Origin of the sequence: Okeania sp. SIO3I5, assembly GCF_010672085.1 — a bacterium.
Classification (GTDB): Bacteria; Cyanobacteriota; Cyanobacteriia; order Cyanobacteriales; family Microcoleaceae; genus Trichodesmium.
The window spans coordinates 42,722-86,716 of sequence record NZ_JAAHHT010000029.1; the positions used below are offsets into that span (position 1 = coordinate 42,722).

The 43,995-nt window shown below is 35.4% G+C and carries 34 protein-coding genes; 18 read left to right on the forward strand and 16 right to left on the reverse strand.

Features of this window, described 5'->3' with window-relative positions:
- Window positions 1-270: 270 nt before the first annotated feature.
- The 5 genes from F6K40_RS09250 to F6K40_RS09265 form a co-directional block, all read right to left on the reverse strand.
- Window positions 271-444: a hypothetical protein gene (locus F6K40_RS09250; RefSeq protein WP_293134508.1), complete on the reverse strand. Its 174-nt coding sequence runs from the start codon at window positions 442-444 to the stop codon at window positions 271-273.
- A gap of 234 nt (window positions 445-678) precedes the next feature.
- Window positions 679-837 carry a sulfotransferase domain-containing protein gene (locus F6K40_RS40720; RefSeq protein ID WP_365670799.1) on the reverse strand — a complete coding sequence of 53 codons (159 nt, stop codon included), beginning with the start codon at window positions 835-837 and terminating at the stop codon, window positions 679-681.
- Between the two features lie 353 nt (window positions 838-1,190).
- Complete coding sequence (locus F6K40_RS40725) at window positions 1,191-1,448, reverse strand: sulfotransferase domain-containing protein (protein ID WP_365670818.1); 258 nt, start codon at window positions 1,446-1,448, stop codon at window positions 1,191-1,193.
- A gap of 88 nt (window positions 1,449-1,536) precedes the next feature.
- On the reverse strand, window positions 1,537-3,582 hold the full coding sequence (locus F6K40_RS09260; protein ID WP_293134511.1) for a tetratricopeptide repeat protein: 2,046 nt from the start codon (window positions 3,580-3,582) through the stop codon (window positions 1,537-1,539).
- 1,109 nt (window positions 3,583-4,691) lie between these two features.
- On the reverse strand, window positions 4,692-6,044 hold the full coding sequence (locus tag F6K40_RS09265) for a tetratricopeptide repeat protein (RefSeq protein WP_293134514.1): 1,353 nt from the start codon (window positions 6,042-6,044) through the stop codon (window positions 4,692-4,694).
- A gap of 45 nt (window positions 6,045-6,089) precedes the next feature.
- Between F6K40_RS09265 and F6K40_RS09270 the strand changes: the two genes are divergently transcribed.
- Window positions 6,090-6,362 (forward strand): hypothetical protein, encoded by a 273-nt coding sequence (locus tag F6K40_RS09270; protein WP_293134517.1) that lies wholly within the window; start codon window positions 6,090-6,092, stop codon window positions 6,360-6,362.
- 1,112 nt (window positions 6,363-7,474) lie between these two features.
- Here F6K40_RS09270 and F6K40_RS09275 read toward each other — a convergent pair.
- From F6K40_RS09275 to psbN, 5 genes are all read right to left on the reverse strand, one after another.
- Entirely contained in the window at window positions 7,475-9,346 is a 1,872-nt protein-coding gene (locus F6K40_RS09275; RefSeq protein ID WP_293134520.1) for a tetratricopeptide repeat-containing sulfotransferase family protein, read from the reverse strand.
- 301 nt (window positions 9,347-9,647) lie between these two features.
- Window positions 9,648-9,797, reverse strand: a complete 150-nt coding sequence (locus F6K40_RS09280; protein ID WP_293134523.1) for a hypothetical protein — start codon at window positions 9,795-9,797, stop codon at window positions 9,648-9,650.
- Window positions 9,798-11,594: 1,797 nt separating this feature from the next.
- Window positions 11,595-12,503, reverse strand: coding sequence for an MBL fold metallo-hydrolase (locus tag F6K40_RS09285; protein WP_293134526.1), 909 nt, complete (start codon window positions 12,501-12,503; stop codon window positions 11,595-11,597).
- A 10-nt stretch (window positions 12,504-12,513) separates the two neighbouring features.
- Complete coding sequence (aroC, locus tag F6K40_RS09290; RefSeq protein ID WP_293134529.1) at window positions 12,514-13,605, reverse strand: chorismate synthase; 1,092 nt, start codon at window positions 13,603-13,605, stop codon at window positions 12,514-12,516.
- A gap of 1,855 nt (window positions 13,606-15,460) precedes the next feature.
- Complete coding sequence (psbN, locus tag F6K40_RS09295; protein ID WP_293134532.1) at window positions 15,461-15,592, reverse strand: photosystem II reaction center protein PsbN; 132 nt, start codon at window positions 15,590-15,592, stop codon at window positions 15,461-15,463.
- An 87-nt stretch (window positions 15,593-15,679) separates the two neighbouring features.
- Here psbN and psbH point away from each other — a divergent pair, with 87 nt between their 5' ends.
- The 8 genes from psbH to F6K40_RS09335 all read left to right on the forward strand — a co-directional run bounded on the left by psbH (window position 15,680) and on the right by F6K40_RS09335 (window position 23,864).
- Window positions 15,680-15,883: a photosystem II reaction center phosphoprotein PsbH gene (gene psbH / locus F6K40_RS09300; RefSeq protein WP_293134535.1), complete on the forward strand. Its 204-nt coding sequence runs from the start codon at window positions 15,680-15,682 to the stop codon at window positions 15,881-15,883.
- A 7-nt stretch (window positions 15,884-15,890) separates the two neighbouring features.
- Window positions 15,891-16,013 carry a hypothetical protein gene (locus F6K40_RS09305; protein WP_293134550.1) on the forward strand — a complete coding sequence of 41 codons (123 nt, stop codon included), beginning with the start codon at window positions 15,891-15,893 and terminating at the stop codon, window positions 16,011-16,013.
- A 347-nt stretch (window positions 16,014-16,360) separates the two neighbouring features.
- Window positions 16,361-16,633, forward strand: coding sequence for a TatA/E family twin arginine-targeting protein translocase (locus tag F6K40_RS09310; RefSeq protein WP_293134552.1), 273 nt, complete (start codon window positions 16,361-16,363; stop codon window positions 16,631-16,633).
- 962 nt (window positions 16,634-17,595) lie between these two features.
- Window positions 17,596-18,876, forward strand: a complete 1,281-nt coding sequence (gene iscB / locus F6K40_RS09315; protein WP_293134554.1) for an RNA-guided endonuclease IscB — start codon at window positions 17,596-17,598, stop codon at window positions 18,874-18,876.
- Window positions 18,877-18,912: 36 nt separating this feature from the next.
- Window positions 18,913-19,530, forward strand: a complete 618-nt coding sequence (gene pth, locus F6K40_RS09320) for an aminoacyl-tRNA hydrolase (RefSeq protein ID WP_293134556.1) — start codon at window positions 18,913-18,915, stop codon at window positions 19,528-19,530.
- 99 nt (window positions 19,531-19,629) lie between these two features.
- Window positions 19,630-19,896 carry a DUF3146 family protein gene (locus F6K40_RS09325; protein ID WP_293134557.1) on the forward strand — a complete coding sequence of 89 codons (267 nt, stop codon included), beginning with the start codon at window positions 19,630-19,632 and terminating at the stop codon, window positions 19,894-19,896.
- Window positions 19,897-21,107: 1,211 nt separating this feature from the next.
- Window positions 21,108-22,817 (forward strand): CTP synthase, encoded by a 1,710-nt coding sequence (locus tag F6K40_RS09330; protein WP_293134559.1) that lies wholly within the window; start codon window positions 21,108-21,110, stop codon window positions 22,815-22,817.
- A 618-nt stretch (window positions 22,818-23,435) separates the two neighbouring features.
- A complete protein-coding gene (locus tag F6K40_RS09335; protein WP_293134561.1) occupies window positions 23,436-23,864 on the forward strand; it encodes a hypothetical protein in 429 nt (142 codons plus the stop codon).
- Between the two features lie 502 nt (window positions 23,865-24,366).
- On the opposite strand, the gene F6K40_RS09340 is transcribed toward F6K40_RS09335, so the two are convergent.
- The 3 genes from F6K40_RS09340 to F6K40_RS09350 all read right to left on the reverse strand — a co-directional run bounded on the left by F6K40_RS09340 (window position 24,367) and on the right by F6K40_RS09350 (window position 26,025).
- Window positions 24,367-25,278: an ROK family protein gene (locus tag F6K40_RS09340; RefSeq protein WP_293134563.1), complete on the reverse strand. Its 912-nt coding sequence runs from the start codon at window positions 25,276-25,278 to the stop codon at window positions 24,367-24,369.
- 16 nt (window positions 25,279-25,294) lie between these two features.
- Window positions 25,295-25,537, reverse strand: a complete 243-nt coding sequence (locus tag F6K40_RS09345) for a hypothetical protein (protein ID WP_293134565.1) — start codon at window positions 25,535-25,537, stop codon at window positions 25,295-25,297.
- Window positions 25,538-25,833: 296 nt separating this feature from the next.
- Window positions 25,834-26,025, reverse strand: a complete 192-nt coding sequence (locus F6K40_RS09350; RefSeq protein WP_293134567.1) for an immunity 17 family protein — start codon at window positions 26,023-26,025, stop codon at window positions 25,834-25,836.
- A 522-nt stretch (window positions 26,026-26,547) separates the two neighbouring features.
- On the opposite strand from F6K40_RS09350, the gene carB reads away from it, so the two are divergent.
- The 5 genes from carB to F6K40_RS09375 all read left to right on the forward strand — a co-directional run bounded on the left by carB (window position 26,548) and on the right by F6K40_RS09375 (window position 33,682).
- Entirely contained in the window at window positions 26,548-29,778 is a 3,231-nt protein-coding gene (gene carB / locus F6K40_RS09355) for a carbamoyl-phosphate synthase large subunit (RefSeq protein WP_293134569.1), read from the forward strand.
- 499 nt (window positions 29,779-30,277) lie between these two features.
- Entirely contained in the window at window positions 30,278-31,276 is a 999-nt protein-coding gene (locus F6K40_RS09360) for a TPM domain-containing protein (protein ID WP_293134571.1), read from the forward strand.
- Window positions 31,277-31,637: 361 nt separating this feature from the next.
- A complete protein-coding gene (locus F6K40_RS09365; protein WP_293134573.1) occupies window positions 31,638-31,976 on the forward strand; it encodes a DUF433 domain-containing protein in 339 nt (112 codons plus the stop codon).
- Between the two features lie 14 nt (window positions 31,977-31,990).
- Window positions 31,991-33,082 carry an AAA family ATPase gene (locus F6K40_RS09370; RefSeq protein WP_293134576.1) on the forward strand — a complete coding sequence of 364 codons (1,092 nt, stop codon included), beginning with the start codon at window positions 31,991-31,993 and terminating at the stop codon, window positions 33,080-33,082.
- Entirely contained in the window at window positions 33,083-33,682 is a 600-nt protein-coding gene (locus F6K40_RS09375) for a DUF3226 domain-containing protein (protein ID WP_293134579.1), read from the forward strand.
- Window positions 33,683-34,165: 483 nt separating this feature from the next.
- On the opposite strand, the gene F6K40_RS09380 is transcribed toward F6K40_RS09375, so the two are convergent.
- Complete coding sequence (locus F6K40_RS09380; protein WP_293134582.1) at window positions 34,166-34,675, reverse strand: hypothetical protein; 510 nt, start codon at window positions 34,673-34,675, stop codon at window positions 34,166-34,168.
- A gap of 190 nt (window positions 34,676-34,865) precedes the next feature.
- Between F6K40_RS09380 and F6K40_RS09385 the strand changes: the two genes are divergently transcribed.
- Window positions 34,866-35,756 (forward strand): alpha/beta fold hydrolase, encoded by an 891-nt coding sequence (locus tag F6K40_RS09385; RefSeq protein WP_293134603.1) that lies wholly within the window; start codon window positions 34,866-34,868, stop codon window positions 35,754-35,756.
- A gap of 86 nt (window positions 35,757-35,842) precedes the next feature.
- Here F6K40_RS09385 and F6K40_RS09390 read toward each other — a convergent pair whose 3' ends face one another.
- On the reverse strand, window positions 35,843-37,006 hold the full coding sequence (locus F6K40_RS09390) for a hypothetical protein (protein ID WP_293134585.1): 1,164 nt from the start codon (window positions 37,004-37,006) through the stop codon (window positions 35,843-35,845).
- Window positions 37,007-37,766: 760 nt separating this feature from the next.
- Here F6K40_RS09390 and F6K40_RS41565 point away from each other — a divergent pair.
- The 3 genes from F6K40_RS41565 to F6K40_RS09405 all read left to right on the forward strand — a co-directional run bounded on the left by F6K40_RS41565 (window position 37,767) and on the right by F6K40_RS09405 (window position 42,062).
- Complete coding sequence (locus tag F6K40_RS41565; protein WP_293134588.1) at window positions 37,767-40,580, forward strand: DUF7948 domain-containing protein; 2,814 nt, start codon at window positions 37,767-37,769, stop codon at window positions 40,578-40,580.
- Between the two features lie 373 nt (window positions 40,581-40,953).
- The gene (locus F6K40_RS09400; RefSeq protein ID WP_293134591.1) at window positions 40,954-41,394 is read left to right on the forward strand and encodes an Hsp20/alpha crystallin family protein; all 441 of its coding nucleotides are present in this window, start codon (window positions 40,954-40,956) and stop codon (window positions 41,392-41,394) included.
- A 227-nt stretch (window positions 41,395-41,621) separates the two neighbouring features.
- Window positions 41,622-42,062, forward strand: a complete 441-nt coding sequence (locus tag F6K40_RS09405; protein WP_293134594.1) for an Hsp20/alpha crystallin family protein — start codon at window positions 41,622-41,624, stop codon at window positions 42,060-42,062.
- A gap of 351 nt (window positions 42,063-42,413) precedes the next feature.
- On the opposite strand, the gene F6K40_RS09410 is transcribed toward F6K40_RS09405, so the two are convergent.
- Window positions 42,414-43,995, reverse strand: a 1,582-nt coding sequence (locus F6K40_RS09410; protein ID WP_293134597.1) for a CHAT domain-containing protein, incomplete at its 5' end; no start/stop codon positions are given.

Consider the following 43,995-nt stretch of genomic DNA (forward strand, 5'->3'; position numbering starts at 1 on the left):
CCCCATTTTTTGCCTACCCAATATTTTGTAAATTTCTCCAGAGTTAGGTGAAATTTTTAAAGCTTTAGAACAATTGGCATAAACTTGATCTAATTTTCCTTCAGATAAATATCTTTCAGCTTTTTGCTGGAAATTAAATGCTGCTGTTTCTTGATTCTCTAGCTCCGACATATTTGCTATAACTCCTAAAAGTAAATAGTTAATGACTAATCATATAGGGTTTCTCAGTCAAGGTGAGATTAACTTATCTTGTCTCTTTGCTGATTCTAACTACCCCATTTTTTGCCTACCCAATATTTTGTAAATTTCTCCAGAGTTAGGTGAAATTTTTAAAGCTTTAGAACAATTGGCATAAACTTGATCTAATTTTCCTTCAGATAAATATCTTTCAGCTTTTTGCTGGAAATTAAATGCTGCTGTTTCTTGATTCTCTAGCTCCGACATATTTGCTATAACTCCTAAAAGTAAATAGTTAATGACTAATCATATAGGGTTTCTCAGTCAAGGTGAGATTAACTTATCTTGTCTCTTTGCTGATTCTAACTTCCCTATTTTTTACAAAATATTACCTAATATTTTGTAAATTTCTTCCGTAGGAAATACTTCCATAAATAATTAATCATTATTGCCTCAATATGCAGCACCTTAAAGAGTGCATTTTAGATAAAGTCTTAACTTTTAATTCTCCCTCAATTTCAAGGTAAGTATTTCTAATTCTTGATTAATTGCCACTTCAAAAGAGCGATTTTCCCAGTTTAATCTCTGCCAATGATGGTATTGAGAAAAAGCTCGATCTACTGGATTTCTTAAAATCACCAATAATTTAATACTAGGCAATAAACTAGAGATTCTTTCTGGAACTTCATCAGTGATTAAATAGTTAGAAGTAGCTTCCCCAGTAATAAAATTTTCTGACTTAGGAATAGGAGGAAAATAAGCCAGATACCAATCTATATATTTGCCAAAATACTTTTTTCCTATTCCCTATTTTCTCTTCTCAGTTAAGTGTTCCCTAACAGCAATAAATTTCTAGCTTTATTCTTGCATTGAGATGTAACTGCCTGAAAATTTACCAATTAAACTTCATCTCTAAATATTCTTCTAATCTCTGATTATGAGGTTCAAAATATTCAGATAATCTCTGACGGAGTAAATCAGAAATTGGTGCATAAGAACCAGAATTTAACTTTTTATATTTGGCTAAAAGAGCGGTCTTCCCAGTTTAATCTCTGCCAATGATGGTATTGAGAAAAAGCTCGATCTACTGGATTTCTTAAAATCACCAATAATTTAATACTAGGCAGTAAACTATAGATTTTTTCTGGAACTTCATCAGTGACTAAATAGTTAGGAGTAGCTGCCCCAGTAATAAAATTTTCTGACTTAGGAATAGGAGGAAAATGAGCCAGATACCAATCTATATATTTGCCAAAATACTTTTTTCCTATTTCCTATTTTCTCTTCTCAGTTAAGTGTTCCCTAACAGCAATAAATTTCTGGCTTTATTCTTGCATTGAGATGTAACTGCCTGAAAATTTACCAATTAAACTTCATCTCTAAATATTCTTCTAATCTCTGATTATGAAGTTGAAAATATTCAGATAATCTCTGACGGAGTAAATCAGAAATTGGTGCATAAGAACCAGAATTTAACTTTTTATATTTGGCTAGTTTATATTCTGGCAAACCTAAAAAATTAAACACTTGCTTCATCGTATCATCTGACCTTTCATAAAGGTCTTCTCCTCTCAAAATTAAAAATTGTTCTCTAGGAAATACAGCCATCCATTTCTGCATAAATTCTATATAAACACCTCTTCCTATATAATTTCCTGAGAGTTGCCAATATTTTCTATCTCCTTGAGGTTGTTTAGGAGTAGTTTTAAGTATTTCTAATTCTTGATTAATTGCAACTTCAAAAGATCGGTCTTCCCAGTTTAATCTTTGCCAATGATGGTATTGAGAAAAAGCTCGATCCACTGGATTTCTTAAAATCACCAATAATTTAATACTAGGCAGTAAACTATAGATTCTTTCTGGAACTTCATCAGTGACTAAATAATTAGGAGTAGCTTCCCCAGTAATAAAATTTTTTGACTTAGGAATAGGAGGAAAATGAGCCAGATACCAATCTATTCCTCGATGAAATTTACCTGACCAAAAATGAGTTTCTTTCTTAATAGCTGGTAAAACTTGGGGATGTTGACTAATGTAATTTTCTAAAGAAGTCGTACCACTTTTTTGAGAACCAATAATAATGAAATTAGGATGCCCTAAATGATGAAAATTCCCATAATTTTCGACAAAGGCAGGATTTAATTTTAGTGTTTTGTTATAGCAAGCTTTTTGATAGCTAAAAATTGCTTCTTTGATATTCCCTTTTTCTGTAAAAATTTCCCCTAGATTAAGATGACACAAAATACTATTTGGTTCTTTTTGAGTGGCATTTTGATATAAATTTAATACTTCCTCAAGCCTACTTTCTAGTAGGTATTTCCATAAGACTGAATGACGGGAAAACCAAGAATGTTCTGGTCTAAGTCTAACAGCTTCTAAGTAAGCAGTAATAGCTTCCTCTTTTTGAGAATTGTGCAAAAAAGCATCTGCTAAATTATAGTATGCACCAGAGAAATTTGGATTGATAATAGTTGCTTTTCGGTAAGCATAAATTCCTTCATCCCACCTTTGTTGTTTCATATAAATATTGCCTAGATTATAGTAACCCCAAAAGAAATTTGGATTGATTTCTGTAGCTTGTTGGTAACAGGCGATCGCTTCCTTTAACTCACCTTTTTTCTGAAAAACGTCTCCTAATTTTTTGTGAAATAAATGATTCTCTGGTTTTAGTTTTATCCCATTACCATAGGCAAAGATTGCTAAATCATATTCTTTTTTTTCTTGCAGAACTTCTCCTAGTAAGTAGTAACATCTAGGATTTTTAGGAGTTAGTTTTATTGCCCGCTCTAAAACTACTAATGCTGATTCTAGTTCCCCTTTTTGAGTAAGCACTTCTCCTAATTTTTGATATGAATATGATAAATTTGGTTGTAGTTTAATGGCTTGACGATAACAGTTAATTGCTGCTTCAATCTGGTCTAATTCTAACAATTTATTTCCTAAATTCAAGTGTTCTTTAGCTGTAGCTGATTCTGGTTCTAGAATCAGTGTTTGATAAGTGCATTCTGTGGCTAATTCTTCTTGATCAATGTACTGCCATACTTTAGCTAAATTCCGATAAACTCCTACTAAATCTGGTTTAATATAGATAGCTTTTTGATAATAAAAAATTGCTTTTTCCCAGTCCTGTTGTTTAGCATACATACTACCAAGGTTAGCATGAACCTCAGCAAAATCTGGCAGTATTTTTATAGCTTTATTGTAGTAACTTATTGCTACTTCTATATCTCCTTTTGCTTGCAAAATATCTCCTATATTTTTACAAGCTGAGGCTAATTCTTGTTTGCTATTTGCTGTTTTTAAACAAGCTGCATAAGCTTCATCTAATTTTCCTTGGGTTAAACTAGCTTCTGCTAGCTCATTAAAATTAATAGCTAGTTTTTCTCTTTTTTCGTTATTAGACATATTATTTCAGTTATCAGTTATTAGTTATCAGTACCTCGTGCAATAGGGAGGTTTTAAACACTGAATTTTTTTAATTTTTTAGGTAGTCCTTTGATGATTGTGATTTATTGTAGAGAAAGGGAACACTTAACTCTTAACTGGGAACAGTAAAGTACCTTCAATTCTTAGTTTCAAAGAAATCATATTTCCTAGAAAATTTGACTTTTTTTAGAATATCACTACTTGTACACCACTACCATTTTTTATTCCCTTGAAAGGCGACACTTGAGACATGATTTTTTGGTCATGTTGGATTTTTTTCCAAAACCAAAAATCAAGGTAAGCATTCAGCTATTAGCAGTCACCTCTCCGTTTTTTAATGAATGAAGCTAACTTAATTTTAACTTCTACTAGATTTTTAATCAGAGTATTATCAAAATTAAGCTATAAGCAGTCACCTCTCCGTTTTTTAATGAATGAAGCTAACTTTATTTTAACTTCTATTACATTTTTAACCAGAGTATTGAAGCACAAGAAAGACTCGCTTGAGTTGTAAACCCATACAATTCTGTGGTAGGAAATGAGTTAATAATTCATAGCTGTTAGCTGAATCCTGACGACTGAATGCTTACAAATAAAGTTTAGTTTCTCTCTTAACAATAAGTTTTGCAACTTTTGCGGAATAGAAAGTGATCAAAGATTATACCAATATTATTTATTATTAGGTTATACCAATTTAAAAAAATACCGTTACATTGATTTTTTTTAGTAATTTAGATTAATAATATTCAAGAATTTTTTCTGATTTCTATCTGCTTATGACTTCAAAACCCTCTCTCATATAAAATCCGGTTATACAGTAATCGCAAAATTACTTCATCTTAATACAGATGTTAAGCATGAATACTAATTTAAAATTTCATGCTATTCAAATCTTTTTTTCTCCGTACGGACGTTGCTTGAACATTAATGCGTTACATGTCGCGCAGCAATACGTCCCTACCTCCTGACTCCTGACTCTATCAAGCGATACGATAACTAATTACCCGGATTCTATATCACTATCAATTTTAATATTAGTTATTCGTAAAGCATAGAAAATAAATTAGTCAGCAAATTTATTTTCTTTCTTAATATGGTAACTCCTGTTTATTTCTACATTTTTCTGCTGCTTCCCAGTCACCTAACTGCTCAAAAATATAAGCTATTTTTTCGTAAGCTTTATCGTAGTCTGGTTTAATTTGTATTGCTTTTCTAAAACATTCGACAGCATCAGACCAATTTTTTTGTTGAATATATACTTGTCCTAATGAGGCATATAACCAACAAGAATTAGAATTAATTTCTATAGCTTTTCGATAACTAATAATAGCTTCATCTAATTTCCCTAACTCCTGCAAAGCATTTGCTAAATTACGATGAAATAAATAGTTATCTGCTTCTAATTCTATCGCTTGATAATACGCTTTAATTGCTAGCTGCAATTTTTTTTGTTTACTTAGTGCTTCCCCCAATTTGTAGTGAAATCTTGCTAAATTAGGATTAAATTTGAGGCCTCTACGGTAGATCAAAACTGCTTGATTTATTTCCCCTTGCTTGATAAATATTTCTCCAATTTTACAGTAACTATCCCAAATATTAGGATGATTTTTCATCAGTTTACGATAACAAGTAAGCGCTCGATTTAACTTTCCTTGCTCATACAAAATATCTGCTAAATGTTTCTGAGACCAAGGAAACTTTGGATTAAGTTCTCTAGAAATTTTAAATGCCTCAAGTGCATCATTTAACTTACCTATTTCTCGTAAAAGTTTTCCTAGTTTATAGGGAATTAACCAATTTTTAGGCAACAGTTCAATTAAACTTTTATAACAAGCGATCGCTGACTCTAATTCTCCCTGACTGACTAAAATTTCTGCTAGTTTCGAGTAAGCATCCGATAAAGTAGGATTTAATTCTATAGTCTCACGATAATAAGCGATCGCCTCTTTAATTTTTCCTTGACTAAATAGAATATCTCCTTGATTTAGCTTTTCTAATGCTTTTTTTTCTAATTCTATTTTTTCTGCGTAATACCAATATTTTTTGGCTAAACTTAAATCTCCTAACTGTTGGCAAACCCGAGATAAATTACGATAAACACCAGGCAAATTTGGTTGTAATTCAATAGCCTTTTCATAACAAGCTATAGCTGGTTTCCACTCTTTTTGTTTAGCATATAAACTACCAATATTTGTGTAAACCTCTGCCCAATTTGGTTGTTGTATAATTGCTTGTGCATACCAATTTATTGCTTCATCTAACTTTCCCATAACCTGCAATACATTTCCCATACTTTTGCAAGCTAAAGGATAGAATGGTAAGATTTCTAGAGCTTTTTCGCAAGCTAAATAAGCATCATCTAATTTTTCTGCTTCTAAATAAGACTCTGCTTCTTGACATAAAGTAAAAGCTGACATTTCTGGAGTTAAATTTGAATACATATTTCTTTTTTAAAAGAAGGAAAAAGGAAAAAGTAGGAATATAGAATGAGTCATTTGAGTTATCAGTTGTTTAATTATCAGTACCTCCTACTTACAGCAGTTTTAGAGTTAATTAATACCAAGGGTGATAAATTTTTTCTACAAATATTTGGATTGTTTATAGTAGGGGTGATTTCCTACAGAATGCTCCTAATTACGCGAATCACCCGTACAGTAGGTGCGATTCGCTCTTCGCCCATACTTTTATTATTATTTTTTGCCATGAAAAAATATATTCTAGTAAATGTGCATCTGACTTCAACTACTTTAGTTAACTAAATTATTCATAACATTTTTGTTGAAAAATGGTATAAGAACAAAGTTTGATTCCTTGAATAAATAGGGAAGTAATATTAGTTTTCAACTATATCTTACCATCCTCAAAAGTGCTTTAAGTAATAGGTAAGAAAATCTGAGATTTGCTTTTTTATAAGAGTCGAAGTCTAGCATTCTGCCATTGCTAAATTTTGTTTGCCGAGGATTTCCCCGCCGAAAACTAATGAGGGAGATTACTTCTGAATTTTCCATTCTCAATTCTTAATTCGGATGTACCTCTCGATTTTCTGCCTTGCTTTAAATAATAGGTAAGAAAATCTGAGATTTGCTTTTTTATAAGAGTCGAAGTCTAGCATTCTGCCATTACTAAATTTTCTTTGCCGAGGATTTCCCCGCCGAAAACTCACGAGCAAGATTACTCCTGAATTTTCAATTCTCAATTCTTAATTCGGATGTACCTCTTGATTTTTAAAAGTGCTTTAAGTAATAGGTAAGAAAATCTGAGATTTGCTTTTTTATAAGAGTCGAAGTCTAGCATTCTGCCATTACTAAATTTTTTTTGCCGAGCATTTACCCACCGAAAACTCACGAGCAAGATTACTCCTAAATTTCCAATTCTTAATTCTCAATTCAGATGTACCTCTCGATTTTCTGCCTTGCTTTAAGTAATAGGTAAGAAAATCTGAGATTTGCTTTTTTATAAGAGTCGAAGTCTAGCATTCTGCCATTACTAAATTTTCTTTGCCGAGAATTTCCCCGCCGAAAACTAATGAGGGAGATTACTTCTGAATTTTCAATTCTCAATTCTTAATTCGGATGTACCTCTTGATTTTCTGCCTTGCTTTAAGTAATAGCTAAGAAAATCTGAGATTTGCTTTTTTATAACAATCGAAGTCTAGCATTCTGCCATTCTTAATTCAGATGTACCTCACGATTTTCTGCCTTGCTTTAAGTAATAGGTAAGAAAATCTGAGATTTGCTTTTTTATAAGAGTCGAAGTCTAGCATTCTGCCATTACTAAATTTTGTTTGCCGAGCATTTCTCCACCGAAAACTCACGAGCAAGATTACTCCTGAATTCTAAATTAATCTAAATTATAAATTCTAAATTCAGAACTACTCCCAGTTAAATTCCATCCCTAAATATTCTTCTAATCTTTCATTATGAATTCGGAAATAATTACTTAAACTCCTACGCATTAATGGGTCGATTTTTGAATACTTCCCAGCATTATAATTCTTGTAATCTAACAGTTTATATTCCGGCAAATCTAAAAACGTTAAAACTTTTTGCATACTAGCTTCAGGATGTGCATAAAAATCTTCACTTTTCAAAATAAGAAATTGTTCCCGTGGAAATAAACTCATCCATTCCTTCAAAAACTCAACATATACCCCCCTTGCTAAATAATTTAATTCCTTCATCCAGTAATTAACTTTTTCAGGAGCTTTTCTTAGTTTCTCTAAATCTGATTCAATTGCCTCTTCTAAAGAGCGATTTTCCCAATTTAATCTTCGCCATTGATGATATTGAGATATGGCTCGATCTACAGGATTTCTCAATAGTATGAGCAGCTTAATTTTTTGGGAAAAGTCGTAAATCCTCCTAGCAGTATTTGGATGGTCGAAATAACTAGGACTAGCTTCCCCAGTCAATAAATTTTTTCCCTCTGGAATTCCTGGAAAATGAGCTAGATACCAATTAATTGACTTATTAAATTTCCAAGACCAAAAATCCATTTCTTTTTTAATCGGAGGAATAATTTGTGGATGTTGAATCAAATAATTATAAAGGGAAGTCGTACCTCCTTTGTGAACTCCAATAACTATAAAATTCGGTCTTTGAACTTGTTCTAAATTCCATGGTTGCGATACTAATCTAGGGTACAATTTCTGAGTTTGCCGATAACAAGCTGTTTGATAATAAGGTATAGCTTCATCAAATTTTTCCAAACGAGTTAGAGCTTCTCCTACATTCAAGTAAGAGCAAAAAGAGTCGGGATGAGCTTTCTGAAATATCTCGAAAAAAGTTAGTATTTCTGTTAGTTTACCTTCCCTAGCAAAAGCTTCCCATATATTGTAGTAAAACCACCAAGATAGGTCTGGATTAATTTCAATACCTTGACGGTAAGCTACAACTGCTTCCTCCCATTTTTGTTGTCGAGTTAGGGCAATACCAAGATTATAGTAAGAGCTACTATTCCGGTTTAATTCTATTTCTTTTCTGAGTTCTAATATTTCTCGTTCTAACTGATTTTTTTTATCTAATACTTGCTGTAGCTTTTCAGAAATCTTTAAGTCATCTTGATTAAGCTCTAGAGCTATTTTATAGAAAATAATCGCCCCGTTAATTTTATTAGCTTTAGTTAAACCATCTGCTACTTGTACAGATAAATTAGGATTTTGTTGTAAAAGTTGCAGCGATCTATCGTCAATATAATATTGCTCATAGTCTGGAATAGCTTTGGGGTAATCCTTAATTTCTGTATCTAAATTTGACTTATATTTTTGTTCTATAGCATCTCCTAATTTACTGTAAATTCCGGGTAATTCTGTCTGCAATAGGATTACATATAAATAGTTATATATAGCTTCATCCCATTTTTGTAACTCGATCAAAGCATCACCTAAATTGTAGTAAGACCAAGGAAAATTTACATCTATTTTAATTGTATTTATGTAAGCTTTAACAGCCTCTTCCCATCTTCCTAACTTACTTAACGCATTTCCTAAATTATAATAAGACCAAGAAAAATTACCTTCTAACTCTATTGCCTGATCATAATTTTTTATAGCTTCATTCCAATTTTGCTTTTGATATAAAGCTTGTGCTAAGTGATAATAATACCAAGAAAATTTTGGCTTTAGCGCAATAGCTTGACGGTAGTTTTCAATTGCTAAATCCCATTTTTTTTCTTGAGCATATATGCTGCCTTGGTTAGCATACTCTTCAGGTGTATTCAAATTAGACTTATTTTTTGATAACATTGTTTATTGAAGATTTATCAATAGAGATTTACCGAATAATTAATAATTAAATAATTAAATAATTCAGGTTGAAAACCTCCCCAATAAAGGGGAAAAAAGCGGTTGAGGGATGGATAGGTGACCTAACCATATCCAATCAACCAAGAGAAATAAATTTTTTCCTTCTTGGTCAATCCTCTCCCTTTTAGGGAGAGGTAATTATCCATTATCCATTATCCATTATCCATTAATGAATCCCCTCCAAACCTACTCCCCTATTCTGACAAGGGTATGTTTTTAACAAAGAGGCGAGTAATCACTTTTATTCATTATAAAATCTACAAAATAATGTGCTTTTTCTATACAAGAAATCGGATAAATTTATCCCCACACTTCCCACACTTCCCACACTCCCCACACTTTCCACACTCCCCACCCCTCCCACACCCAATGGCATAATTCTAAAAAACATACCCCCTTACTTTGAAGATTAGAATCAGATTTTTCCCATCATTAAATCTTTTCATCCATCCCTCTCCCTCATCCATCCCTCCTGAGCAGAAAACCACAAACATTTTCATTTTCTAAAGCTCCTAAAAAAAATCGGCGCGTCAAAAGAATTTCTGTTGCATCTTGACAATTTTTGTGATACCGTAAAGATTAACTTGGGTTACTCGCCTATACGCATGATTTTTTATTCAACTAAATTTCCTAGCTTAGAGACAATCAAGTATTCAGGAATTTTCCCCAGAAAAAATACCAGAAAGATTTTCATCTTGTGAAGCTTCCGCATAAATATATCTGCTGGTTTTTGCTCGATCAAATCTTTTCATTCATCCCTCCTGAGTAGAAAACCACAAACATTTTCATTTTCTAAAGCTCCTAAAAAAATCGGCGCATCAAAAGAATTTCCGTTGCATCTTGACAATTTTTGTGATATCGTAAAGATTATCTTGGGCTACTCGCCTATACGCATGATTTTTTATTCAACTAAATTTCCTAGCTTAGAGACAATCAAGTATTCAGGAATTTTCCCAGAAGAAATACCAGAAAGATTTTCATCTTGTGAAACTTCCCAATAAACATATAGCCTTGGTGATGCGTGACTATGATTTTTCTGGCATTCTAGAAACCAGGGAAAGTATTAGATGCCAATACATACTGACATCTGTCTCGAACAAACCCGGTTTCTTATAACACGCTCCTTAGATTTCATATCAAATCCGGTTATCAAAACCACGTTTTTAAAATTCCTTTCTAAGTCTTCTGCCTTACCTTCATAAATATTGGTTTTTTGTAAACCGGATTTAGTATCATAGCTCGGTTCACCAATGCCAAACATATATATATGCTTGTTTTTGCTTCATCAAATCTTTCCATCCATCCCTCCTAGTGTGGAAAACCACAAACTAGTGTGGAAAACCACAAACATTTTCATTTTCTGAAACTCCTAAAAAATTCGGCGCGTCAAAAGAATTTCTGCTGCATCTTCACTTTAATTGTGATATTCTAAAGATTAACTGGAGTTACTCGCCAATATACATGATTTTTTCTTCAACTCAAACTAGCATAGCCTGGCTTGCGCTAGAACTCCTTTCCGCTTTTCGGCTGTCGCCGACAAAAAGCTCTGCGACATGAAAGGTGAAGCAAATCGCTCAAGCGGTAGAAAGGAAAATCAATCTTAAAGATACGCTTCAATAATTAATAATTGTAAGCATTCATTTATTAGCAGTCAGCAAGAGAGCAATAAGACCCTACTTTTAAGGAAGGAGTTTAAATGAATATAGACTTTAACAGCTTTATGTAGTAAAATTTAATTCTGACTTGATTGATACAGCTTTGAACCTACACTAAAAGCAATAGCTGATAGCTGACGGCTGAATGCTTACTAATAATTACCTCTTCATTTTTAAGAATAGGGTTGCTTAAAAGGAATTTTTTTTTCTTGGTGATTGGATATGATGAGGTTTCCTCAGCATCCCACCCTACAAAAAACTTTCCTTACTGAATGCTATGGCAAACCTTAACGACTGCTTTTTTTTCCTTGAAAAGAGATGCTTTAAACCTGATTTTTTCGGTAAAGTAATGCTAGTAATATTTCATATCTTAAAAGATAACCATCCAAAAAGCCAAGAATATCGCAATAAAAGAGTTCTTAAACTTATACTAAACTAAATTTATAATATACATCTAATAAAAAAATCAAACCAACTACCCTACTCTTATTCATCGATTATTTCCCCCTACTCCCTACTCCCTCTTTTCAAGATTAAATTCCTACTGGCAGAACCAAACCTTCTTTGGCCATAACTGCCATAGGAAAAGCTTCTTTGACTTTTTTTGCCATCTCATCCAAAAAATCATCACTATGAGTTGGTTCATGGTGAAAAATTACCACTCGCTTCACCCGAGCAGCTTTAGCAACTTTAATTGCTTCCTGCCAAGTTGAATGTCCCCAACCAACTTTAGGCGACTTTGGATTATGATACTCATCATCAGTGTACATAGCATCATAGATAAGTACATCAGCATCCCGTGCCAAATTAACCACACTTTCATCTAAGCGATCGGGAAAATGCTCCGTATCAGAACAATAAACCGCACTCCGTCCATTCCATGTCACCCTATATCCCATTGCAGTATTAGGATGATTTAGAGAACCAGTTTCAATCTTAATACCATGGAGCATCATTTTTTGGTTATGCTGAAGTTCATAAAATCTTAAGTCTGCCTGAATACCTTTGAGTGGCACAGGAGAGTTATAATGCAAGACTCTATTTATAAAATGCCCTTTCATTGACTTCCCTTCTGGAGGAGTTGCTCCATAGATGTGAAAACAATTTCCTTCAGTAAAAGCAGGAGTAAACAATGGGAAACCTTGAATATGATCCCAATGATAATGAGTAAAAAATATATAAGCTTCTACTGGCATTTCCTGCATCAATTCTTTCCCTAGTTCTCGCATCCCAGTACCTCCATCAAATATCAAGCGCTTACCAGATATTTGCATTTCTATGCAGGAAGTATTTCCACCATATCTAACAGTATCTTTTCCAGGAGTAGGAACACTACCTCGCACTCCCCAGAATTTAACTACAAAATCATCTAGATTTTCAGAAAACTTAGCAGAGTCAATATTATCTTGGGTAGGCACAACAGAAGAAGGTCTAGTTTCCATATCAATTTTCTTACTTTAAGGTCTTACATTGTCCATGATGACGTAATAAGTGGTCACATAGTACTATAGCTACCATTGCTTCTACCATAGGCACAGCTCTAGGTAAAACGCAAGGATCATGCCTTCCCTTTGCTGCTAATAATGTCTCTTCACCTGCACGACTCACAGTACGTTGTTCTTTCCGAATTGTAGCTGTTGGTTTAAATGCTGCCCGCAATACAATATTTTCTCCGTTAGAGATGCCACCCTGTATCCCACCAGAACGGTTAGTAATTGTACGAATGTCACCTTGTTCATCTGTATAAAATTCATCATTATGCTCGCTACCTGTAAGAGTAGTACCTGCAAAACCAGAACCAATTTCAAATCCTTTGCTTGCTGGTAAGGACATTACACCTTTAGCTAAATCTGCTTCTAGTTTATCAAATACAGGAGAACCCAAACCTTTTGGGACATTCCGAGCTATGCATTCTACCACACCTCCCACAGAATCTCCCACATCTCGTATTTTTTCGACTAATTCAATCATTCTATCCGCACATTCAGTATCTGGACAACGAACAATATTACTTTCTACTTGTTCTATTGTTACTGTTGTTGGATCGACTATAGCCTCTAAATTTTTGATCCGCTTCACATACCCGACAATTTCTACACCGGAATATTTTTGCAGAATTTTTTTAGCGATCGCCCCTGCTGCTACTCGTCCAATTGTCTCTCTGGCCGAAGATCGTCCCCCACCTTGCCAATTTCTGATACCATATTTAGCGTCATAAGTTGCATCAGCATGAGATGGACGATATTTAATGGCCATCTCGTCATAATCCTGGGGACGAGCATCCTTATTTCGGACTAAAATCATAATTGGCGTGCCCAAGGTTTGACCTTTAAATATGCCAGAGAGTATTTCACAAGTATCAGTTTCTTTACGGGGTGTAGTAATTTTACTTTGTCCTGGTCGCCTACGGTCTAACTCATATTGAATTTCTTTAATATCTATTTCTAGTTTTGGTGGGCAACCATCAATTACAACTCCTACTCCTCCTCCGTGTGATTCACCGAAGGTTGTTACCCGAAATAAATTTCCAAATATGTTGCCCATTCAATTCAAACTATAAAACGTTTAATATATTATCTTAACTGGTTTTTGGTTAATCAAGTAGTCAAAACTCACCAGAGTTTTTAGATTAGGTCATTTCAGTTATCAGTTATCAGTTATCAGTACCTCTGCAATAAGAAGGCTTGACATAAGGAATAGTCTCTTTTTTTTATCCCTTTAAAAAGGGAGGCTTTAGACCACAATTTTTCAGTAAAAGATTTTTGGTTTCTAGTTTATAGTTTTGGCATAAAAGTTTGTTACCAAATAATTCAAAATTGATATTAATAATCTAATATTTCAAGTTTCTCCTTGCCTACTTTTACCTTTTCCGAGGTAAAACTATAACATCTTTTTTATATAACTGTTCTGCTGAAGTTACCCAAAGTTAGATTTGGAGACTGCTTCGGTGCTTGACCAAAGAATACTAACCAAAGCCTGTCATTGATTTTATCCACAAGATTAAAATTGGTATAAGAAACTATTTGTAAAAGGAATCTTAAATCTAAGCTTAGGGTGGATTAGGCGACAATTAGGAATCTTAATCATAGGGCAGAATCAGAATTGGAAACAAGAGATAAACTCAGGAAAAAATAACAATCAACAATTTGTAAATATCCATCATTATCGGTTAATAGAGATGTTAACGTATAAAGCTAAATTCAAAGTAATAAAAGTAGTAATTACAGAAGTCTATTATACATCTCAATCAAGCTGCTTTAGACGGGGATAATTTACCAAAATCTGGAGATAAAAAACCGAAATTTAGTGAAAAAATAGTAACAAGAGGGTTGTATAAAACCAGGAAAAATAAATTATTAAATGCCGATTTCATTAATTGATAATGGATAATTGATAATGGATAATTAGAGCGGATGAACGAGTTAGATAGAAATAGGAAGAGAAAATTAGAGATTAAACAAACTCTTTCATTAATGGATAATGGATAATTAGAGCAGATGAACGAGTTAGATAGAAATAGGAAGAGAAAATTAGAGATTAAACAAACTCTTTCATTATCAATTATCAATTATCAATTATTCATGTAATTTATAATTTATTTAACCAAAGAATAAAGGGTTTGCAGTTTAACCCTCTGGCGATCAATCTACTTGTGTTCAACTAAGCTTTCAGATTTTCTCGTTCAGTTTGAGTAAATTTAGTTGAGCGGTTGCTAAATTAAGGGAGGCATCTTTGCCGAACAGGTAAATCCTATCTTTTACTTTCTTTTTCTTCAAAAAAAAGTTTATCCCACAAATATGCAACGCCCTATTTTAACAACAACATCAATCTCAACCACCAAAACCCTGTCCTTAAAGACGAGATTTGAATGTTTGAAAAAAGTATGTTTAAGCATAAGTAGTTAAAATTTTACCTTTTGTTTTTACCCTATCTCCAACTAAGCATGGTAATTTGTATTAGCAGGCATTAATTCTATGGTTATATGGGACTTCAGTTATTAAGTAATTAACACTAACCTAAGAACTTTTTCGATAATTATTAACCAGTTCGCATGAATTATTCTTATGCTTACCAAAAAATTAATAATTAAATAATTCAGGTTTAAAGCCTCCCCTTTTAAGGGGAAAAAGCGGTTGTTTGCGGAGCAGTCCGTAGGATGGGATACTGAGGAAACCTAGCCATATCCAATCAACCAAGAGAAATAAATTTTTTCCTTTTAGGGAGAGGTAATTATCCATTATCCATTATCCATTAATGAACTTTCCCCCACTCCCTCTAAGGGAACTGCGCGACATGAAAAGCGCAGCTAAACAGAACCGGACGTGAGACTTTTCGTGACTTAAAAGGCTTATTATATTTAGCTTTAGCTAGTTTTTAAGCCAACGAGTCGCACTAACCATTAATCTTCGTGTTCATCAAAGGGGTCTACTAATTCCTTGGAGGGTGGTCCAAAGGCTGTGTAAATTGAAAATCCTGTAATGGCCACAGTCATTATACCTATTGAAATACTAAGAACTGTTGCAGGTTCCATATAATTCATTAAAATTGTGAGTGTTATACATATACAATATTACAAAACATTAAAATTTTCTGCTGAAAATAGATTACATCGAAACTTATGCCACAAAAAACTGGATTAGGAGACATCCTCAAACCCTTAAACTCAGAGTATGGTAAAGTATCTCCCGGTTGGGGAACTACACTATTAATGGCCGTTTTTATAGGCTTATTTTTTGTCTTCTTGTTAATTATTCTCCAAATCTACAACTCTTCCTTGTTGTTAGAAAATGTTGATGTAGATTGGGCCGGCCTAACTAAATAACATAGTAGTGGTGCATAGTAATGGTAGAGCTAGGGAGGGAATGCGGCAGTGGGGGAGTGGGGGAGACCTGAAGATTGAGGGTGATGATTTTTTCACCACAAAGAAACTCCAGGATATTTGGATAAATTAGGATATGGCGTGAATACCAAGTTTACTCAATACCATTAAGCTAGCAGGATTACTAATAAAATAAATTTAGATGTTAGTTAAGGCTAAAAAGTTCACTCAAGCTGAATTTTTTAACCACTATGCACTGAAGTGATTGTAAGTATTTAGCTACTAGCAGTCAGCTAGGCGTGCTTTTTAATTAATGAAGCAAGCATTCACTTAATTTCTACTACTTTTTTAACTAGAAAATTGAAGTAAAAAAATGACGATTTAATTTGTCAATTAAAGGGAATAAAGCTGATAGCTGATAGCTGAATGCTTACAACTGATTTATATAAATTTGAAGTAAATTTTGAGGAGGAAAAAAAAGTGAATATATTTGGTATTGGTTTGCCAGAAATGATTGTAATTTTGGTGGTAGCTCTTTTGATATTTGGTCCGAAGAAGTTGCCAGAAATTGGTCGGAGTTTAGGGCAGGCAATAAATAGTTTTAAAGCAGGAGCTAAAGAGTTTGAGAATGAATTTAAACGGGAAGCAAGCAAGTTAGAAGAAGGAGTGAAAGTTAGTACATACGAATCGGAATCAGAACCAGAAAAAGTAGTAAATGTTTCTTCTGCAACAGATACAAACCAGAAAAGCTAATTGGGAAGTTAAACTAGATAAAAAATTAACTGTAAGTATTCCGTGGTTAGAAAGCATCTTACAGAGAAACTGCCTTATTAGGTATTAGGTTTATTGTATTTAAAGGAGGAATTACCATATTCCTGATTTGAAAGAATTATCCTGATTTGAAAGAATTAAAAGTATGAATAAAAGCCGAGCACTTAACCTTATACGATTTCTGTGTAACAATGCACTTAAATAATTATTACTAAAAAATCAGGTCTCTTGCTTCCCCCTTTTCAGAGGGTTAAAAAGCGGTCGTTAACGTTTGCAATAGCATTCCGTAAGGAAAGTTTACCGTAGGGTTAGATGGATGAATTAACTAACCATATCCAATCGACCAAGAGAAAATCAATTTTCTTATTTTAATCCGAATCCTTGACTTGGAGGTAATGATAACTGAAATGACCAAGACCTGAATTTTGCTGATAACTATTATCTTTTATTAAGTACAACTTCATGGAGAAATGGTATTAGCAGTATCTAGAACCACATCGACAATTTTCTGACTGTAAATTGTATGGGTTGACAACTCAAGCTTGTCGTTTTTATGCTTCAATTTATGGCTTGAAAATGTAGTATAAATTAAAGAAATACTTATTTCATTTATTAAAAAGCTGAGAGCTAACCGCTAATAGCTGAATGCTTACAATTAACCTGAGCCAATCTAGAAGATTATTGTAGTTTTGATTTTAAAGGAAATGAAAGACTAACCACAAATCTAACCAAAACGCTTATTTGTGTTTAAATGGTTAGTCCAGCCCACTTTTTTCAAGTAGACGTTATTTTAGTCACAATACGTCGGGATGCGTGGCCAGTTCCGACCCCTATTGTTCGGTATTAAACAGGCAAAGAGATTTGAAAAGCTAGTGTGCCGAACCTCTCAAGCTTAAATAACCGGGCGAGGCCAACTTAACACTCTTTGTAGGAGGGACGCAACAATGTCCAATTCAACCAATTATGTATTCGTACTAGACGCCAAGAAAAAACCCCTAGCACCGTGCCAACCAGCCATGGCGAGGTCATTGTTAAAAGCTGGCAAAGCCAAAGTTTTTAAGCGCTACCCATTCACAATAATTCTGAATAAATTGGTAGACGAAGAAAATCAGGGCTTGCAATTAAAAATTGACCCTGGTTCTAAACAAACAGGCTTTGCAATGGTCACCCAAAGTGAAGAAGTTATCTTTGCAATGGTTCTAATCCATCGTGGCCAGCAAATTAAAAATGCGCTGCTGCGACGGCGAACTCTTCGCCGAACTCGTCGTCACCGAAAAACTCGCTACCGTAAGTGCAGATTTCTCAACCGCAAACGAAAAAAAGGATGGCTGCCACCAAGTTTGAGGCATCGGGTTTTGACTGTAGAAACCTGGGTTAATAGACTGTCTCAACTAAGTCCGGTAAGTAGTTTGGCTATAGAATTAGTCAAGTTTGACACCCAGAAAATACAGAATCCTGAAATTTCAGGGGTTGAGTATCAACAAGGTGAACTATTTGGTTATGATGTCCGGGAGTATCTATTAGAGAAGTGGGGTCGCTCATGTGCTTATTGTGGGGCAACAGATACGCCTTTAGAAGTTGAACATATCATTCCACGCTCAAAGGGTGGTAGTAATCGGGTGTCTAACTTAGCCATAGCTTGCCATCAATGCAACCAAAATAAGGGTGCGATTGATATTCGGGAATTTCTTAAAGATCAACCGTCTGTACTAACTCACGTTCTTAAAGTTGCCAAAACGCCTTTAAAAGATGCTGCTGCGGTTAACTCAACTCGCACATCTATTTTTGAAACCTTAAAAGTAAAAGGTTTGCCTGTGGTTACTGGTAGTGGTGCGGGTACTAAATATAACCGTCGTCGATTGAATTTGCCAAAGGAACACTGGATAGATGCTGCTTGTATTGGTGAAGTTGAAAAGTTAACAATACTTACTAATCAACCCCTAGTCGTCACAGCAATGGGACATGGCTGTCGACAAATGGTTCAAATGGATAAATACGGTTTTCCGAGGAAAGGTTACAAGGCCAAAAAACCTGTACCAGGCTGGAAAACTGGGGATATTATCAATGTGGTCAAAGGCAGAAATGCTGGGTTAAAAGGAGTCAGGATTAAAACGGTGAGAAGCAAAGGCAACTTTGATATCCGACATGGGGATAAAATTTTGTCTGTATCTCGAAACCATATCCAACCTGTTCATAGACGAGATGGATACAATTACTCGTTTTAAGTATATTTTTTCTAAGAGGTTGCGCCAGGAGCAAACATGGTGATTCCTAAATTAATTGTAGGTTTGGGAAATCCAGAGCCAAAATATAATCAAACTAGGCATAATATAGGATTTGCTGGAATAGATACTTTAGCTAATAACTGGCAGGTTTCTTTATCTGAAAATCGTAAGTTTAAAGCGGAATTTGGAGAAAGTAGAGGAGTAAAAGCAGACAAAATTTACTTGCTTAAACCCTTAACTTATATGAATAAATCGGGAGAAGCAATTCGTGCAGTCGTAGATTGGTATAAATTACCACCTTCTTCCGTGCTGATAATATATGATGATATGGATTTACCAATGGGACGACTGCGGTTACGGTTATCTGGATCGGCAGGTGGCCATAATGGCATGAAGTCGGCGATCGCTCATTTGGGAACCCAAGAGTTTCCTCGTTTGCGAATAGGTATTGGTAAACCCAAAAATGTTACTGCTGAAAGTGGAGACCCAAAAACTATTAGTCATGTTTTAGGAAAGTTTAGTCCCACAGAAAGCAAATTGATGACTCAAATGCTGGATCTAGTTGTAGAAACAGTAGAACTTTCTCTGAAACAAGGAATTGAAAAAGCGATGAGTCTCTATAACAGTAAAACTATCATTTTACCAGAAGATTAATTGACCATTTAAAAATTATTTTCAAGACTTTTGATCAAGAGTTTGAGAAATGATTTTTGAGTGAGTGAAAGAGTGACTTTATAACTATTAATACTATTAATGAGTTCTAAGGGTCTACCAGAAACTACTGCTTACATTAGAGTAACTCGCCACTCTTGGCAAAGAGGCACTATCGAGGGAGAGGTGAGTGCTGGTCCTTTTGGTTGGCATTTTAAATGGTATTTTAGAAAGGGAAAAACTCTTTCTATTCAACCTTCTCAAGGACGTGCCCTAATTCAAGAACCTTTGGGTAGGTTTCTAGAAAAATGGGATTATCAACTAGAACCTGGTGGAGATTACTCTTTTACTATTAAGGCTAAATTTTAGTAACAATTAAGTCTTAATTTTTAACTAAATCCACGAGAAGCGCCACTCCATAAAGTCTGTTTTCCGTTTATGGATTTTAGTGGGATAAAAGTTAGATTAAGTCTAGCACTATAGTTTGTAATTACTATATTATAATGATGCTTTTACTGAAGCTAAAGATTACTAATTCTAGGTAGTTAGTATTTAATTTAGTTAGAAAGGAGTAAAAGTTAGATTAAGTCTAACAGTATAGTTTGTAATTACTATATATGATATTTTTGCTAAAGTTAGAGATGAGGAAATCCTTGGTAGTTCTCTAAAATATATATGAGTAAGAAAGGAGTAAAAGTTAGATTAAGTCTAGCACTATAGTTTGTAATTACTATTTATGATGATGCTTTTTCAGAAGCTAAGGATTACCAGTTCTAGGTAGTTAGTATTTAATTTAGTTAGAAAGGACTAAAAGTTAGATTAAGTCTAGCACTATAGTTTGTAATTACTATTTATGATGATGCTTTTTCAGAAGCTATTATTTACCAATTCTAGGTAGTTAGTATTTAATTTAGTTAGAAAGGAGTAAAAGTTAGATTAAGTCTAGCACTATAGTTTGTAATTACTATTTATGATGATGCTTTTTCAGAAGCTATTATTTACCAATTCTAGGTAGTTAGTATTTAATTTAGTTAGAAAGGACTAAAAGTTAGATTAAGTCTAGCACTATAGTTTGTAATTACTATTTATGATGATGCTTTTTCAGAAGCTAAAGATTACCAATTCTAGGTAGTTAGTATTTAATTTAGTTAGAAAGGACTAAAAGTTAGATTAAGTCTAGCACTATAGTTTGTAATTACTATTTATGATGATGCTTTTTCAGAAGCTAAAGATTACCAATTCTAGGTAGTTAGTATTTAATTTAGTTAGAAAGGACTAAAAGTTAGATTAAGTCTAGCACTATAGTTTGTAATTACTATTTATGATGATACTTTTTCAGAAGCTAAAGATTACCAATTCTAGGTAGTTAGTATTTAATTTAGTTAGAAAGGACTAAAAGTTAGATTAAGTCTAGCACTATAGTTTGTAATTACTATCTATATTATGATAATACATTTGCCAAGAGGCCAAAATACTTTTTGCTATACCCAACGGTAGCCTACAGCAAAAGCATGGGTAGTAAAATTTAGTGGAGCTAATCTACAGTTTACAACTTCCTTCTTCCTTATTAAAAAAAATCTATGACTAAATTTGTATTCATAACTGGTGGAGTAGTTTCCAGTATTGGTAAAGGAATTGTAGCAGCAAGCTTAGGCCGTTTACTCAAATCACGGGATTATTCTGTTTCCATTCTTAAACTAGACCCCTATATAAATGTAGACCCGGGGACAATGAGTCCCTTCCAACATGGAGAAGTATTTGTTACAGAAGATGGGGCCGAAACTGACCTAGACTTAGGCCACTATGAACGATTTACAGATACCTCAATGTCTCGCCTCAATAGTGTTACCCAAGGTTCAATCTATCAGGCAGTAATTAATAAGGAAAGACGAGGGGACTATCAAGGTGGAACTGTTCAGGTTATCCCCCATATTACCAACGAAATAAAAGAAAGAATACATAGAGTAGCAAGAAATTCTAACCCAGATGTGGTAATTACAGAAATAGGGGGGACTGTAGGGGACATTGAATCTCAGCCATTTTTAGAAGCAATTCGGCAGTTTCGCAAAGATGTGGGACGGAATAATGCTTTATATATCCATGTGACATTAGTGCCTTGGATTGCTTCTGCTGGAGAAATGAAAACTAAACCGACTCAACACTCGGTTAAGGAGTTACGCTCTATTGGTATTCAACCAGATATTTTGGTCTGTCGTTGCGATCGCCAACTTACTGAAAACTTAAAAGAAAAGATGTCCGAGTTCTGTGATGTACCCGTAGAATCTGTAATTACATCTCAGGATGCTCAAAGTATTTATGAAGTCCCTCTAATGTTAGAGGCGGAAGGACTAGCAGTCCAAGCTCTAGAATTATTAAAAATGGAGCAACGTGAACCAAATCTTAGTCAGTGGCAAACTTTGGTCAATCGTCTTTACCATAGAGATCAAGAAGAAATATATACTAACCAGGGCCAATTATCTACTACTACTGTAGAAATTGCCATAGTAGGTAAATATATTCAACTAAGTGATGCTTACCTGTCAGTAGTAGAAGCATTACGTCATGCAGCGATCGCTGTTGGTGTGGACTTAAATGTGTGTTGGGTCAATGCTGAAGATGTGGAGTCCAAGGGGGCGAAGACCTACCTGGAAAATGCGAATGGAATTATTGTACCTGGTGGGTTTGGTGTGAGAGGTATTGATGGAAAAATAGCTACAGTTGAATATGCCAGACTAAATAAAATTCCTTTTTTGGGGTTATGTTTGGGAATGCAATGTGCGGTAATTGAGTGGGCACGTAATATAGCAAAACTGGATGTGGCCCATAGTGCTGAGTTTGACCCTCAAACACTAAATCCAGTAATTAATTTATTACCAGAACAACAAGATGTGGTAGATTTGGGCGGTACTATGCGACTGGGACTTTATCCTTGTCGCCTTCAAGGGGACACATTGGCGTTTAAAACTTATCAGCAGGAAGTGATTTATGAACGCCACCGTCATCGCTATGAATTTAATAATGCTTACCGAAATTTGTTCTTAGAAACAGGATATGTTATTAGTGGAACTTCTCCTGATGGTAGATTAGTAGAAATTATTGAACTTCCTACTCATCCTTTCTTTATTGCTACTCAATTTCATCCAGAGTTTCAATCTCGACCTAGTACCCCTCACCCTCTATTTCATAGCTTTTTTGAAGCTGCTAATGCACAAGAAAAGTGTTATGATTTGTCTGTAAATAATGCTGAAGCTACTCAAGAGAATGTAGTTAGTACAGGTTCTATTACTTAATTATGATAATTATGAAAGATTAGAGAGCAAATTTGATGGTTTATGAAATACAGTAGCAGTATATTTTTAAATAGTTTTTGAAGTATGGAGTTAAGGTTTGATTCTTGTTGAGCAAATCTACTAGAATCAGTATACAAAACTTACATGGAATAGGCTTTTATTAATGGATAATGGATAATTACTTCTCCCTAAAAGGGAGAGGATTAACTAAAAGGCAAAGATTTATTTTTTTTTCCTTTCTTTATTGGGGAGACTTTAAACCTGAATTATCTAATTATTTAATTGTTTAATTATTAATTATTTCGGTAAGAGTTGTTAGGAAAGATTCTTGATTTGAACTTGATTTATTGTTTGTTATTAAGTTTAATAGCCTGAAGTTGAGTACGATTAATTACCTGAGTATAGCGTTAAGCACTGTCAGATTTTATAATATTGGTGAATGATATTTACTCTCGAGCAAACTTTTAGTAGTGCTGGAACTATCTGATTAAAGAATAAATCTTTTTCATTGGGTAGTTGCTGATAAGATCGAGGGTAGATGAATAATGTTGATCGGACTTTTAGGGTAACTTGCAGGAAGTGGGTATATGCAAGAAATCAAAGCTTTGAGGGGGTCGTGTGGCCTACTGGGTTAAAATAAATTATGAAAGAAGCATATACTTGATCGACCTTGACAGTATTACTGCTTTTTCTTGTCAACCAGATAAGCGCATAACTTTTTGGTTGCCAAATAGCAGTCAGCCAATTATATTGAGTAAGCAAAATAGCGAACATGACTATTATTTAGTTCTAGGATATATTAAAAAAAAGATTGAAATAGGCTATAAAATTTATAATGAATGCTGGGTAAAAATTATTTATGACCGCCATGAATGGTTGATCAATTTAAGTTGTATTACTACATTTGCTTGGGAAGCTAATGGTAGGATAACTTTCTGGCTACCAGATAGTACAAAAGATATTATTATTAACCCTAATAGTAACCCGGAAGCTTATGAAAAAGTTTTGGAATTTATCAACAAAGTAACTGGGAATTCTTTACCTTAATAATTAGGGTTTGCTGAAAAAGTCTTCTTGCTGTTTCTAGTAGTCAGTAGCCAGTAGAAATGGTAGATTGAGAGAATCTAATTGGAACAATTATTTCTCAAAACTTCCCGTTTTATCTTCTATTCATCCTTGCTTTTTGCAGCTCACGAGAGCAAAAAACTGGCACTTTTTTTACACAGATAATGGCTCAAATGTTTAGTCGATCAGCTTTTTATATTTATTCAGGAAGCCCTAATTAATATAATAATTTAAGGCTCAAAGCCGATCTTTTCTTTTAAGTTGGAAAAGAAGAAAAAATTTTCCTTTTACTTAATCCTTTTATTTTTAATAAAAAGTAATTGTTTATTCTTTAATTTTTTTGATTCAAGATTTATTTCTGGCTATGATGTTATTTATAACAATCTTTTTTGCAAATAGTGTTAGTTATTATTAAACATTCCCTACTACCGCCTACTATTACCTATTCTCTGATCCTAGAAAACCTCAAATAGAAAATCTCAAATCATCGATCTGAAAATTTAGTCCAAGCTAATTTAGCAGCTCCCACAATACCAGCTTGATTACCTAATTTAGCAGTTAATAATTGCAAACTTGAGCGAGAACTAAAAAGAACTCGTCGCTCAATTTCTGCCTTCGTTGTAGGTAAAAAAAGTTCTGAGGCGGCACTTATTCCACCACCAATAATTACTGCTTCTGGAGTTAAAATATAAATTAAACTTGCTAATCCTGCTCCTAAAAGTCGTCCGTAATTTTGCCAAAATTCTAGGGCAAACTTATCTCCAGCTAAAGCTAAATTTGCTAATTCTAAAGGTTCTTTTCCTGTCTCTCGACGAACCGCTTGAACAGAAACATATTGTTCCAAAGAACCATTATTACCACTATTACATTTAGGTCCATCAGGGTTCAAAGTTATTAACCCTAACTCTCCAGCAGTACCTTGATGACCCACAAATAATTTGCTATCTAAAATAATAGCTCCTCCGACACCGGTACCCAGGGTAAGCATAATCATATTTTTAAACTGACTACCTGCTCCTACCCAAGCTTCTCCTAAACCAGCACAGTTAGCATCATTAGCTATAACTACTGGTAAACCTGTCTTTTCCTCCAAAGATTCTGCGAGAGGAACCTCTTGCCAGTCTGACAAATTTATTGCTATCCTAGATATTCTACCTTCCGCATCAACAGGACCTGGTACTCCAATACCTATTCCTTGGATAGTTCCTAAGTTGTCTGTTTGAGATTCTTTTCTCAGAATAGATATTGTTTCTTCTATTACTTCAATAACTGCTTTGGGGGTAGCAGGTTGAGGAGTTGGTAAAGTCAAAGATTTATGGCATATTCCATCTCTACTAAAGCACCCCATCTTAATAGCTGTTCCCCCTATATCTATACCTATTACCAAAGAGTTCATTTAAAATCTTTCAACACTAGAAACTAGAATTAAATATAGGTTCAACCCGAATTGCAATTATAGCTGAAGGGCGAACTACCATATATTCTCCTTGAATAGTTTTAATAGGTACATTCACAAACTCTTGAGAGTCATGCTTTGGAACTACAACGCCACTGTACCAGGTTTGAAAATCTTTAAGAGTAACAAAACGTACTTCTTCACGAGCGCCACCTTCTAATAATAGGTGTATAGCAAATTCATCAGGGTTTCTTGGCATATCTTTTATCTTTATATCAGTTATCAGTTATCAGTTATCAGTACCTTCTACTGAAATTTGTTATTTTCATCTTAATTTGATCGAGAAAGAATTCAGAAGTCAGAATTCAGAGAAAAAACTATAGTTGTAGATTCTATCAAAGATTGAATATTATTACCAAAAAAAAAGTCTAAAGTCTCCCATTGGATAGGGGATAAAAAAAGAAAATATTCCTGATGTCAAGCTTCTGGGTGAGCGCCAGAGGTACTGATAACTGTTAACTGAAATGACCCAATCAGCAATGCTCAATAGCTAGTTTAGTTTATAAAAAATGGCGCAATCAAACCAATAAGTCCTAGTATTAGATAAAATAATCGTGCCCCCTTTCTGCCAAATAAACTTACGATAAATCTGGCTTTACGCATTCCATAAAACCATTCCCAATTAAAGATTGCAGCACAAATTAAGTAAATACCTATTACAAACAGTAAGATTTGTGAACCATTCATCTTTTTATTTACCTATGTTTCTATAATTCAAAAAACCTAACTAGATTTTATATTGCTTGTATAACTTTTAAATTTTATTTTTAAATTTTTTAAATAGATATTTAGAAATCATCTTCCCGAAGATTATAGTAAGCATTCAGGTATTAGCAGTCAGCTTTTTCTATATCGTTATGCACAAATAGCTTTTTAATTAATGAGAAATATTAGCTAATCTGCATTTAAGAGTAACTTGGAATTTTTACTTAATCTGTCAATCCTACTTCCTATTTCAAAGCTAATAAATTAATAGCTGACATTTAAAAGCTGACTACTGTTTACTTACCAAATCAAAGATTATCTATCAGTTTTGCTGCAAATTTAAAATTGGAAATAACCTAGCATTCTAAAGTAATGGCTGATGGCTGACACCTAAATGGTTTTAACAATCAAATATAAAATTGGTCTGTATATACTAACACAGCCATTATACTAACCCTTAAAATACTTTGGATTAAGTCTTAATTCTGAAGTAAAAATAAGTCTATGCCGCGACGCCAAGATATACGTAAAATCCTACTGGTTGGCTCTGGTCCCATTGTAATTGGCCAAGCCTGTGAATTTGATTATAGTGGAACACAAGCTTGTAAAGCTCTTAGGGAAGAGGGTTTTGAGGTGGTGTTGGTAAATTCCAATCCGGCCACAATTATGACAGATCCAGAAATTGCCGAACGTACCTACATTGAACCTTTAACCCTGGAACTTGTAGAAAAAGTTATTGCTAAAGAAAGACCAGATGCCCTATTACCAACAATGGGCGGTCAGACTGCTTTAAATATAGCAGTTTCTTTGGCAAAAAATGGCACTTTAGCGAAATATGGTGTGGAATTAATTGGGGCCAAATTACCAGCGATTGAAATGGCCGAAGACCGTCAATTGTTTAAGGAAGCAATGGGCCGAATAGGTATCCAGGTTTGTCCATCGGGTATTGCTAATAATTGGGAAGAGGCCAAGGCGATCGCTCAAAAAATAGGAACATATCCTCTAATTATTCGTCCTGCTTTTACTTTGGGAGGAACTGGTGGCGGTATTGCTTATAACCAAGAAGAATATGAGGTTATGGCACAAGCGGGGATAGATGCTAGTCCGGTGTCTCAAATTTTGGTGGAAAAATCTCTGATTGGTTGGAAAGAGTATGAGCTAGAGGTAATGAGAGATTTGGCGGATAATGTGGTGATTATTTGCTCGATTGAAAATATTGACCCGATGGGGGTACATACGGGAGACTCGATTACTGTTGCTCCGGCGCAAACGTTGACGGATAAGGAATATCAACGACTGCGGGATGCTTCGATTAAAATTATTCGGGAAATAGGTGTGGAAACTGGGGGGTCGAATATTCAGTTTGCTGTTAATCCGGTGAATGGGGATGTGATTGTGATTGAGATGAACCCACGGGTGAGTCGCTCTTCTGCTTTGGCGTCAAAAGCGACTGGTTTCCCCATTGCGAAAATGGCGGCAAAGTTGGCGGTTGGTTATACTCTGGATGAAATTCCGAATGATATTACGAAAAAGACGCCTGCGAGTTTTGAACCTACTATTGATTATGTAGTTACGAAAATTCCGAGGTTTGCTTTTGAGAAATTTCCTGGTTCCCAAGCAGTGCTGACTACTCAGATGAAGTCGGTTGGGGAGGCAATGGCAATAGGTAGAACTTTTCAGGAGTCGTTTCAGAAAGCTTTGCGTTCTTTGGAAACAGGTAGGGCCGGTTTTGGTGGCGATCGCTGGGAAAAGGTACCGAGTTTGGAACAGGTACGAGCGGGGTTACGGACGCCTAACCCAGAGAGAATGTTTACAGTCCGTCATGCTCTGTTACTGGGAATGACTGTAGAAGAAATTTATGAGTTGACTGGAATAGATATTTGGTTTTTGGATAAGATGTGGGAGTTGGTAGAGACAGAAAAGTCGATCAAGCGCATTCCCCTCAATGAATTAACAAAAGAGCAGATGTGGGATATTAAACGGCAAGGTTTTAGCGATCGCCAAATTGCTTATTGTACTAAGACGACTGAGGATGAAGTCAGAAGTTATCGGTTGAGTTTGGGAGTTAAACCTGTTTATAAAACGGTGGATACTTGTGCAGCAGAATTTGAAGCGCTTACTCCTTACTATTATTCTACTTATGAGGAAGAGTCAGAAGTTTTGCCATCGGAAAAGCGGAAAGTAATGATTCTGGGAGGGGGACCTAATCGCATCGGACAGGGAATAGAATTTGATTATTGTTGTTGTCATGCTAGTTATGCTTTGGGAGCGGATGGTTTTGAAACAATAATGGTGAATTCTAACCCGGAAACTGTATCGACTGATTATGATACGAGCGATCGCCTCTATTTTGAACCGTTGACGAAAGAGGATGTATTGAATATTATTGAGGCGGAAAACCCGGTAGGAATTATTGTTCAGTTTGGCGGACAAACACCTCTGAAATTAGCTGTTCCCCTGCAAAAATATTTGGAGCAAGCAGAAACTGAAACTAAAATTTGGGGTACTTCTCCAGACTCTATTGATGCTGCTGAAGACCGGGAACGGTTTGAGAAGATTTTACGAGATTTAGATATTCGTCAAGCAGCAAATGGTCTCGCTCGCAGTTATGAGGATGCTTTGGCAGTTGCACAAAAAATTGGTTATCCGGTGGTGGTAAGACCTTCCTATGTTTTGGGAGGTAGGGCAATGGAAATTGTTTATTCTGACCAAGAGTTGGAACGTTATATGACCTTTGCGGTACAGGTGGAACCGGAACATCCTATTTTAATTGACAAATTTTTGGTAAATGCTATTGAGGTAGATGTAGATGCTATTGCTGATGCTACGGGTAAGGTTGTGATCGGTGGCATCATGGAACATATTGAGGAGGCGGGTATTCACTCTGGAGACTCTGCTTGTTCTATTCCTTATCAAACTTTAGCTCCTGCTGCGGTGGAAACAATTCGCCAATGGACTGTTGCTCTAGCAAAAGCATTGAATGTGATCGGGTTAATGAATATTCAGTTTGCGGTGCAAGGGGAAACGGTATATATTTTGGAGGCAAACCCGCGCGCATCGCGAACGGTACCTTTTGTATCTAAGGCAATAGGAATACCTTTGGCAAAAATGGCATCGCGGGTAATGTCTGGGAAAAAATTAGAGGAATTAGGTTTTCTGGAGGAGCAAATTCCCAATCATGTTTCGGTGAAGGAGGCAGTGTTACCATTTGCTAAATTCCCTGGTACAGATACAATATTAGGACCTGAAATGCGTTCCACTGGGGAGGCGATGGGTATTGATGTTGACTTTGGAAAAGCTGTTGCTAAAGCGCAGTTATCCGCAGGGCAAAAGTTACCTTTAGAGGGAACAGTATTTGTGTCAATGAGCGATCGCTATAAGGAAGCGGTTGTACCTGTGGTTAAAGATTTAATTGATTTGGGTTTGAATGTGGTGGCGACTGAAGGAACTCGGAAGGTATTGCGAACTCAGGGTTTGGATGTAGGTTTGACCTTGAAGTTGCATGAAGGGCGACCTAATGTTTTGGATGGGATTAAAAATGGAATCATTCAGTTAATTATTATGAGTCCTTCAGGGGAGGAAGCGCGCGCAGATGGTATTAAAATTCGGCGGAGTTCGTTGGATTATAAAATACCGTTGATTACGACTATTGCGGGGGCGAAAGCAACGGCGGCAGCGATCCGATCGTTGAAGTCGGGAGAGTTGGAGGTGAAGGCGATACAGAATTATTATTAAGAGGAGCTAGACACGGATTATGGCACGGATAAACGGATTTTGTTAATCAGTAATCTGTCGTCACGCACGGTTTTAGTAGAACCTAACCCCCCAACCGCCTTGCTATCCCCCCCAACCCCCCTTTGAAAGGGGGGAGAAGGGAAGGGGGGGGCAGGAATATTCTTCCCTCTCCTTGTAGGAGAGGGGTTAGGGGAGAGGTTTGAATTTGACAGCGTTGCCTAAAAAAATAGTCAACCTCGTAGGGACTAACCATGGTTAGTCCCTACTGTAGTCTACGGAAATGCAAACCGCTGTAAAAAATATATAGCAGTGCGCTCTGACATATTTATACTAAATCCGGTTATACAGTGTATGTTTATGGTTCTATAATTACTTTAATCTCCCCATCCCCTCATCTATCCCAACTATACAATAACTATTCAACCAGATTTGAGATTATTTTATTAAATTGCTATAATTAATAAAGAACATTTTATTGTTTGTCCAAAAGGTAAAAATTATGAATTTCCTGTTAATTATCTTGAGATGTGTTTTGCCAATAATTTTTGTAGTCCAAACTTGGTTAATAAATCCTTTGCCTAGTTTTGCCCTAACTGTACAAGAAGTACCAAACTCACGACATTACTATCATGGTTGGGTGACAGATATGGCTGAAATTCTCAGTCAAAGTACAGAAAATCAACTTAACCAAATTATTAATTTAGAAGCAACAAATGGCTCAGAAATTGTTGTTGTGACTGTACCAGAAACTCAACCCGCAGCAACTCCCAAAGAATTTACTACTAAGTTGTTTAATTATTGGGGAGTTGGTCAAAAAGGTCGAAATAAAGATCGAAATAATGGTGTCTTGTTTTTAGTTTCTGTAGGCAATAAACGTGTGGAAATTAAAACAGGTAGAGGAATACAGCGAACTTTACCAAATAGTAAGGTTCGTAATATTATCAACACTAAAATTATTCCTGAACTTAGGTCAGGAAACTTTGAAAGTGGTATAGTTGCAGGTACAAAAGAATTAGTAAAATCCCTGAAAACAGGGAAATATCAGTCAGCTACAACTTCTAAAACTTCTAACGCAGGTCTCGTTAGTTGTATCTTTATAGTTATAGGTATCTCCATAGTTATATTACTGATATGGATATTCTGGAGTATGGCCCAGGAGGAACCGGAAATCACCTATACCTATGTTAGTCGCAGTAACAACTATAGAACTACTGGCAGTAGATCGACTAACATAAGCATTACCATTGACAGTGGTGATAGTAGCAGTAGCTATGGAAGCGATAGTGGTAGTTTTGGTGGAGGTGGTGGAGGCAGTTTTGGAGGTGGTGGAGGTGGCAGTTTTGGAGGTGGTGGTGGAGGCAGTTTTGGAGGTGGTGGAGGTGGCAGTTTTGGTGATGGTGGTGGAGGCAGTTTTGGAGGTGGTGGAGGTGGCAGTTTTGGAGGTGGTGATGGTGGTGGAGGTGGTGATGGTGGTGGAGGTGGTGATGGTGGTGGTTGAAAATTTGCCCACCCCACAATTAGTATTTGTAGTGGACTGTTTCAGCTAAAATAGTCCACTAGAATTGTTATTGAGGATGATAATGAAGCAATCTAAGCGCAAACTTGTTATTGTATCATTGATAAAACAGTCTACTACTAGACTTAGATTAAATTAGAACTAATAAAGTAAGCATTAAGTACTCAGCTATCAGCTATTCCTTTGAGTTTTTGATAAAAGCTTTATTATTCAGAATTAAATCTGACTACAAAAACCAGTTTTCAAGTCTATACTCATTTAAACCTCTTCCTTAAGGTTGAGGTTTTCTTGCTGAAAGCTGATAACTAATAGCTGAATGCTTACCTAATAAAGAGGTAATATTATGACTATAGAACATATTTCAATTACACCAGGAATGTGTGGGGGTAAACCACATATTAAAGGACATAGAATTCGAGTACAAGATATTGTTATCTGGCACGAACAGATGAAAATGTCTCCAGACGAAATTATTTATCATTATCCTAGTCTAACTTTGGCAGATGTATATGCAGCGCTAGCTTATTACTACGATAATTTGGATGAAATTCGTCAACAAATTCGAGATAGTGAAGCTTATATTCAAGAAGTAGCTGCGAAGACTCCCTCTATTTTAGAAGGAAAACTGAAGTTAATTGGTGTTACTACAACTGCAAATTTCAAACAAAATTTATCAGAATAAACTTACCTAATATTATGTTCAAAAGTCTAACAATTAAAAATTTCCGATGCTTTGAAGAAATTACCATTGATAATATCGACAGAGTTAATTTAATTGGAGGTATTAATAATGTTGGTAAAACGACTCTCCTAGAGGCAATTTATTTGTTAAACAGTTTGAATTCTCTAGAAATTCCGTTTCGATTAAATTCTAATAGAGGAGCAATTCAAGGAGAAACTTTTGACGTTGAAGAAATTTGTGAATGGTTATTTCATCAAAAAAAAGTTCATAAAGCCATTGAAATTAAAAACATAGATAAAAATGGTGAAGGTAGAGAATTAAAACTAACCTTAGATAAAGCGTCAAGACCTAGATTATTTCCTTTAAGTCCAAAAGCAAATAGCAGAAAAACTATCAAAGACTTGAAACTAGAGCTTAAAAAATCAGGTCAAAAATTATTGGAATTAACAGCATTTTTAAACATAGATAAACAAGAAGAAGTTAACATAGAGTTTCAGCAGCATGAAAAACAGGAAATTCAGACAATCGAACTTTTTCCTCCTAGTGCTTTTCTCAGTAGTCGTTTAAGAGTTTCTTTAACAGATGATGCAGAAATATTTAGCAAATTTGAAGCAAAAAATCAACAAGATGAAATTTTAGAAATCTTAAAAATAATAGAGCCAAGATTAAAACGTTTAGCAGTTTTAGTCACTGGAGGAATACCTATAATTCATGGAGATATTGGTGGAGATTATTTAATTCCTATTTCATTAATGGGAGAAGGAATGGGAAGGTTATTATCTATTATTTTATCAATTATGAATTTCCAAGGAGGAACAGTATTAATTGATGAAATTGAAAATGGGATACATTATTCAGTTATGGAAAAAGTTTGGCAATCTATAGATGTAGCAACTAGAAAATTTAACACTCAACTTTTTGCTACTACTCATAGTTATGAATGTATTGGTGCTGCTCATCAAGCATTTTATAACTCCGAGTCTGAATCATATAATTTTCGTTATTTGAGACTAGAGAGAGAAAAGGAAACTAATTCTATCAAGAGTTTAGTTTATGACAAAGATAATATTGAAACTTCTTTAGGACTTAATTGGGAGATGCGCTAAATGATTCAGAATCAAAGAGTTGAAAAGCCTAAAAGTATTGAAAAACCAAAGCTGATTATTGGTGAAGGAAGAGATGAAGAATCTTTCTTTTCTGCACTAATTAAACATTTAGAAATTGATGATATTCAAGTAGATTCTTATGGAGGAAAGCACAAGCTTAAGAATTATTTTAAAGCCTTGCCTTTCAAACCAGGTTTTTCTAATTTGCGTTCTTTATTGATTACTAGAGATGCTGATGAATCATTCGATACTGCTTCTCAAAGTATTAATGGTTCTATCAGACAAAATAAATTAAATGAGATAGAAAATTTAACAATCAAAACATTTATCTTTCCAGACAATAAGTCTTCAGGAATGTTGGAAGACCTTTGTTTAAGTGCGATTAATGATTCTGATATGGGTTGTATTGAAGAATTTTTTCAGTGCATTAAGGAAAATACAAATAGAGAATCTAATGAATTTTCTAAAGCTAAAATCCACGCCTGGTTATCTACTCAAACCATACCTGATAAACGTCTAGGTGAAGCTGCTAAAGCAGGATACTTTAACTGGAATAACGAAACTTTTAATGAGTTGATAAATTTTATAAAAAGCCTTTAAATTTACTGTCCTAATGTTCATATAATTACTCGATAAAATAGAATAATTAATCATCCTTGATTTTCTACATCTAAGTCTAAAGTCAAGGTGCAGCAATATTAAATAATTTGTGAAAAAAAACTGGAGGAGTTTGGTATCCAAACCAAACCAAACCAAACCAAAAATATCAAGATTGAGAAATCGTTTGAATTTACTTTGGGAAATTGTTTGAATTTACCGAAAAATTCTGGTTTAAATCCTCCCCTTGGATAGGGGATAATAAATAAAAATTTTCATGATTAGTCAATCCTATCCGTTTTCAAGGAGAGGTAATTATTCATTATTAATTATTAATTGTTGAAGATCCCCCTAAATCCCCCTTAAAAAGGGGGACTTTTTGTTGCCTCCCCCCTAGCGGTTCCCCCCTTATCAAGGGGGGTTAGGGGGGATCTAAAACTGTATCTCACCAATTTGAGCAACACTATATTTATTTTTACTTAAAAATCAGGTAAAATTCCACTCCTTTTCTATCAACTCTTGAGCATAACCATTATGTTCCCATGCACCTGTCACAACTTCAGCAACACCGACTATAACAGCACCAACTACTGGAATTTTTTGCAATTTTTTAAACTCTGTAATTTGGTAGCAACGACATTCTCCTGTTGTTACTAAACGTGCCCAATGTTCGCAATTAAACCGGAATAGTTCGTACTGCCAATTTTCGTTAAACTGAGCGAGAGAAAAGTGCATTGCTTTTTGAATTTTCTCTTTTTCTAAATGTGTTACCCACTGTGCAGGTTGAAAACGTTCCCAGTCAATATACCAAATTGCTAGTCTTCCCCTATCCTTTTGGCGATCGCTATGTACAGGTTCCCATGCTAAAGATTCTGAATTATTTAGTTGCACTGAGTAATGTAAAATGTTTGGGTTTTGCAGATCGTGATGATACAACAAACGTCCATATTCAGGATGAGAGAAATTATTATCAATCAGAGAAGAAAGCTGTGACATATAGCTATAGTAAATAAATTCAAGTTTCATTCACTATAGCAGATTCGGTGATTAATGTGGTACAATTTATCGGGTAAATATTTTGGGATTGTTCCCTATCTTAATCCCCATCTTTGCTATTACCTAAAACCATGAGAGATTTTGGGTTAAACTATTAGTCAGAATCAATCAATAATTTTAATTAATGCCAATGTTTCCTGATTTTTTGCCAAAATTAACTGAAAATTTGACCGAATCTACATCTATTTCTTTTGCTGAAAATATTCAGTATAAATCAATTTCTACTCCTCTTATTTCTCAGTCAATTAATACAACTTTTTTATCCAAAGGTAAGGGTGGTACTCCAATTTTATTACTGCATGGTTTTGATAGTTCTATTTTTGAATATCGTCGCCTTTTGCCATTACTTGCCACTCAAAATAAAACTTGGGCAGTAGATTTATTGGGGTTTGGTTTTACAGATAGATTACCTAATTTAAAAATTAATCCCGGAGCGATCGCTACTCATCTTTATTACTCCTGGAAAAGTTTGATAGATAAACCTGTTATTTTGGTGGGTGCTTCTATGGGGGGTGCTGCTGCTATTGATTTTACTTTGACTTATCCAGAAGTTGTAAAAAAGTTGGTATTAATTGATAGTGCAGGAATGCAAAGTAATCCAATTATTAGTAAGTTTATATTTCCTCCACTTGACTATTTTGCTACAGAGTTTTTGCGTCGCCCCCAGGTGCGAGAAAATATTAGTCGTGCTGCTTATTTTGATAAAAGTTTTGCTAGTTCAGATGCTAATATTTGTGCCAGATTACATCTAGAAATGCCTCGTTGGAATAAAGCTTTAATTTCTTTTACTAAAAGTGGTGGATATGGTAATTTCAAAGATAAATTGCCTTCTTTAAAACAGCAAACTTTGATTTTGTGGGGAGAAAATGATAAGATTTTGGGCACTGGTGATGCTGCTAAATTGGAGGGAGCGATCGCTAATTCTCAACTGATTTGGATTCCTAATTGCGGTCATGTTCCTCACTTGGAAAAAGCAGAAGTTACTGCTAATTATATTCTGGATTTTATTAGAGAAAATTAGTGATATATTTCTCGCATCGGCTCCTATTGAAAATTGAATTCCATAGGATCGCCATGCCATTTTCCTGCGTATGTACCTGCCCAAACCTATGACTGAGCCAGAAATTCAAAAGGCAATCCCGCATCCCCGATACCTGGTCCTTTTGTCAAGCCTTGCCAAACGATGCTGTCGCCGTCAATCTCAAAATTTGCATTGCTGGCAACTTGAGATCCGATGCCAACATCTCTTGAAATTGTTAATCTACCATCAAAATCTACTTTACCCGTAAACCCAAATTTAATTCCGTTATGTGGCCCTCCTACAAACTCACCAACACCATTAAATTCTCCAGTAGGAAATATTTCTTGGATCAAAAATTTAACAGCATGACCATGCCAAACGCCTGAATAGTCTCCTGGTTGCAATACATTCCTCACCATCTCCAGGGGAACATCGCCCGTTGGATCTACGGTGTCGTTAGATGATGATTCGGAGGAAGTTGCAGAGCGAGAGAACGATACAGATATCCCCGAGCCGATCTTTGCCTTTTGCTTCTCCTGCCACAAATAGTAGGCTGCCTCAATATCAGGATCGATATAAAAGTTGTAGCCAGCGTTGTAGCCAGATTCTATCAAGTGCCTTGCTGCTGCCACCAATCCTTCTGCCCGCCAGAGGGGATAGCCGTAATCCCAATTGCCTGACAACACAGGCCACCTCTCGCCATCCTCAATACCTGCGCTTTCTTCTAAGCCTTCTTCTATTGTCGCGACTTCAACGTTATCAGGATAATAAATGGCGATACAGGTGTCGTGGCCCTCATCCTTGTGGAGACCCAGACGTAGTCGAGAAGGATCGATCTCGATCGTCCTTTCGCGATACTGATGCGAAATTTCCTCCCATGTCGTCGGCAGCGAATACCCATTCGGTTCGAGTTGAGTCTTGGTGTATTTCTGCATCATCTGGAGTGCAGTTTGAGCTTGTTTAACCGTCAACATTGCCCCACTTTGCAAATACATGGCTAACGAATGGCCAAACCGCGAATCGCTCTCATTGAAGCCAATACTATCCTCCAAGTTTTCACCATCACCGCTTCCTGCCAAAAATAGAATTGCATTTTCTAAACGGCGATCGAAATTTTGCTCAATAAGCGCAATAATCTCCTCAATTCGCCCTGTCATTTCTTCCTTAAGAGCAAGCAACTGATCGATAATTCTTCTCCCTAAGAAGGAGTCGATTTTGTTGGTTTGGTTTTGCTTATTTTCGTTGTTCATTTGAAGGCGTCATTTCAGTTATCAGTTAGCCTCCTATCGGAGGAACTGCGTTAACAGTACCTCTGGGTTTAGCCAGAGGCTTAAAATAAGGAATATTTTCTTTTTTTATCCCCTTAAAAGGGTCGGCTTTAGACCTTTTTTTTCGGTAAATAGGTTAACCTAAGTGTAGCGACTTGCAAACAAAAAGTACGACTCGTTGACGACTAAACCAGTAAGAGGTATAATATTGAGTCTGCTTAATTCGGTAGAAAAAATGTTTCATCTTCAACCATTACCAAATCTTCCGACACTTCCCATACTTCCCACCCTTCCCACACTCTTTTTACACCAATGCTACCGATTAGTATTAAAAGGTAATTGTATAATTAATACAAGACCAAGTTATACTATAAATCAATAACTTCTGATGATGTAAGTAGATGATTGTCAAAACAATTCAAAATTATTAATTAAAAATTCAAAATTACCTCAGCTTGAAGTCTGAGGCTTGAAGTAAATAAATATTAGTCTTCTTTTTTCTCCTTGAAAGGAGAAGCTTGTGTCCTGAATTAAACAATTATTCAATTAGGTTAGATCCCACAATGGGCGAACTTTAAATTTTTAATTTTGAATTCAAAAAATGGTCAAGGTTAATTTATAACTGGGCTATGATAAATATCAATACTTTTTAGTATAACTAAACCCCAAAAAACTATAATTATTTATTTTTTAGTTTAACTATATATTTTAATCTTATGGTTGATTTTATTAGAGAAAAGTAATGACAAATTTCTTAGAGTTACCAGAAAATATCTTAACAGGTCTACCTGTAACTAATTTGCCTGAAGGTAATCAAATTAATAATCTAAATATTGTCTCTAGTTCAGAAACATTACTCCCCGAATTAGAAGTACAAGAATTTGAGATTCCCCAGGCAGATTTCTCTGAAACTAGCAAAATTAATAATCTAAATATTGCCTCTAGTTCAGAAACATTAGCCCCCGAATTAGAAGTACAAGAATTTGAGACACCCCAGGCAGATTTCTCTGAAACTAATGACTTGCTCACAGGGATTAGTTTTATCGAAAATGTAGGGCAAATCAACAATTCTGATGTTGAGTATTTAGCAAAAGCAAATAACTACGATTTACTATTTGCTGAGGATGAAATTATCTTTAGTTATACTCAAAATATAGAAGGTGAAACTACCTCAGATGTAGTGACATTAAACTTTGAGAATGCTAACTCCAACCCTCAGATAAATCCTCTAAATAAACTGCCGGGAGTTGCTAACTTTTTCCAAGGTAATAACTCTAATAATTGGCATACCGATCTGCCGACTTATGCCGCTATTGAGTATGAAAATTTATATTCAAATATTGACCTTATATACAGCAGTGTAGAAGGCAATCTCAAAAGCGATTTTATTGTCGCTCCCGGTGGCAATACTTCTGAAATTATTCTCAATTATAGTGGAGTTGAAGAAATTAGTATTTTCGCCGACGGTACTCTTTCTATAGATACTAAATTAGGAGAATTATCTGAAGCACCCCCAATTGCTTATCAAGAAATAAATGATGAGCAAATTCCAATAGAAGTTGCCTATAAATTACTTGGAAATAATCAAGTAGGATTCGACATTGGAGAATATAATCCCAACTATGAATTAATTATCGACCCCACTGTAGAATATTCCACATTAATCGGCGGAAATGGTTTTGATCGTGGTAATGGTATTGCTGTAGATGTTGCCGGAAATGTTTATATAACTGGAGATACTACTTCTGTTGATTTTCCCACATTAAATGCTATTCAACCAGACTTTAATGGTGGGGGAGCAGTCTTTAATAACGATGCTTTTGTCACTAAACTCGACCAAAACGGAACTGTTCTTTGGTCTACTTATTTGGGAGGAAGTAACGATGAATTTGGTATAGATATTGCAGTAGATATTGATGGTGGAGTTTACGTTACAGGTAATACTAATTCCCTAGATTTCCTAACAGTTAATGCCTTCCAAACTACTTATGGTGGAGGAAGTTTTAACGGCGATGCTTTTGTGACAAAACTTTCTAGTTTAGGCAATAGTGTACAATATTCTACTTACCTTGGTGGTCGAGATGAAGATATTAGTAGAGGTATTGCCGTAGATAATAATGGTAATGCTTTTGTAACAGGAAGTACGGGAGGTTTTTCCCCATTTCCCGCCGATCCAGTTCCAGGTTTTGCTGACTTTCCTACAACAGAAAATGCTTTTCAAACTGAAACTACTAATAATGTGAATCGCGATGCTTTTGTGACTAAATTATCAAGAAATGGCAGAACTTTAGAATATTCAACCTTGTTAGGAGGGTTCGATCTGGATTCAGGAATTGATATTGATGTAGATAATAATAGTAATGCTTATATAACAGGTTCAACTAGGTCTTTTGACTTCCCGCTCCAGAACCCTCTGCAAAATTTTTATGGCGGGGATAGCGATATTTTTATTACTAAATTAAATCCAGAAGGTAGCGACTTACTTTTCTCAACTTTTTATGGTCGAGGCGACGGAGATGCTGGTAGTGGTATTGCCATAGATTTAGCTGAAAATATTTATGTTTCTGGTACGACAGGAACTCGTATTCTTGAGGGAGATATTGCTATTTCTCCTGTGGGAGATTTTCCGGTTTTTAGTGGATTTCAAAATTTCTTTGGAGGCGGTAGTAGTGATGCTATTGTGATAAAAATTAATCGGGATGATAGTTTAGGATATGCGAGTTTTTTAGGTGGAAATAGTAGTGAGTTTGCTAATGATATTGCTATAGATAATTTGGGTAATGCTTATGTTACGGGTAGCACTGGTTCTGTGAATTTTCCAATTATTAATGAATTTCAACAAGGAGTTGGTTTGGCATTATCGGAGGATGTTTTTGTTAGTAAAGTTTCTAGTAATGGAACGTTTTTAGATTTTTCTGCCGCTATTGGTGGTGTGGGGAATGAGTCGGGAAATGGTATTGCGATAGATCCTGCTCAGAATACTTATGTAGTTGGTTTTTCTGATTCTATAGATTTTCCAAATATTAATGCTTTAAATAGTTTTAGTTTAGAATCTAATGCTTTTGTGGCTAAGATTGTTTCAGATATTATCCCGCCTAATACTTTTCAAAATTTTATTCAGTATGTGACGGAACAAAGAATCGAACCCATAGAAATATATTTTGATGAGGAGTTTTATTTAGATAATAATCCTGATGTAGTTAGACAAGTGCAAAATGGTTTATTTATAAATGGTTTAGATCATTTTATTAAGAGAGGTCAATTTCAAGGGCGTAACCCTAGTCTTTTGTTTGATGAAGCTACTTATTTAGTGGAAAATCCTGGTGTTAGTCAAGCTGTAGAAGATGATGTTTTTAATAGTGGATTCGAGCATTTTGTTAATGTTGGGTTTTTTGAAGGCCGTGATGAAGCTACTATTGAATTTGATGAAAGATTTTATTTAGCTTCTAATCCCATTGTCGCTTTAGCAGTAGAAAATGCTATTTTTAATAGTGGATTTGAACATTTTATTGTATTTGGTGAAGCTGAAGGGCGATCGGGCTCGAGTTTAGACTAAATAGTTGAAAATAAAATCAAGGAAAGGATGGAAAAAATTTAGACCATCAACAGATATGAAAAACAAATGTTGAACTCAATTAAACTGATTTCGCTTTTTTTGTGTTTTTCTGGCTTTCAAACTTACCTTTTCCTTTTTTGACTATCAGGTATCGTTTAATATTTAGCTTCAAAAAAACCGGGTTGATTGACTTGTAATTTTCAAAGAAATAAGCAGGGTAATAAACCCGATTTATGCTTCAGTCCTCAGTACGGCAATTGCGATTGCATCTTTCTCATTAACCACACTTACTAACTACAAAATCTACTCTAAAGTAGAAACATGAACAACAAATTAATTAACAAATAAAACATCAATTTAGGAGGTAATAAATATGGCTATTGTTCGTTTTTCTCCCTGGCGTGAAATTGACTCTTTGCAAAAAGAAATGAATCATTTATTTGATACTTTGGCTCCGACTATGAATGGAGAAGAAAAAGGCATAGCATTTAAACCAGCAGCGGAAATGCAAGAAAACCATGATGCGATTGATTTGAAACTGGAAATCCCTGGTTTAGAGGCGAAAGATTTAGATGTACAAGTGACTGCTGAAGCAGTAGCAATTAAAGGAGAGCGTCGTCAAGAAACTAAGATAGAATCACAAGGAATGACTCGTTCAGAATTTCGTTATGGTGGTTTCCAAAGAGTAATTTCTTTACCTGCGAGGGTTCAAAATGACCAAGTAAAAGCTGACTATAAAGATGGTATTTTACATCTACATTTGCCGAAATCTGAAGCTGAGAAAAATAAGGTTGTGAAAGTTAATGTCGGCTAAATTTTAGCTGCAACTTGAAACCGGGTTTATTCCCATGCCTATTTATTTTAAAATTACGAGTTGATCAACCCGGTTTCTGCGTAGGTAGAATCAAACAAAATAGTACGGCAATTGCGAGCGCATTTTTCCCATTTACCGAACTTACTAACTACAAAATCTACTCTAAAGTAGAAACATGAACAACAAATTAATTAACAAATAAAACATCAATTTAGGAGGTTAAAAATATGGCTATTGTTCGTTTCTCCCCCTGGCGTGAAATTGATTCTTTGCAAAAGGAAATGAATCATTTATTTGAGACTTTTGCTCCGACTATGAATGGAGAAGAAAAAGGCATAGCATTTACACCGGCGGCAGAAATGCAAGAAAACCATGATGCAATTGATTTGAAACTAGAAATTCCTGGTTTAGAGGCGAAAGATTTAGATGTACAAGTGACTGCTGAAGCAGTAGCAATTAAAGGAGAACGTCGTCAAGAAACTAAGACAGAATCACAAGGAATGACTCGTTCAGAATTTCGTTATGGTGGTTTCCAAAGAGTAATTTCTTTACCTGCGAGGGTTCAAAATGACCAAGTAAAAGCTGACTATAAAGATGGTATTTTATATCTACATTTGCCCAAAGCTGAAGCTGAGAAAAATAAAGTTGTGAAGGTCAATATTGGCTAATATTTAGCTGTAACAAGAAACCGGGTTGATCAACTCGTAATTCCCAAAGAAATAACCAGGGTAATCAACCCGGTTTCTGCTTAAGTCCTAAGTACGGCTTTCATTTGGGTAAACCACAGTAGGGACGTTCCATGGAACGTCCCTACAATGTTTTGCTTGTGAAGATGTGGTTCATCAATTTGAAAAGCGCTGTATATCATGTCCGGATAATCAGTGATCAAAAAACCTTTTCCCGTAAGTACCTTTTCTTTCCTTCTGCCTCCCCCCCCTTTCAAAGGGGGGTAAGGGGGATGCCTTCTGCCTTACCTCCTCGAAAATGTAACTATTCAACCGGACATGATATAACTTCTCTTACCAGGGACTGCCAATCATCATAAACCCAGACCAATAATAAGGATGAGATAAATTTTGATTCTCAACCTTCCCTAACGCCTGCGGTAATACTACTGCTCCACGAATACCAGTTCCCCTTAACTCCCCTTCTTCAATAACCACTTCCCCTCGCAACATTGCTAACTGCGCCTGTCGTAGTGCTTCTGCTTTAATCTTGGCATTATTCAAATGAACGTAAAATTCTGTCATTAACCCTAATGTTCCTTCATCACTCACATACCAAATACTTGCTAAAGCTGACTTGACTCCTGCTGCTACTGCTAATCCGGCAAATCCTAATTCGGCATTTTTGTCTCCTACTGCAGTCCGACAAGCTGACAAAACTAACAATTCTACTGCTGGTTCATCCCACCCTAACTCTCTAATTTGGTCTAACTGGAGTTGCTCTGAACCCCACAACTGAATGTAAGAATTATTTGCTCTTCCTGGTTTAAATTCTGCATGAGTAGCTAAGTGAATAATAGGATAAGGATAATTTTGTCGTTCACTTAAGAGGTTATTGTAGGTAAATTCTTCATTAATAAATTTACTGCCTTCCCATAATTTTTGGGAAATAGTTTCCAATTCTACGGGGACTGCTGGTAAGGGGTTTAATTCCTTGAAGTTAGACGCTCCCATTGCTAATACTCTGGTCTCTTGAAGCGGTCGATAGTTGGTATCCATTAAGCTGACACTGGGAATTAAACTGAGACTATATTTTTCGATTAAAAATTGTTCTCCATCGTGTAATGCTGCTACAGGTAAAGCACGCAAACCTTCATCCATGCTGAAGAGTAGGGTATCGATATTAGCTGCTTCTAGTTCTGCCGACATGGGTGCAATCAACCAATCATATAATTGTTGTGCTGGTGGTAGATAACTATTAGTCTGACGACGAGCAGGATTGGTGATATTTGCGCGGAACTTTAATACTACTTTCATTAGTTCTTCGCGGTTAACTGCGGGAACGGTTTTGAGTATGGGTTCGCTATCTGGTGTATATAATACCAGTTGTATTTCGTCTGGGTAAGCGGTGACATAGATAATAGCTGAGTTGTTACCTGTTTGACTGGCGATATCAGTTAGAACTTCCCGGATATTTTTTGTAGATGCGGTACTTGATAAGTCAAACTCAAAGTAGTCGGCAAATTCATTGTTGCGATCTTGTTCTATGTTGATCAATGTTGTGGAATTGGCAGCTACAGATAGGGGTGTGCTATTCACAATATTGATGTTTCGTAAAGCGGTGGTGGTATCTGTGTTCAGGTTGCCTTTCAGAGTATCGCTTACTTGGTTTTGCAGGTTAGGATTATTGCTGGTTGTGATAGTGCTGTTACCTCGGACTGATTGGAGAATTTGAGTAGTAGCAGGATTTAATACTTGATTGTTAGATGGAGCAATATTTTCAGTTACAAGAATTGAAGCTACTGGCGCTGACACCACGTTGGGAGCAGTTTCGGGAATTACTGGCGCTGATACCACGTTGGGTGCAGTTTCGGGAATTACTGGCGCTGATACCACGTTGGGTGCAGTTTCGGGAATTACTGGCGCTGATACCACG

What these genes read in the sequence shown, in the direction of transcription:
- psbH (WP_293134535.1), top strand. Translation starts at nt 15,680, where the DNA reads ATGCCACAAAAAACTGGATTAGGAGACATCCTCAAACCCTTAAACTCA.
- F6K40_RS09275 (WP_293134520.1), bottom strand. Translation starts at nt 9,346, where the DNA reads ATGTTATCAAAAAATAAGTCTAATTTGAATACACCTGAAGAGTATGCT.
- F6K40_RS09385 (WP_293134603.1), top strand. Translation starts at nt 34,866, where the DNA reads ATGTTTCCTGATTTTTTGCCAAAATTAACTGAAAATTTGACCGAATCT.
- psbN (WP_293134532.1), bottom strand. Translation starts at nt 15,592, where the DNA reads ATGGAACCTGCAACAGTTCTTAGTATTTCAATAGGTATAATGACTGTG.
- F6K40_RS09340 (WP_293134563.1), bottom strand. Translation starts at nt 25,278, where the DNA reads ATGAACTCTTTGGTAATAGGTATAGATATAGGGGGAACAGCTATTAAG.
- F6K40_RS09270 (WP_293134517.1), top strand. Translation starts at nt 6,090, where the DNA reads ATGAGTCATTTGAGTTATCAGTTGTTTAATTATCAGTACCTCCTACTT.
- F6K40_RS09405 (WP_293134594.1), top strand. Translation starts at nt 41,622, where the DNA reads ATGGCTATTGTTCGTTTCTCCCCCTGGCGTGAAATTGATTCTTTGCAA.
- F6K40_RS09365 (WP_293134573.1), top strand. Translation starts at nt 31,638, where the DNA reads ATGACTATAGAACATATTTCAATTACACCAGGAATGTGTGGGGGTAAA.
- iscB (WP_293134554.1), top strand. Translation starts at nt 17,596, where the DNA reads ATGTCCAATTCAACCAATTATGTATTCGTACTAGACGCCAAGAAAAAA.
- F6K40_RS09330 (WP_293134559.1), top strand. Translation starts at nt 21,108, where the DNA reads ATGACTAAATTTGTATTCATAACTGGTGGAGTAGTTTCCAGTATTGGT.
- aroC (WP_293134529.1), bottom strand. Translation starts at nt 13,605, where the DNA reads ATGGGCAACATATTTGGAAATTTATTTCGGGTAACAACCTTCGGTGAA.
- F6K40_RS09375 (WP_293134579.1), top strand. Translation starts at nt 33,083, where the DNA reads ATGATTCAGAATCAAAGAGTTGAAAAGCCTAAAAGTATTGAAAAACCA.
- F6K40_RS41565 (WP_293134588.1), top strand. Translation starts at nt 37,767, where the DNA reads ATGACAAATTTCTTAGAGTTACCAGAAAATATCTTAACAGGTCTACCT.
- F6K40_RS09345 (WP_293134565.1), bottom strand. Translation starts at nt 25,537, where the DNA reads ATGCCAAGAAACCCTGATGAATTTGCTATACACCTATTATTAGAAGGT.
- F6K40_RS09400 (WP_293134591.1), top strand. Translation starts at nt 40,954, where the DNA reads ATGGCTATTGTTCGTTTTTCTCCCTGGCGTGAAATTGACTCTTTGCAA.
- F6K40_RS09390 (WP_293134585.1), bottom strand. Translation starts at nt 37,006, where the DNA reads ATGAACAACGAAAATAAGCAAAACCAAACCAACAAAATCGACTCCTTC.
- F6K40_RS09280 (WP_293134523.1), bottom strand. Translation starts at nt 9,797, where the DNA reads ATGTTTTTTAGAATTATGCCATTGGGTGTGGGAGGGGTGGGGAGTGTG.
- F6K40_RS09325 (WP_293134557.1), top strand. Translation starts at nt 19,630, where the DNA reads ATGAGTTCTAAGGGTCTACCAGAAACTACTGCTTACATTAGAGTAACT.
- F6K40_RS09250 (WP_293134508.1), bottom strand. Translation starts at nt 444, where the DNA reads ATGTCGGAGCTAGAGAATCAAGAAACAGCAGCATTTAATTTCCAGCAA.
- F6K40_RS09370 (WP_293134576.1), top strand. Translation starts at nt 31,991, where the DNA reads ATGTTCAAAAGTCTAACAATTAAAAATTTCCGATGCTTTGAAGAAATT.
- F6K40_RS09265 (WP_293134514.1), bottom strand. Translation starts at nt 6,044, where the DNA reads ATGTATTCAAATTTAACTCCAGAAATGTCAGCTTTTACTTTATGTCAA.
- F6K40_RS09260 (WP_293134511.1), bottom strand. Translation starts at nt 3,582, where the DNA reads ATGTCTAATAACGAAAAAAGAGAAAAACTAGCTATTAATTTTAATGAG.
- carB (WP_293134569.1), top strand. Translation starts at nt 26,548, where the DNA reads ATGCCGCGACGCCAAGATATACGTAAAATCCTACTGGTTGGCTCTGGT.
- pth (WP_293134556.1), top strand. Translation starts at nt 18,913, where the DNA reads ATGGTGATTCCTAAATTAATTGTAGGTTTGGGAAATCCAGAGCCAAAA.
- F6K40_RS09285 (WP_293134526.1), bottom strand. Translation starts at nt 12,503, where the DNA reads ATGGAAACTAGACCTTCTTCTGTTGTGCCTACCCAAGATAATATTGAC.
- F6K40_RS09380 (WP_293134582.1), bottom strand. Translation starts at nt 34,675, where the DNA reads ATGTCACAGCTTTCTTCTCTGATTGATAATAATTTCTCTCATCCTGAA.
- F6K40_RS09350 (WP_293134567.1), bottom strand. Translation starts at nt 26,025, where the DNA reads ATGAATGGTTCACAAATCTTACTGTTTGTAATAGGTATTTACTTAATT.
- F6K40_RS09360 (WP_293134571.1), top strand. Translation starts at nt 30,278, where the DNA reads ATGAATTTCCTGTTAATTATCTTGAGATGTGTTTTGCCAATAATTTTT.